Genomic DNA, 57,671 nt, shown 5'->3' on the forward strand with positions numbered 1-57,671 from the left:
CCTTTTTCCCTTCCAAAATTTCAATAAAATAGAAAAAATCTAATTTCCTATAAAGAAAAAAGCTTTACTGGAAATTAGATGCGAAATCTCTGTTAAAATATGAGTTTACTTGCAATACTTCCTTGTAGATGTTGTCAAGAGAAAAACCAAGAAGAGCCTTTCTGGCTGCTACCAGTACGTGCAGAGTTGATACCAGTGGAATAACCTTTACAGATACGTTAAACTCCTTTTCTATTATCTCACCAAAAGTAGTAAGCGAACCCATATCTACAAGCACCAAGTAACCTTCAGAACTGGTATTCTCAGCAACATACCTTCTAAATGCATCCAGAACATCTGAAAGACTAACTTCGATTGGCGCATTAATACCAACAACATAGTTTTCTCCCAAGAGTTTGTTTGCAACATTTGCCATTGATGACGCAGTAGCTTCTCCATGAGCTATTAGCACAACCTTTACCTTGTCCCTGCTTTTATTGTTAATTTCTTCCTCTGGAAGCAAGAAAATAGTCAAGAATCCAGCCTCATCATCAGCAATAGAATGACGAATATGCTTTTCTATTATTTCCTTGGCACCGATAGCAGCGGCAAATTCTTCGGGATATAGTTTCATAATTTTTTTTAGCTCAGGGTTAGTGATTGATTTATTGCTGAGAACTCTCTTTATAAGGGTATTAATATGCAGGGCTAACGCAGTATACAAATTGTTATTAAAGTGCCTTTTTAAAGTTGATGAAAGGTAGTAAACAACCTTGTCAATGCAATCAAATATATCTTTATCTATTATACTCATAAGATTTTTCTTATTTAAGTCTTCAGATACTCCACTTATATGATTATCGAAATATCTAACGGTGTCATTTTCAAGTATATTTTCTATGGCTATATTAGCTATTCCCTGAGATTTTAAGTTTTCAAGCTTTTGATCAATCATCGCGTATATGCTATTTCCGCTGCTGCCAATAACCTCTTCGTTTAATTCTCTTGAAGCTGTAAACTTAAAATATTCTATCTCCTCACCAACAAGCTGGTTCCAAAGCACCCTGTGCTCCTTCTCTTTATAAAGCCCTTCCTTTATATAATGAGGGAGACTGGCACTATTTATCCTTATATCTGATTTTATATTGGTAAGGAATTCAGAATACGCTTTGGCACATATAAGCTGAATATCATTTTTCAACTGTCCTATGTTATGTGGGCAATCGTAAGAAAGAAGTGCTCTCATGGTATTTAAAGAAACATATATTTCTCTGTTTAACTTCACGCTTTCCTGCTTAAAAAAACTCTTTATAAGATAAAGCCTCTCTTCCAAAGATCTTTCCTTCAGAGATGGAATTTTTATCATCATAGGTATTCTGCGCATGAAGGTTTTAAGCAGCGAGGAACCAGGGTCCTCAGTAGTAGCACAGATTATAAGAACGTCAGATTTTCTGTCCTCAAAATCTCCTATCCTTCTGAAAGAACCGGTATCCATAAAGGTAAAAAGCATCTCTTGACCTTCAGGTGGGAGCCTGTGGACTTCATCCAGTAAAAGTACGCCCCCATTGGCCCTTTCTATTAATCCAACTCTATCTGACTCAGCACCGGTGTATGCACCTTTCTTAACTCCAAAAAGTTGAGAGGTAAGGAGTTGAGGGTTATTACTGTAATCTGCACAATTAAACACTATAAAAGGCGAGTTTGCAGCTCGTACTCCCATTTCTACTGAATATTCATACATTAATGAAGCAAACATTGATTTTCCCACTCCAGTATCCCCTAGCAGCAAGGATGGAATTCCTTTCGGTGGATATAGAATAGCAGCTTTCATCTGTTCAATAGCTTGAGTTAAGCTCATATTTTTTTTCTTCATCTGATCAAGTTTGCTTTCTTTATTTGAATTATTTCCTCTGTCCGGGATAAAAAAAAGTACAGGGCGACCGGATGACTTACACACTTTTCCTTCTTTTACAAGTGCATTCAACTCGTAGCTGACGTTTGACCTGGTCATTCCAACCATAGAAGCTAGGGTTTGAGCATCGATACCTTTATTATCGTTAAGTTCTAAAAGTTTTTTGTATATTAATTCCCTGTTAGTCATAGCCCCCTCCAATTAAATCTATTTAATCTATTAATATATAGAAAGCAATAATGCTCTCTACTGTCATCCTGAAGGAGGTGCTACTGAAGTATCTTACACCCTTTTAGAAGGTCCTTTGCTACACTCAGGATGGCAAGAGTACAAAATCACTAATGCTTTATATATAGTTATTATAAATTATAGAATATAGGTTTTCAATATTGTGTCTAAATAAGTTAGACACAAATGTGAAAGTGTAGTTTTTATTAATAAAATATCAGACACTATTACACTGAAATTCAGACACTATTGCACTAAAATTCAGACACTATTGCACTAAAATTCAGACACTAGATGCTTACGTGAATATTTTAAAGAATACAAATTTAAACAATTTATGATATTTTCTAATAAATCTGCTGTATTCGACAGCATTCCTTAATTAAGGGTTAAAGTTTGGCATGATATTTGCTTTATATTTATGTGTAAGCTAAATAACATATTGTTTTTATATAAATAAGTCACTTAGGAGTGAATACTGTTTCTTCAAAGGCTATGACGAGAAGGGCATAAAAAGTGACTTACCATTATAAATACTTAATGAGGTGTGAGTACGAAGATTTTATTAATATGTGCAGCTGGAATGAGTACAAGCCTTCTTGTTCAAAAAATGCAAAAGGAGGTTAAGCCTGAAGACGGAGAGGTTATAATTGAAGCAACTCCAATGGAAGAATTTAAGGGGAAGATTAGTAAATATGATGAGTTTTATTAGCTCCTCAAATCTCATTCAAGAATAAACAATTTACTAAAATAGCTGAAGGCACAATGTTCCATTAGGATGTATATCCGCAATTCAATATGAAAGACTTGAGGCAAAGGAAATATTACAAAATGCCTATAATTTAGCAAAGAAATAGTTTCAATAAAAATAACGGTTGCTGCAAGACCAACATTAATAATTTATTGAAACTACAATCTAAAACAAAAACAAATATATAATAAGCCATTTTATATGACAAGATTTAGGAATTATTAAGACTTATAAATAATTTAAAAATAATATGAGAAAGAAGGAGGAAAAATAATGAAATTTACACAAAAATTTATGGATTTTCTGGAAAACAAGATGGTTCCCGCTGCTGGAGCTTTAGCAAATCAAAGGCATCTTAAAGCAATGCGAGATGGTCTTGTACAGCTTATCCCATTAACAATACTTGGGGGATTAATATTAATGGTTGCAAATCCACCGGTAGCAGCAAGCGTTAAACCAACAAACTGGTTTTTATCAATAATGGTTGCCTGGAGAGATTGGGCTACTTATTGGAAGGCTGTTTTACTTGTGCCATATCAAATGTCCTTTGCATTGATGGGACTATTTGCTTGTGCTAATATTGCGTATCAATTGGCAGACTCGTATAAAATGAATACACTTTCAGCAGTTATGACAGCAATTGTATCTTTCCTTGTAACATGTGTTACTATCAATAAGGACGGCTCTTTTGTTGTAACCTACCTTGACGCCAAGGGAATGTTTACAGGTATACTGATTGCAATAATTACTGTAGAAATTACCAGATTCTTGATTAATAAGAATATTACAATAAAGATGCCTGATGGAGTTCCACCGGCAGTTACAAAATCATTTGAATCACTTATACCAATTGCAGTAAATGTTATTTTAATTTATGAACTTAGTTTAACTGTTAAGAATATATCCGGTCTTGTAGTACCTGCAGCAATAATGAAACTTCTTGCACCAGCATTCACAGCAGTTGACAGCGCTCCAGGAGTTTTCTTAAGTGGATTGCTTGCACAGCTTTTATGGTTTGCGGGAATACATGGTTCTTCAACAATAAAGACAGGAGTTCTTCAACCATTCCTCAATCAATATATCAGTGACAATGCAACTGCAGCTTTAAATGGACAGGCTCTGCCTCATATATTTACAGATCCATTCTGGAGTGCCTTTATGACAGTAGGTGGATCCGGAGCAACTTTAGCTTTAGTTATCCTAATGCTTTGGAGAGCTAAATCCGCTCAGATGAAATCCATAGGAAAGATAGCAATATTGCCGGGATTATTTAATATTAACGAACCAGTTATATTTGGTACACCGATGGTGTTAAATCCATTATTTATGGTACCGTTCCTACTAATTGAACCAATAAACGGAGTAATAGCTTTCCTGGCTGCAAAGGCAGGATTAATATCACCAGCTTACATTTTAGTACCATGGACAACACCTGGATTCATATCAGCTTTCCTTTCAAGCTTTGATTGGAAAAACATGGTGATGGTATTTTTCCTAATAGCATTAGATATAGTATTATACTATCCTTTCTTTGCAGTGTATGACAGAAAGTGTGCTAAGGAAGAGAGAGAGGCTTCAGCCCTTGCTGAATCAGGTGTTGTAGCAGGAGAGACTGTAGCAACAAAATAAAGATATTTCACTGAGAAGTATAATAAATTTCAAAGGAGCATTACTATATAGAAAGTAAAAATGATTTATAGTTTCATACAAAGTCTGGTAATGACTCTTTGAGGACATGTATTAATATAATTTATAAAGTTTTGAACAACTGATTTTATTTCCTCAACCGTAGGATAAAAGGTATTATTGAGAAAATTGCACAATTAAAAAATCTTTAATTTTCTTAATGTGGATAATTTTACGCGATTTTAAGTGCACTTTAATAAGCTATCAAAATTTCTTGTGGATAACTTAGAATTATATAAAATTGCTTTAAGCTGCTGTAGATAATGTTTTTTAGTGTTTAAGGCAAATGTTCCTGCAATTAGTGTTATGCAATTTAGCAATACCCAGGCCTTAGTATTACGAATTCCAGAGAACCTTATATTATCTGTATTAAGATAATCCTTCAATCTACTATTGCACCTTTCTATAGAGGTTCTTTTATCATAAAGACTTTGCCATTTTTCAGAGCCTCTAATAGGATAGCTAAAGAATCTATGGTTATTTTTATAGTTTACTTTAAGGCAATACCAATAGTTAGAACTGCTACATCAATTCATTCCGTTTGGACAGTTTACTTTGCCTAAGGCATAGGGACACCTGAATTTGAGATAGTCTCCGTCCTTGCCCCATTATGTTAATTCATAACCTTGAGAGCATATTGGATGAAGGTTCTCATTCATTCCTTCAGGTGGAGTGTAGCTCCCCCTCTTATTGTAAGCTATGATAGCCTGACCTTCGGTTTCATTAATGATGTAGTTATAGTTATCATCTATATCATATATGGAATCCATTATATAATAGCTTGGTGTAAATATTGAACCATACAATTCTTTAAGCTGTTTTATTAAAGGTATTGCTTCGATGCTATCATTCTTACTTGCAGGAGTAATAATTAAACTGAGCGGAAGCTCACTTTTGCAATTAGCAAGTATGTGAGCCTTCCAACCAAACCATTTAACATCATTGCCATCTGTATCTTTTTTATTTTCTCAATTAGGGGAAATACCATCGTCCTCAATTTTTGACTTAGGTTTTGGGCTTTCGAAGGAATCCAGTTTTGTAGAATCTATTGTTACCTCGGTTCCCTCGATGATACCCAGTTTCTTAGCTTTTAAAACTAAATTTTTAAATTCCTCTTACAAGTAATCAATTGAGGAAATTTTATCAAGAAATCTACTAAAGGTTGGTTCTGAAGGTGCTTTTTTCAAAACATCAAAACCACAGTAATATCTTAAAGCAGGATCTGGGTTAAGTCTTTCTACAAGACCATGTATATTTTTAATTTTCTTTAATTGCATAGCAATCAACGCATAGAAAAGTTTTGAGGCTTCATAGTCCTTCGGGCCTCTCTCATGGTCAGATTTAGAAAGATTTGTTTCTAAAACAGTAAGATCTAATTGCGATAAAACCATTTGAATTTTTGTTTTCGGCTGATATTTTATTATTTCTTCGAAGGATAAAAAGGTTTCTTGTCGAATATACATAAGTGAAATTCACTCCTTTGTCGGTTTATTTTGTTGCACTTAATATATTCGACATTTGGGGTGAATTTCCTTTTTGTATTAAGAAAAAGTCAGTTATTTCAATTCTTTAAAAATATGAAATTTGCTCAATTGCATAATGTTTAAGTCTCAAAGGAGGAGAATTTATGGCTAATTCAAATGACAAAAGATTTCCCGAAGGTTTTTTATGGGGAGGAGCCATCGCCGCAAACCAGGCTGAAGGTGCATGGAATGAGGATGGAAAGGGGCCTGACATAAGCAACGTAGTTACGCATGGTTTTACAAAACCCGCAGATGAGGATATTATAGAGGGCAAGTATTATCCGAGCCATGAAGCAATCGATTTTTATCATCGATATAAGGAGGATATTGCACTGTTTGGAGAAATGGGCTTTAACTGCTTTAGAACCTCAATAGCATGGTCCAGGATCTTCCCAAATGGGGATGACGCAGAGCCTAATGAAAAGGGGCTTCAGTTCTACGACGATTTGTTCGATGAAATGTTAAAATATGGAATGAAACCCGTTGTAACCATTTCACACTATGAAACACCTCTCCATTTGTTTAAAAAATATGGCGGATGGAGAAACAGAAAGCTTATCGAGTTTTTCACAAGGTATTGCGAAACCATTTTCAAAAGATATAAGGACAAGGTTAAGTATTGGATGACATTCAATGAAATAAACAACATGCACACAATTCCCTATGCCGCAGGTGCCATTAAATTTGAAGAGGGAGAAAATATTCTGCAGCCTATCTATCAGGCAAGCCACCATATGTTTGTGGCCAGCTCCCTTGCCGTTAAGCTGTGCCATCAAATTATCCCGGATGCAAAGATTGGATGTATGCTGTCACTTAGCGCCGTTTATCCAAATACCTGTCATCCTGATGATGTGTTTGGTGCATATGAGCTGAGAAGGCGTTCGCTTTTCTACTCGGATGTTCATTTAAGGGGATATTACCCAAGCTATATAAAACGTATTTGGGAGGAACGTGATGTACATGTACATATGGAGCAGGGAGACGAGGAAATCATAAGGCTCTATCCTGCCGACTACCTTGGCTTCAGCTACTACAGAAGCACAACCTACAAGGCTGGAATGCCGATACTTGGGCATACCGGCGGAATTGTAGGCCTTGAAAATCCCTATCTTAAGAGTACAGCATGGGGATGGCAGATAGACCCAAAGGGGCTTCGCTATGTATGCAATGAGTTGTATGACCGCTATCAAAAGCCATTGTTCATAGTTGAAAATGGACTGGGAGCCGATGATAAGGTTGAAGAGGACGGATCCATCATAGACGACTACCGTATCGACTATTTGAACAGCCATTTAAGAGAGGTTAGGGAGGCCATAAAGGACGGAGTTGATATTATAGGCTACACCTGGTGGGGTCCAATAGACATTGTAAGCGCCGGTACCGCGGAAATGAAGAAGCGCTATGGCTTCATATATGTTGACAAGGACAACGAGGGAAACGGTACCCTTAAGAGGGCAAAGAAAAAGAGTTTTTATTGGTATAAAAAGATTATAGAAACAAATGGTGAAATACTATAATTATACAGTGAGTAGGTAAACTCGGGATAGCTAATCCCGAGTTTTTCCCCCCTTAGAACCGTACGTGCGGGCCTCGCATACGGCTCCCATTATCCAGCTATTGGTAATATCCCAAATTTCCAATGTGCAAACAGATTTCTATCCCTTAACGCAATACTTCCCAACCAATACTCTGCTTTTCTTCTGTGTTTCCGCTTTTTATATTTCCTGCGGACCCATTTCACTAAGCAACCGTTGATATATCGAAGTACTCCATACATTTCTGATTTATAGAAATGCGTATAATAGTTAATCCAACCCACTATTCGCTTGTTAAACATATTTGCTATATCCCACAAATCCTTATCTACTTTAAGCTGTAATTTCCATCCTCTTACTTCCTTACGGATTGCCTTCTTTGCTTTTTCTGCTATTGCTGGCAGAAAGTTTGTAAAGTATTTACCATACTTGTTCTTGGCACCTCTAGGCTTAAATGTATACCCAAGAAAGTCAAATGTTATATTAGGATAATTTCCTTTTCTATCATCATCTTTGCAGTATACAATCATTGTTTTCTCAAGGTTTAATTGTAATCCGTATTGTTCAAATCGTTCCTGCAATCTTCTCTGTAAGTATTCCGCCTGCTTTAAAGATACGCAGTGTGCTACTCCATCATCCGCATATCTTGCCCAAGGAATTGTTTTAAATTTCTTTACCATAAAATCATCAAATACATAGTGCAAGAATAGATTTGCAAGTACCGGACTGATGACTCCACCTTGCGGAGTGCCGGAAGTTCTTGGTATTATTGTTCCATCTTCCATCTGAAATGGTGCCGCAAGCCACCTTTGAATATATAGGATAATCCACTCTTCATTTGTGTGTTTCCTTACCATTTCCATTAGAATGTCATGCCTGATATTATCAAACAGACCTTTGATGTCGAATTCAAGAACCCAGTCCTTCCTCCAGCATCTTTTCCTTGTGACTTCTAGTGCCTGTATTGCTGATTTATTTGGTCTGTATCCATAGGAGTCGTCATAAAACATAGGCTCTACTTGTGGTTCAAAGTATAGTTTTACTACCATTTGTGCAATTCTATCTTCAACGGTGGGAATACCCAATATTCTGGTTCCACCGTTTTTCTTTGGAAGTGCTACAGCTTTTACAGGTTTCGGAAAATAACTTCCTGATGACATTCTGTTCCAGATTTTGTAGAGGTTATTATTTAACTTCTTTTCAAAATCCTCTATAGACTGCTCATCAACTCCGTATGTTCCTTTGTTTGCTTTCACTTTCTCATAAGCCATAATTACAGCTCTCTTTGAGATATTAAACGGCTTTGTTTCTTGCATAAGTTCCTCCTCTTTTCCAAAGTTGACTTATTCTCGAAACTGGATAACTTAAAGTCCTTCGCTCCACTTCCATTACAGAGGCTTCATCACTACTACGACTCAATCTGCCTCCATGCTTGCATTGATACTCTTTTCTTACGGTTCTTCCGCTTGAAATACTCTCTTAACATCAAGCCGTGGGTTCCCACGTTCCATACAAACGCCTATACTAAAGTCATGCCACCTTTATGCCGTCCACCGCCTAGACAGTAAACAGGTTCCCTCTAGACTTATCCCAGGTTAACGACAACCCCCTGGTTTTGATGGAATCTATACGCTTTCGACATTTCCGTAAGTGGTTCACATGTTCATTCATCTCCTTAGTACTCACCTGACAGTTCTATACTGCCTTTTCCTTAACGCTCAATACCATAGCTTTTGACTATAGCACCTTAAGGTAGTTTGAAATCTCCACCTGTATGGCGATTTCGGTGGGCCTACCACCATCATTTGTATAGCATAGCTATCTTCATGTAGCCCTTTGGGCTTCATGAACTCGCCTTCGTGGCGCACTGTCATCGGCATATCTCACTATACGAATGTTATTGACCATCATCTTTTTGTCAAAGTAGTCTAAATAGATGTTAGCTAAAAGTGGAGAGATAACACCACCTTGAGAACACCCTTCCTCAGTATCATGAAAAGCACCATAATCCATCATGCCACTTTTAAGAAAGGATTTTATTAGCTTTAATACCTTGCCATCGCTTACCTTTCGGTTAACAGCCTTTAGTATCAGTTCGTGGTCAAGGGTGTCAAAGCACTTCGATAAGTCCATATCCACAACATATTCTAACCCATACTTGTTCATAAACCTTTCTGCTTTGGCTACCGCCCTTTGGCATGACCGTTTAGGTCTGTATCCATAGCTTGAAGGATGAAAGTCCGGCTCAAATATCGGTTGCATTATGTTTAAAAGTGCCTGCTGTACTACCCTATCCCTTACCGTAGGTATTCCTAAAGGCCTTTTACCTCCATCTGGTTTATCAATGTAAACTCTTTTGACTTCCCTAGGACAATACGTGTCAGTTTTAAGTTCATGATGAATTTTCTCTATGTTCTCCTCTAATTTGGCTTCAAAGTCTTCAATAGTCTCCCCATCTACTCCTGGAGCTCCCTTATTGGACTTCACTGCCTTGAAGGCTTCATAAAGATTATTTTTGTTATATACCTTGTCTATAAGACTGTACCATTTCTTCATCATGAACCTCCTTCGCTGTACTTCATGTGTTTTCTTCTCTGTAAATCGCAGTTCCTTCATTCAGTTCATAGGATTCTCTAGCCTAAGGCAATAATTCCTTACTATCTGAATTACTCTGCTTAACGCATACGATAAAACCAGTAGTTCGCCACCCCGGTAATATCGTTCTTCTCAGCATTTCAGCATCAGTTATCTTCGTTTATTTTACAGATAGAGAACAAATCCATACACTTTAGTTTTCCTTCATCCCTTCGCAAATATGAACTCTTTTGGATATCCATATCCCACCATAACCAGGTATGGTGTCCTCTTAGTTTTACCCTCCAGTCTGTTACCAGCTTTCATTGGCTAAGAGTTAATAACTACTACGGATTCTTCTGCCGCCTGCACTACATCATCTTTCCCTTGTGTTTCCACTTGTTCAGATTTACCTGCTAACGCAGGATAGTACAGGTTTTCCCCAGATAAGTTTGCCTGCCCGAACATGAACCCATCCGTCCAAACTTAAGGAGTTATCCAACTTTTGGGCTTTCCCACTTTGTGCAGGGTTACCCACTCCATAAGCCAACCCTCGGTTCGCTCTCGCTATGTTCCATGTTCCCCCTTCAGCTTCCTTCAGACATAACCGTCGCCGATTATGCCCTTGCTTACGGGTTGTCTTCCCGCTCATAAGGTGACAAGGCTTCTTTCAGCCTATCGGCTCAGCAAACATGCTGGGCGTACACAAAAAAGAGCCTTGTTGTTAGGCTCTTTAAATAAATCCTATGCAAAATGTGTATGCTTAGCTTTCCACTTATTTAGCGCTATCCCTAGCCAGAAACTATATATTCCTAATGTAACAACACAAAGCAACCACCACTTAATCCAGTTCCCAAATAATTGTACTGCTTTACCATCAAATTTTAATCTTCTGCCTTCTACAACTGCATGATTAATCTTCCATCCATAAAGCTTGCATACAGCCCAGGGATAGCAAATACCGAATGTGCATATTGTAACTATAGTGCCTAATAACAACCATCCTATATACTGTAATTCTCAGGAGGCCGGCACCTTACAAAACAACTGGCAGTCATATGACTGCCAGTATTATTAAATGAGCAATTATTTTATCCTAAATCTTCTCCATTGGTTGCTATTACCTTTTGGAACCAGCCAAAGCTCTTTTTCTTATATCTCTTCAAATCCCTTAAATCCTTTTCATCACGGTTTACAAAAATAACACCATAACGTTTTTTCATTTCTCCCTTGGAACTTAGTATGTCGGTTGAACCCCACATGAGGTAGCCAAATACCTCTACGCCCTCTTCCATAGCAAGCTTCATTTGTTCAATATGGTTTTTCATATAATCAATACGATAATCATCCTCTACCGTATTGTTCTCATTTAACTCTTCTATAACGCCAATTCCGTTTTCACTTATAAGAATAGGCATTCTATATCTTGCATAAACATCCTTTAGTGCTATTCTAAGGCCTATTGGATCTATAGTCCATCCCCATTCAGTTGTCTTTAAATATGGATTTGGTCCTACGCCTTTAATAAATTCTTTATCTTCTCCATGGATTTCCTTAACAGTCTTGCTTTGATAATAGCTAAAGGTTAAATAATCCGGTTTATTTTCCTTTAATAATTCTAAATCTCCGTCCTCAAATTTAGGCGTAATGCCCTTATTTTTCCAATAGCTTGTAATGTATGTTGGATATTCACCATGGACAAACACGTCGAAGAAGAGGTCTACATTAAGTTCCTTTGCTTTATAAGTTGCAAGTACATCCTCTGGTTTGCAGGTTAATGGATATAGGGTATTATAGGTTACCATTCCACCCATTTTTGCATCGGGAACCAATTCGTGCAGTGCCTTTGTAGCCTTGCAGTGCGCTACAAATATATTGTGGCATAATTGATATCTAAAGGCTTCTTCATCAACACCCTCGGGAACTGTCTCGCCCCAATATCCCGGACGCTGCAGTACTAAATTTTGTTCATTAAATGTAATCCAGTACTTAACTCTATCGCCAAAGTGTTCAAATAAAATCCTTGCGTATCTTTCGAATGCATCCACAACTTCCCTTGAGGCAAAACCATTGTATTTCTTAGCAAGGGCTAAAGGTAAGTCAAAATGATACATTGTCATTACCGGCTGCATGCCATTTGCTATTAACTCATCGATCAAGTTGTCATAAAATTTTAAGCCTTCTTCATTAATTTCACCTTCACCATCAGGAATGATTCTTGACCATGAGAAACTGGTGCGATAAGCATTGAATCCCAATTCCTTAAATAGTGCAATATCTTCCCTATATCTATGGTAGAAATCAACAGCTACCTTCCAATCTGAAGAATCCTCCCTTACTGGTCTTACGTCTACTATTGATAATCCCTTTCCACCTTCATTCCATGCACCTTCAGTTTGAAAGGAAGTTACTGCGCCTCCCCATAAAAAACCTTCAGGGATTATGTTTTTCTTTTTCTCCATAAGTATACCTCTTTCGTCTAGATTTTATTTTTAAGATGTCAGCTTTTCTTTACTTTATTCATTATTTGGATGTCCTCTTAATGGGGAGAGGCTGACTAAAAGTATTTAGCCTGCCTCTTCTTTTAATTGTTTTTAATTCATTATATCTACAGTTTATGCTCTAACTGAACTGCTATCAATTGCTGCTTCCATCTGGCTTTGTCTTTCCTGTTCAAGCAGAATTTGATCCTGTTTCTTAAAGAATGGGAAGTATATTGCTGTAGAAGTTAAAGTAAGAATTACCTGTAACAGAGCACCTTTCCATCCGGAAACCAGAAATCCTGATATTATTGGAGGAGTAGTCCATGGAACATTTACCCCTGAGAAAGGTGCCATAAATCCAAATTTAATAGCATAATAGGTTATTACTGCTGCAACAGTTGGAGCAGCTACGAATGGTATAAACATTATTGGGTTCATTACTATTGGGAATCCAAATAATACAGGCTCATTAATATTGAAAATTCCTGGTCCTAAGGCAAGCTTACCTACTGATTTCGACTGTGCTGATTTTCCAACTAAAATCATACAAAGAACTAGTCCTAAAGTTAGTCCTGATCCACCAAACTGTAAAAATAGTGCCCTAAACTGCTCAGTTACTACGCGGGCTCCATTTTCAATTGTTAAAGCCTGTCCACCATCAAGTATTGACTGGTTAGCTGCCATATTTGCGAGTAATAATGATTGGGTCACGGCGTTTACAATCTGTGAACCATGAACACCAAACCACCAGAAGAATGATATAAAGATTGATATTAACAATGCACCTGGTAAGGAATCTGTGAATCCTTGAAGTGGTGTTTGAAGTACCTTATATATAAATTCAATAAATGTTGTCTTTAAAACAACCTTGAACACATGGTATACAACTGTAGCACCAACAATGATAACAAAACCTGGTATCAAAGCTGCAAACTGATTGGAAACTCCCGTAGGAACACTGTCTGGAAGTTTAATTGTAATCTTCTTTCTTAAGAACCAGCTATATGTATATCCAACAATAAGACCAATAATTATAGCTGTAACCATTCCTCTTCCGCCAAGCCAGGTTCTAGGAATAACTCCTGTTATTACAGATTTATCGGGTGCAGTAGTAGTCTGGTTTAAGGTAATTAAAAATGAAATCAATCCTATTACACCTGCTGGTACTGCAGGATAACCTTCATTTCTAGTGTAGCTATAAGCTATACCAAATACAGCGATTAAAGCTATTATACTAAAGCTTGAATTATAAGCTTGAAGTAAAGGGTCTGTCCATGTTTTACCGAATTGTTCTGCCATCCACGCATTGAAAGCTGGTATTGGTATATTTGCAAGTAGGAGGAATACTGATCCTATTAGTGTAACAGGAAGTGTATACATCATTCCTTCTTTAACTGCAACAACGGCTTTAAGATTTACGAACTTCATTACATTGCTAATTATCTTGTCTCCGATTTGCTCGGTTTTGAGCGACATAATTTCAATCCCCCTTAAATAATTATAGTTATGATTGCTTTGAGAATTTTAGATTAATCATTGACAAAATTCTCACTCTGCTCTTGCGAGCGTTGTTCTTGAATGATTTATAATTTTTCTTACATTTTAATTGTCATAACCACCTCCTTAAAAATTTAGCTTCTGTGTAAGAAGAATCCTATAAAGCCTCCTTCAACTTTTGGATGCAAAAATCTATTGCGTTAATTTCTCCAAAGGCTCCCGCCTTTGTTATTACACGAAGTCCATGGAAGGGCCCTCCCTCAAGTTGCATAAGAGGTATTCCGGCCACTACTTCCTGGAGTATTCTTGATCCCTTTGCATTAATATGGCGGATTACTTCTATTGCGGTGTCTCCACCTGTTAGAAAGAGGCCTGAAACAGCTGCATTTGTTAATATATTCTCCACAATTTTCCCAAGGGTTTGCTGAGTAAAAGTACTTATTTCTTCCTTTGATATCCCCATTTTACTGCCCAATTGAATACAAGCCTCATAATCTTCTCTGTTATAGCTGGAAACAAGAATAGTATCACAGCCTTGCTTTAATTCATTTACAGCTTCTTCAATATAGGGTGTCAGGTTCTTGTCCCTTAGCAATTCTGCGATATTTACCCTAACTACCTTTACCCCCTTCGACTGGGCAAAATGAACCTGATTACGAGAAACCTCACTAACACTTCCAACAACACCAAGCACGGGAATCGAAGGAATATTTACCTGCATAATCGCATTAGCCAAGCCTGCAGAACCCACCCAAAGTGTCTTTTTCTTCAAAGCGCCAACAAGTTTCACGATTTTAATTAAATCTTCATCTTGAGCAGCGTCAAAGGTAACAAATTCATTATTACTAAAATCCAAATTACCGCTTCTAAGACTATCAATTGGCACATGTACAACCTTTTCCCCTATACTGCCTTGTAAAAGTTTTGTAATATCATCCTCAATTACCGGCTTGATAGGATCTCTTCCTATCTCAGTTTTTGATACAGGAGTATTACTTATATGTTGTATTCCATTAATAGTAGTCCTGTGATTAGCTGGATAAGCTGGAGCAAAAACCACTAATTCAGGCCTGTATACTTCATATAATGCTTTTACCTCTTCCGCTATATTTCCTCTTAAGGTGGAATCAACCTTTTTATAAACGCAATTAAAGGAATTTGTTAATACACTTTCACTTATCTCCTTTACTCTTTTATAGGCTTCTTCTCCACTCAATCCTCTTGATTCAGTATCGACAACCAAGGCTTGGCAGTCTATTTCATTCTCCACTTTACTAAAGATTACTTTGGTCGGTATTCCCCTCTTAGTAAACTGAACTCCAGTATCATTAGCTCCTGTAAAGTCATCTGCGATTATTAAAAATTTGTCCATTCCTTTGTTCCTCCCAACCGTCCCAAACACAAGCATGTCACTTTCACAAATATATATTATGCAATTTTTGTGCCAATATTGAAAAGCGTGTTTATTCGCTATATTTCTACAATTTTGTTGCTTTTTGCGACTTTTCTTGTTGCAAAAAGCAACAATCGATGAGCTATTCATCGGTTGCCTCAAATTTTCTGTAAAGTGAAATAATTCCTTAAATCCACGCAAAATATCAAAGGGACTCATTTTAATTTCTACTACAGGTACATCTACAGCATTTTTAATCATTTTATAGGTACCACCCCTTGAAATCAGTACCCTTGTCCCCTCATTAATGACTCTGTGTGCTGCCCTTACACCTTCGCTTAAATCCCCTATGAAACATCTACATCCAGTTCATTATCATCTATAATTTTTTTTAGCCATATATTGTTAAACGTCAAAATAAAGCCTGCTAAATTTCTAAAAATGCGTTAAAATAAATTCACCTTTAATACTTGCGTAAAATTAAATAATCTGACCTTTAGGAATGCAAATTAAGAAAACTGTCAATACTTATAAAAAATACAAAAAAAGGAAAAGGGGAAAGTGGTTTCAAAACCATTCTTTCCCCTAAAAACAAATCCTACAATGATAAGTATTGCCAAGTTTTCCGAAAATATAATCAAAGACTTGTTATTAAGAGAAAAAAATTTTGAGCATATGTATGGATGCCCTTCATGCGGCTATAAAGGCATGTTTCACCGCCATGGTCACTATGATAGGAACGTAGTTACCCTTAATCAACATTTTGTCATTAGTATCCAGCGTTTTTTATGTCCTTGCTGTGGCAAAACTTACTCACTCCTACCATCCTTTCTTATCCCATATTTTATCTATACCTTTGACGTAATCATATTTTGTCTGTATTCCATATTTGCGCTACAAAAAAAGGCTAACTATGTATGTAGTATTCTACATGGCTGCAATAAGCAGTGCTTCATGACTATTCAATCCATCATCTTTTTTAAGAAGAGATTCCTGTCTAAAATTCATGTTGTAAATACCTTTTTTGCTGCCATGGATTGTTTTCATTATGATTCGGATTTGTCCTCTTTCTCGAAGAATGAGGCTGCCGCCATATTGCTTTCTAGAATAGTTCCTTTCAAACAGCATCCTTGATGATTTTAGATTGATCCTCAATTTTGATATGGATTCTAAAAACCTGTGCATAGTTATATTCTGCGGCCAGCCTAAACTTGTATTGCAGCTTGATAGACAGCCCCATGAAGCTCTACATCAGCGTATAGCAATTAATTATACTTTTTCCGGTTTATCCAGAACAGAGACACAGAAATATATACTATCACGCTTTAAAGCAAGTGGAAGAAGAGAACCCCCTATAGAAGAAAGTGCCTATGAACTCATTTATACGACTACTGGTGGTATCCCAAGAAAGATCAATAAGCTTATGACTATGGCACTTCTCTTGGGTTTTAAAGAAAAACAATCTATACTTACTCCAGACATATTTTTAAAGTCAAACGATGAAGATACCCTTAAAATACCCTAGGAGATGAGATTATGACTACTAATGTTAATATTCCAGTTAAGTGCACGATTGGGGACAAAGATCATTGTCCCAATGAATCATGGGAAGCACGCATATCATACATAAAAAATTATGGGAGCCATTACGAAATGAGGATACAATCCTACTACGGGTCAGTTTTGGTGTTGTTTGGTAAAACTGCCTTTGGCTATTTTGCATGTATTCCTGATTATGAAGCAGGATGCCATCTTTCCCATCTTGGAGACATCTTCTGGAATATTGAGCAGTTAGTCAGGATTATTGACGAAGTCACAGGAATTACAATTGCAGAGGCGCTTCGTGCTGTTGCAGATTATATTGATCCTAAAATTTAAAAGAACGTATCTAAATGATTTTTAAGGTTCTTGTCTACCGGGAGGATAGGGCAATGTAGGGATACAACCTGAGCGCCTGGTGGAATTCTATACAAGACAAATGAGAAAGGGTGGTATTTATACTACCTTTTTTCATTTGTCTTGGAAGAGCCAAAGCGATAAATCCCGGGGGTTGGGGCAGAGCCCCATATGTACTAAGTTTCTATAATTTGCATTTTAGGCTGATTTTACTAGAAGCAGTTTATTTAATCTGCTGTTTTTAGAATCATTTTTTATTATTTTGAGGTTATTATATTGCGACTTTATCAGCATATTTTATTGTGCTGTGTAACAGGTAGGCTAAATCAGCAATTCTCTTATGCGAAGACGTAGACGACCCGAAGTTTCAATTCCTTATAGGTAGGCTAAATACTTTCTTTCAAGGTTTGACGAATATGGAGAATACAATGAAGTTTCAATTCCTTATAGGTAGGCTAAATACTAAAAGGAGTGGTAAAAATGCCAACTTGTTTAAATTGTTTCAATTCCTAATAGGTAGGCTAAATACTTCGACTGCACCGGCATAGACTGGAGCAGTCTTATAGTTTCAATTCCTTATAGGTAGGCTAAATACGTGTATATTTGATTGATATACACTCACATATCAAATAGTTTCAATTCCTAATAGGTAGGCTAAATACTTTGCTGCTTAATACTTCACCATGTCACTTCTACTCTTGTTTCAATTCCTAATAGGTAGGCTAAATACCTGCACCCCCTGCTTTTATTGTTTCTTTTTTCTTAGTTTCAATTCCTAATAGGTAGGCTAAATACCATCAACTTACCAAGCATATTGAGTACACATATCTTAGGTTTCAATTCCTAATAGGTAGGCTAAATACTCAACAAGATTGCTAAGGATTTGCTGGATATTGGAGTTTCAATTCCTAATAGGTAGGCTAAATACGAAAAATTGGACAGATTGAAAACTGCTCAAGAGCAAGGTTTCAATTCCTAATAGGTAGGCTAAATACTATAGCAGACGAGATAGGCGCTTTTAGAGATTATCAGTTTCAATTCCTAATAGGTAGGCTAAATACGAAGTGGCAGATTTGGTATTGCGGGAAGTGAAAAAGTTTCAATTCCTAATAGGTAGGCTAAATACCCTTACAGCAGTATCAATCATGTACAAAGAAAATGGGTTTCAATTCCTAATAGGTAGGCTAAATACCATATAAAGGTTTTTGCGTTTTTTCGTGGTATGAAGTTTCAATTCCTAATAGGTAGGCTAAATACTACCAGGCTGGCAAGGGAATTTGCAGAACTTCCAGCGTTTCAATTCCTAATAGGTAGGCTAAATACTTAAAGTCAGTTGAAATGAAACAAGAGCTTGAGGCATGTTTCAATTCCTAATAGGTAGGCTAAATACCGGGGAGCTTAAAAAAGATGCTATAGATAGGATTGTGTTTCAATTCCTAATAGGTAGGCTAAATACTAATCGGCGATTTAAAAGAAGCTATTGTAATGTTTGAGTTTCAATTCCTAATAGGTAGGCTAAATACACTTTTTTCCCTCCCCCTACCCTCTCAGCTAAATCACTGTTTCAATTCCTAATAGGTAGGCTAAATACATATAGCAGACTTTTTGAAAGATATTGATGGGAAAAAGTTTCAATTCCTAATAGGTAGGCTAAATACAGTCCAGATTCTCCTTCCACACATGGTGGATGAGCAAAGTTTCAATTCCTAATAGGTAGGCTAAATACCCTATGGCGGAGATGTATTTGCAGCCGCAGGAATATAGTTTCAATTCCTAATAGGTAGGCTAAATACCTTCCCTTTCGAAGTCTTCTATCCTGTATTCATCCTGTTTCAATTCCTAATAGGTAGGCTAAATACCTTGTCCATTAACCTTACAAGTATTACCCAGTCTCCGTTTCAATTCCTAATAGGTAGGCTAAATACCCAAAGAAGACTCTACCAGAAGGCACTTTGAAGAGTAGTTTCAATTCCTAATAGGTAGGCTAAATACCTACGAATGTGTTAGTTACTAATATTACAAAGGCATAGTTTCAATTCCTAATAGGTAGGCTAAATACTTGAATATTCAATTGAACAGCTTGTAGAGCTATTTAAGTTTCAATTCCTAATAGGTAGGCTAAATACCCTCTATTTTCTCTAATAAAGAGGTGAAAACATGAAAGGTTTCAATTCCTAATAGGTAGGCTAAATACGCCTGCATAAGGCTTGGAATAGATGGAAAGCAATTTAGTTTCAATTCCTAATAGGTAGGCTAAATACCATATTACTCATTTTGATTATCCCCCTCTTTCACTAAGTTTCAATTCCTAATAGGTAGGCTAAATACCTATTTCCTCGAACTTCATGTTTAGTATCTCTCCAGTTTCAATTCCTAATAGGTAGGCTAAATACATAGAATGGTGCTATATGCCTTAGCGCATATAGCTTTTGTTTCAATTCCTAATAGGTAGGCTAAATACAGGTGGAGCCGACAAGATTTCTCCACCGAAACATCTGTTTCAATTCCTAATAGGTAGGCTAAATACACCTCTCCCTCCTTTTCAAATGGTAGATGAGTAAAGTTTCAATTCCTAATAGGTAGGCTAAATACTTCTTTGAGTCTACGCAAAAAATGGGAATTTTATACATAGTTTCAATTCCTAATAGGTAGGCTAAATACAAGAAAATTAGAAAAGAGAAAAGCAAGGAGATGGATAGTTTCAATTCCTAATAGGTAGGCTAAATACCAACTGCCACTAAGATTGGTACTAAAGCGATATCAGTTTCAATTCCTAATAGGTAGGCTAAATACACGATTTCCCAAATTGAAAGTGGAAAGCGCCAAACGTGTTTCAATTCCTAATAGGTAGGCTAAATACCTAAGGATAAGAAGGCGTAAGCCTTTGAACATTGCAGTTTCAATTCCTAATAGGTAGGCTAAATACTCGCTTTCATTAGATGGTTCCAGTTCTTCAAGTTTTTTGTTTCAATTCCTAATAGGTAGGCTAAATACACACAAGAGAGAAAAATTTGCTATGACCGAACAGGTTAGTTTCAATTCCTAATAGGTAGGCTAAATACTCATAGAGGTCATAGAATATATGCCTTGCATTAACTTGTTTCAATTCCTAATAGGTAGGCTAAATACGAGCGAACATTTGCTTCTCAAAGATATGTTGAGAAATTGTTTCAATTCCTAATAGGTAGGCTAAATACTGAGTCCATCTTCTGTGATAAATAACTTTGCCATTGTCGTTTCAATTCCTAATAGGTAGGCTAAATACTATTTATTTCTTTTTCTTGCCATTCAAGGCTTTTTTCGTTTCAATTCCTAATAGGTAGGCTAAATACATGACTGCGCAGGCATAGCCTGGAGCAGTTTAATAAAGTTTCAATTCCTAATAGGTAGGCTAAATACTGAATATTCAATTGAACAGCTTGTAGAGCTATTTAAGTTTCAATTCCTAATAGGTAGGCTAAATACTTCGCCTCCTTCCTCCTTATCTTTGGTTGTTTTGATGTTTCAATTCCTAATAGGTAGGCTAAATACTACAGTTCAGCCAGGGGACACTCTCTGGAGTATAGGTTTCAATTCCTAATAGGTAGGCTAAATACAATAAAACATGCTGTTGAAGAATTAGAAGATAAATGTTTCAATTCCTAATAGGTAGGCTAAATACCTTCATCAGCATGGAAGAAATGTAGAGATGGATATATGTTTCAATTCCTAATAGGTAGGCTAAATACAGCGGAGCAGAAATGCTCTTCCGCTCAACCTGAAAAAGTTTCAATTCCTAATAGGTAGGCTAAATACAAGAATCATTGATGGTGTTTATACATATGAGTATGTGAGTTTCAATTCCTAATAGGTAGGCTAAATACAAGTGTGAAACCACAATTTTTATAAGGTGAGGTTTGTTTCAATTCCTAATAGGTAGGCTAAATACATATGAATTCCTCTGCACATCAAGTTTTTTCAAGTTGTTTCAATTCCTAATAGGTAGGCTAAATACTTAAAAATATTATTTTTGATGTCTTTAACATCTTTTTGTTTCAATTCCTAATAGGTAGGCTAAATACATGCCATGTTTTATGGCTGCCTGCTGGGCAGCCCTCATGTTTCAATTCCTAATAGGTAGGCTAAATACATTGCAGAATCGAATCTTTAAATTTTGCAGAAACATGTTTCAATTCCTAATAGGTAGGCTAAATACTACTTGCCAATAAAATTTTTTCCCCGGTGTTCCTGGTTTCAATTCCTAATAGGTAGGCTAAATACCGATGTGTCGCATTGTAAGAGTAAAAAAGTTATATGGTTTCAATTCCTAATAGGTAGGCTAAATACTTTATAGCTTATTTCACACCTCTTACATAAATTCAAACGTTTCAATTCCTAATAGGTAGGCTAAATACTAAAAGCTGAATATAGACAATTTTTAAAGGAACATAAGTTTCAATTCCTAATAGGTAGGCTAAATACAACATGAGATTAAAATTATTATCAAAATGTGAAATTGGTTTCAATTCCTAATAGGTAGGCTAAATACATTAGCAAAGAAATATTAAATTTTGAAAGGAGATATGGTTTCAATTCCTAATAGGTAGGCTAAATACTTAGTTCAGCCCTTAAAGCTTCTTCAAAGGTCATAGTTTCAATTCCTAATAGGTAGGCTAAATACAGAAATTCATTGAACATAAGTAGCCAGCATGTAGTGTTTCAATTCCTAATAGGTAGGCTAAATACTAACAGACCGCTAACGCTCAACCTGTGAATAAATTAGTTTCAATTCCTAATAGGTAGGCTAAATACTTGATAGCAAAGAAGATGCTTTAAAAAAGATTGAAGAGTTTCAATTCCTAATAGGTAGGCTAAATACTTATTAGATAAAAATTGGAAGTCGTTTTTTAAATCCAGTTTCAATTCCTAATAGGTAGGCTAAATACCTGCTGCGTCGTTTGATAGTAACATTAACTTATTTATGTTTCAATTCCTAATAGGTAGGCTAAATACGACGAGTGGGGCTTTGGTGCAGAATTAATAGAAAAAAGTTTCAATTCCTAATAGGTAGGCTAAATACACAGAAGAAAGAACTATAACAGCAGAAAAAGTAGAGTTTCAATTCCTAATAGGTAGGCTAAATACTTGAAACGGACAACTGGTATAACCCAGAACCAAGAAGGTTTCAATTCCTAATAGGTAGGCTAAATACGAGAAAAGGCACTGATTACAACATGCCAACTCAAAAATGTTTCAATTCCTAATAGGTAGGCTAAATACTATAACCGGTCAGCTTTTTCTCAGCCATTTTCTGTCGTTTCAATTCCTAATAGGTAGGCTAAATACTAGAAGAATTCAAAAATTATATTTATGGACTTATAGGGTTTCAATTCCTAATAGGTAGGCTAAATACTCGCCTTTAAGCTGTTCTATAGCCTCTTTAGAACTCTCGTTTCAATTCCTAATAGGTAGGCTAAATACCTTGCTCTACTTTATAAAATGTACTTTTACTAACTCCGTTTCAATTCCTAATAGGTAGGCTAAATACGGCTTGAAGGGTATTAAGTGCGGGAGATGTAACGCACGTTTCAATTCCTTATAGGTAGGCTAAATACTCTTCTTCCCAGTTTTCATCTTTTGCAACAACTAAAGTGTTTCAATTCCTAATAGGTAGGCTAAATACAGGATGAAACAATAAAAGAATCCTTGCAGCAATATAGTTTCAATTCCTAATAGGTAGGCTAAATACTAACTTTATTCCTAGCAGATTCAGGTCGTTGTGTTCTAGTTTCAATTCCTAATAGGTAGGCTAAATACATAGCTAACCATGCTGGAATAAGCTTTATATAACCAGGTTTCAATTCCTAATAGGTAGGCTAAATACTAAATGGGACGAACTGACAGGGGAATACAACCCTGTGTTTCAATTCCTAATAGGTAGGCTAAATACCAATTTCACCGTATACAACAGCTGAACCATCAAACTGTTTCAATTCCTAATAGGTAGGCTAAATACCCTTTCGAAGTCTTTTCTTGCTGTATTCTTGTATGAGTGTTTCAATTCCTAATAGGTAGGCTAAATACCCTAACAAGCCTTATTATATCTATATTATTTCATCCTGTCAATTTGTTTCTTTTTTTTAATAAAAAAGTAACTTTCTAGCTTTTTCAATACTTTAAGCCTGCTGTCGACCCCCTGGGTTTTTTGCAAGATTCAGGATCGACAGCAAAAACTAACTCAACAAAACGTGACAGGCACGTTTTGTTGAGTTAGTTAGAAAATCATATAGCTTTCATTTTGATCTCTAATTAAACCTGTATTTTTATTGTAGTTATCATCTATTCCTTCAAATGGAAGAACTAATATGCCATGTCTATTATCAAACCTTTTAAACATATTTTTAGGAACAGAAATAAAATACTTATTTAGCTCATTTTTTATCTCAAGATACCTTTCCCTTCTTTTTTCAAAGTCCTTTATACTTAAAATTTTAAAATATCTTTCTAAAATACCCCTTGCCTCTTCATCTATTTCAATAAATATGTCAATATATCCCGCGTTATTCTCTATTAATGAAAATTTTGCTACTGGATATTTATCTTTTGAAAAGTTAAGCCTCTTTATAGATTTAATAATGCCCTCTGATAAATCCATCGCCTTGTTTTTAGTAACCTCTTTAAAATATGCATTTATTAGTTCATAGTAATCCTTTTCATTTATATATTCAAACCCCTCTAAAATTTTTCTTGTTATATTAACCGAAGCTGTCCCATATACATGCTTTGAGAAAGGCTCTCCTTCTTCATTTACCATCCTATAAACATAAACATCACCTTTATCTTTGACACCATTTCTATTGCAGCGCCCTGCACACTGTATGATTGAATCAAGAGGTGCAAGATCCCTTATTACAACATCAAAATCAAAGTCGACTCCTGCTTCAACAACCTGTGTTGATACCAATATTATCTTATCTCCATTTTTCAATCTTTCTACAATTTCCTCAATCCTCTGCTTTCTATGCTTTGGTACAAGATTTGTTGAAAGATAATATATGTCCCTATCTAAATTAGAAAGTCCATTAAACACCTCTATTGACTGATTTATAGTATTGCATACGATCATATAGGATTTATACTCTAAATTTTGTTTAAATTCATCTACAAATTCTTGAACGGTTATGCTGCTTAGCTTTGGTATTATTCTTGTTCTATCAAAAAGATTGAAGTATTTCTCACATCCATCTAAAAGCTCTACTGCATCCTTTAATATTGCTGGTTTTGTTGCTGTCATCATTATTATCTTTACATCTAAATATTTTGCTGCCATTTCAAATATAAAATCAACTAAAGGATAGTATTTTATATCAATCGCCTGAACTTCATCTAAAAGTATAATAGAACCCTTTATATTTACAAACTTTTTGACCATTCTATTTCTAACACCAACTAAACTCTCTAAAAGTTGCACAAATGTTGTAACAACAACAGAGCTCTCCCAATTTTCTATAAGAAGCTCTGACTGTGCTTTACTGTAGTCCATATTCTCATCATTATATTCAACATCTGCCATACTATGATGCTTAATTAAAAACCTACTCTCTGACAGTCTATAATCCTCAATTTCATTGAAAATTTCCTTAATAACCTCATAGTTTTGGTCAATTATAGATGTAAAGGGAAGTGCGTATATTATCCTTCTTCTGTCCCCTAAAATCTCCCTTAATTTTAATGCAGCAAAAAATCCAGCATATGTTTTACCTGTTCCTGTTGGTGCAGTTATAGTGAACATGCTCTTATTAAAGTTTCTGGAGATCCCATCCATAACTTTTCTAAAAATATCGCTTCTAATTCCACCTAAATCATTTTTGCCCTTTATCTTCTGTTGTCTTACATCTTCCAATTTATCAAATGTTATATATCCTTCTTCAGGAATCTGTGTATTAGAGGCACTTATTTTATCAGCTGATATTAGAGCAGAGTATAGGCACATAAGGTTTATATAGTGAACTTCTTCTTCCCTTCTTTCAAGGGAAAAATGTATTTTTCTAAGATTTAAAAGCACATCCTCTACACTCGTTTCTAAAAATTCATTAAAAATTTCGCCAAATCCCAGCTTTTCATAATCATTATATATAACATCTTTATTTTGCCTTATATCCTCAGTTTGCTTTTTTACTACATTTAGCTTATCCTTAACCCATAAATCAGTTTCATCTATCCCCTTAAAATTTTTAGGAAGACTTTCACTTGGACTTTCTAAATTTCCATGATGATGCAAAATAGCAAGATAAGCATACAAAGGATGTGCACCCGAAAGCAGCTTTAAAGCTGCAAATGCACCAAATACTGCTGATATAAAACCATGCTTTGTAAGTTCAGATGATTCACCCTTAAATAAATGTCTTTGAAAATATGTTGTGTATTTTCCAAAATCATGGCATAGGGCTATTATCCTATAGGCTTCTTTTTGCTCACCATAAAGCAAATCATTATTTATCCCATATACCTCTTTTAAATGGTCTATTAAAAGCTTATCTGGATGCGAATAAAACTCCACAAAAAATCCCTCCTATTTAAAGAGGGGACAAAAAGTCCCCTCACATAAACACAATATTTTCACCATTTTCTAGTCTTACAAAATCACAATTTAGGCTTACCTTTAAATCCTTTCCCCTCTCTTCAAATATATATGTCGCAGCTTCTTTGATCATCCTATCCTCAAAAAAGTCCCTTGGCACTCTCTCCCTTACAAGCACCATATCATCATAGTTAAATTTTATATCCTTTATATAGTCTTTATTTATTGGGGTTACAATGTCACCTTCCCCTTGTATATACTCCCCTTGATATTCACCAACATATTCAATATTAGCACTAAATGGAGCAGCACCAAGATATATGGGATATTCACATTTTCCACAGCATACCCTGTGTTTAATCTCTTCATATATATCTTTGCATCTATGCCTTAAATACACCCTGTACACCACATTGTTATCCTGGGCTGCAATGATTTCAAATGGAACTTGAGTATGGTCCTTTACTGCAAATACGCCGTTTGGGTTCTCTACCTTCATATAGTTCAAAGTCTGCATAATCCTTCTTGGCTTAAACATTACCCTTGCAGTTATATATAAATTTTCACTGGACAATAAATCATAATAGCTGTCCCTCTCAATCCCTAATATTGATGCTACTACTCCCATTAGTGTAGTCCGTGGTGGAAATAGATAGGACATAGATGATGAGTTAGTATAAAACTTTCTAAAGTGGGCAAACTTACCCTTTAAATCAAATACCAAAACATTCATATAATCACCCTACTTAACTTCAACTAAATTAAAATCAGCCAGTACGTTCTTTAAGGCTACTACTCTACCTTCATACACAAGCTCCAATGCTTCATCCGCAAAATAGAATACCTTATTTATTTTATCCTTATTATTTATTAACCTTTCAACAAGCTTTGTAATATCTAAACTTACCTCTTCAATGTCCCTTACGTTTTCAACCTTTTCAGAAAGTACAATATAATCTCTAAAATCCCCTAGTATTGTTTGGCTATCATTATATTCAACCCTTAAATATAGCCTTGGATATTGTCCTACCTTACTTCTTGTTGCTTGATTTACTATAGCATATTTCATGGCTTTATCAAGAAGTTCTAAATCCTCTGGCTTTAATCTCGTTTTTTCTGCCCTTTTACCAGACACAACGCCAAAGAAAGAGATAAGTGAATATTTAACCCTATAATCCTTTCCTATTGCACCCTGTGAATTTCCTGTCTCGCTTGAAAAATGAGATGTAATTGAAGACTCCAAAAGTTCAACCTTATTTAATGAGTATCCCCAATTAAATTGAACAGGTCCTATAAATGTCTTGTTGTCACTTTTAACCGGCATAGTTGCTCCAAACATTCTAACGTCAATTAAATTTTCAAGTATCCAATCTTCAGTAAATTCCTTAAAACCCTTTGTTCTTCCTTCTGCATTTACAACCTTGCCATCCACCATTCTTACAAAAATATCATGTCCTAAGTCATATAAATAATCTCTTATGTATCTTTTAAGTCTTAAATCTGAAACAAGATTTACTTCCCTTTCGTAATCCATTCTAGGTCTATTTTCCTCATCAGGATCTCCATTTGGATTACAAAGCTTTGCATCATAAAGATATAAAATTTCGTTATTGTTCATCTTTTTCATCCTCCTTCAAAAATGGTTTTACACTGGCGTAGGAATATCCTGAAAGTATATAATATAAGTTTTCATTCTTATTTAGACTCCAATTTGCTAAGTTTTTATCAAGAAGCCGTTTAAATTCAAAATATACTGCTTCATTATACACCCTAAGTGGCTTGTCATTTACCTTTTCTTGATTTAACTTATTAAATACATCTGATGACAGCCTTAGTATTTTTTGCTTATCTATTCCATTAAAGTTTAATTTATTAAGTATAGGCTTTTTGTCATTTAATCTTTTTCTTTGGGCATTTCCAACTTCACCTATTAAGTAGCCTAGCAGGAAAAGTGCTGCCCTCTCTTCATCATATCCCATTGCTTCAATATATTCCTTCAAATCATCCCTCACAGATAATTTAGATACATCCATCGCTTCTCCCTCCTTTAAACAGCCGAGCTTTTCAAGCATTTTTAAGAAAATTAATGTCCTATTTATATAACCTTCTATTGTTTTGTACCTTGAAATATTGTACTCACCGTAATTATCGTTTTCCTGCTTTCTGTTTATAATTGCAGCAGCCCTACAAAAACCATTTATTAGATTTCTTCTATCTAGTGATCTTAGAGTTAAAATTGCATCATATATGTTTAAAATATTTCTGTATTCTGTTGCCTCTCCCTTACTTTCTCTAATTGGAGTCATATTATAAATTGTATATAAATTAAAATCGTGTTTACCTAAAAAAGGCCCAGTTTCTTTTTTAGCTAAATCTATAGATTTACACAGTGTCCTGAATATTCCTGGGTTTACATCATTTATAAGTCTTTGTATTTTTGTTGATTTTTGAACATTTTTATAGAACATGAAATTTAATAGAAAATATGCATTTGTATCGTTAAAGCTCAGCGACATATCAAGTTCATTTCTAAACTCATCTATGTCAGATAAATTCTTTAATGTGTCAAAGGAGTAATTTATTTTATCCTTTATAAAATCTAAATCCCTAATATCTATGTTCTCGCCATATATAAAATGGGGAATTATATATACCTTAAATGTTGCAAGCTTTGTTGAAAAGTTATTTATAACATATGTTTCACCTGCAAGTAGGCTGTTTAGGCAGTTCTCACAAAGCTGCATGTTTTTCTTGTAGTTGCTCTTATTAAACCCACTTGCAAAAATAGCCAGATTTGTTGTATAGTATTTTAACTTTGTTTTGGTTAAATCATCTGAGACATTTTCACTGTTTCCACATATATGGCAAATACTTTTTTCACTTTTCCTTGCAGCCTTCTTCTTAGGTTTTTTTGACTCTAATACAGCCCTTCTGTATTCCTCATAATCTGTAAGTGGTACACCATCTATGCATATTACAAACAAACCAAAGTCATTTAGTTTAACACCATATTGGGATTTTAAAAAGGCCTCAAGCTCTTTTGCCAATACATCAGAGAATTTACTTCCCTTTTTACCCGATGCTATGTATTCATTATACCTTTCCTTTACATTAAAGTTTTGAATACCTATTTTACTTAAATCCAGTGCATACCTATATCTTTTTAATGTTTCATCTTCCAAATCAACAAAATAGTTTTCTAAAATATATTTTATTTTTGAGTTCAATGGGTCTCCTAAATCAATATCAGTTAAACTGTTTATGGTCTGATTTAAAAAATATGTTATGTTGCTGCTTGAAGCATACCACTGTGGTGAATTTGCCCCATCTGCAGGTCCAACATAGCAATATTTTGACGAAGTACCAGTGTTCATTTCTTCATCCAAGTTAAATTCCAGCTTAGTCTCTGAAGTTGAAAAGTTAATCTTTAGAACATGTCTCCTTTTTCCTTTAACCTCTGGTTCCAGCTCCTTTATTATGTTTTCAAGTAGGCCCCTCTCTTTTAGAGCCGATTGCCCTATTTGAATTAATCCTTCAATCAATTTTTCACCTCCTACAAAACTTCAATGCATCCAAAACCCTGGGAATTTTTAGAGCCAATGCCTGCTCCATAAGCAACCTTTAAAAGTTCCTTTGAACCTTCAATAACAAACTCCCCATTCCACCCCTTTATTACAGTATTTTTATATAACACAATGCTCTCCTTTAAAGTATTCTTTACAGGCTTTATGCTAAATTTTATATCATCTGGATCTTTGCCATAAAAGGACTTATATTTATATATTAAGTTTCTTCTTACAAGCTCCTCAAAATCCTCCTCCATAGGATTATAATAGTAAGTTTTCTTTTTTCCATCCCTTTCAAATGTGCTATAAACTGTAATTGGTGATTTTGATATAAATTTTACATTATCTAATTCTGGAAAAATATAACATATCCTTTCAATCTCTATTTCTTTCCCAAATATATTTATACTTCCCTTCTCTATATAGTTTTCAACTACATATTTTAAAAACTCATCATCTAATGATGAAATTAAAAGCTTTGCTCCTTCAAAATATTTTATTCTCTTATTTTGTATATCTAACTTATACTTTCCCTCAAGCCTTGAAAATGTAAATAGCTTGTATCTTCTTTTGTTGTATTCGTAACCTTTGTCGTGTAAAAACCTTGAATAATTTTCATCATTAATCCACTTATATATTACTGCCTGTAGTATGTGGTTATAGTGAATGGGAAGATCAAGTTCATCAAATTTCAAGTTTAACTCTACCCTCATTATTGCATCTCCTTTGTTAAACTTTATTAATTAAATTTCTACATTTTTTTAAAATTTCCTTCCTCTATTAATAAAATTTACATCTTCCCATCCTATTTTTATTGCATTAAATTATTATGTTTTGTGGATTTTTATCTAATCCCATAACTTCACGATTTGAATATTTTAGGCTGTTGAACTGATATATTATTACAGAATCCGCATCTTTTTTAATTATCCTGCTAAGCTCCATCTTTAGTTTTTTTAAATTTGCCTCTGTTATCTCTCCTTCAAATACTGAGTTTTGCACCCATGTTAGATATTCTCTACACTTTTTTAAAATCTTTGCTACCCTTTTCTCCTCAACATCATAAACTAGAATAACAAACATAGTATCACCACCTGGCAACAAATGGAGTGTATTCTTCATCTTGGGTTATGTGTTTTTGTATTTTATATAATTCCATCCTTATAATTTTTCTGTAGCTTACTATTTGATTAAGTTTTGGATGGTTTATTGTAACATCCAGTTTGTTATTAAACTCCTGCACAAATATTTTTCTTCCCTTTTCATCTAGTATTATGCCGTTTAATTGTTCATCAAAATCTTCTTCTGTTATGTACGTTCTGTTTATAAGGGAAAAAATGAGCCTGTCAACTATAGCAGGTTTAAATATTTCTGCAACATCTAGATTTAGTGTAAATTTTCTATTGTTGGTAGAGTGGAGATATCCAATACTTGGGTTTAATTGGGTATGGTATATCTCTGATAAAACTACAGAATAAAGAAGTGAATTGCCAAAACTGATTAGTGCATTTAATCTATTAAGCGGTGGGCGTTTGCTTCTTTTTTCAAATACAAACCCGGGCTTGTTTATTATATTGTCAAAACATGAGTAATAGATTTCTCTAATATTGCCCTCAACTGCCATAACCTCTTCTACAGTATTTGACGAAGCTAAATCTTCTCTTTTTTCTACAATTGCGTTGATCCTATCTTCAATTTCAATTCCCCTGGATTTATAGTACCTAAGAACTATAAGCATATTTGAAAATGCTCCATCTATTATCTTTTTTGCAATGTTAAGTCTTTTTTCATAATCCGTATAATACTCAGCCTGTTTTAAAAGAACATACCCTGAATTTAAGTGCTCCCTTGGATAGAAGCTTCCTACATAATATCCATAATGATTAAAAAAGTGGAGGACTATCTCCTTTTGTGCTGCAAACTCTAAAAACCTTTTATTAACATCAACATCACCAAAAATCCATATATTGTTTATTTCTTCAACGGGTAGATATTTTTTTCCTTCACTGGTTTCAAAATATAGTGTATTGTCCTTTCTTCTTAACTCTCCATTGGAGAAAATATATATATCTTTATTCATTTAACCTCCTCCTAAGCATAGCAATATTCTCTATATGCACAGTTTTTACAATATATACACTCCTCTATCTTTGGAGGTACTTTTGAATTTGTTATATCTATTATTTCCGCTTCAATTTTCTTAAGCTCCTTAATATTTTCATCTGTAAGTTTTATTTCAACCCTTCTTCTCTCCTCTGGATATTGCAATACTCCACTTGCTTCAATTCCTGCTTCCTTTAATACTTTTAAATAGTACATGAGTTGCCATTTAGATGCCTCCAAGAATTTAGAGGATTTTTTTGTTTCTCCTATTACAAGCTTATTTCCATCTTGATAAACAACATCAAATACTACATTACCAAATCTTATTTCCTTATCATTTCTACGATAGTAGTTTTCATGTATAAATCTTCCTATTTCAATATTGTCATCTTCTTGGTCAGGTACAATTCCGTGGGACATAAGGTAGACTTCTCTTTTGCATATTTTGTAGTACCAGACAAGTGTGCCATTTACATCCAAAGTATCACCACCTTTGAATAGTTATTCCTTATGGTATGCTAAAAACAAGAAGTTGAAAATGTATAAGAAACTTGAAGAAACGTTTAAATTCCTTATAGGTAGGCTAAATATCTGTATAGTGAAAAACAAAAGTGCAGCAAAATGAAGTGAAAAGTGCAACAGTTTAGCTGGAAAAATCCATTTTGATAATTCTGTCCCCATAAGACCATAAATCATATTTTTATAAAAGCAAAAGGCCCCTTAAGGCCTTGAAAATGGCGGAGAGAGAGGGATTCGAACCCTCGGTACGGGTATCCCCGTACAACGGTTTTCGAGACCGTCACCTTAAACCACTCGGACATCTCTCCATATATCGACTTACTATAAAATTATACTAAATTTATAGGTACAAATCAATAAACATTATTTTCTACGCCCATTAATATTTGGATATTTATAATTTTAATCCAACATATAAATTATAAAAAGATACAAGCTGTACAATGAAAGGATTTAATGAAACAATATAGGCAGTATAGCCAGAAAATTGAAATAAAACTATTAACAAAAACCAAAATGTATGTTATATAAAGTTGTAGATGACAAATAATAATTTTAATAAAATCATTAAGGAGGTTTTTTTATGGCAAAAACGATAAGCATTGAGTACTGCACTTCCTGAGGATATGATTTAAGAGCAGTTGCTCTTGTTGAAAATTTGCTCGGTGAGCATAAAAACAATATAGCGTCATTAACCCTCATACCTTCCTCAGGCGGCGTCTTTGAAATAAAGGTTGGGGATGAGCTCGTCTTCTCGAAAAAGGAGCTTGGGAGATTCCCCGAAGAGGGAGAAGCCGAAAAATTAATTAGAGAAAAACTTTAACGATAAAGGCTGTGCTTTAGATTGGCACAGCCTTTTTTATTAAAACTATACCGCCTTCCTGTTTTCATAGAACGGTTCAATATGAACTATTATCTGGATGTTATCATTAATTTCCTCCTGTATCTTTTTTTCTATACTATGAATTAAATTGTGGGATTCCTCAACACTCATGTCAGGCTCTGTCAAAATATGCATATCAATATAAATGTCATCCTCACTTCCTCTGTTTCTAATCTTATGAACTCCCTTCACCTTTTTAAATGTCATTACGATTTCCCTTATCCTTTCGTTGTCAATAACAGCTCTGTCAACTAGTATATCGCTGGTAGATTTGAATATTTCATAGGAGGCATGAAATATGAAGATAGAAACTACAAGTGAGGCTATGGGGTCAATAACAGGCGGCAGTCCCAGCCTGACACAAACTAAAGTAACAATTACTCCGATGGACACATATATATCGCTTCTCGTGTGCATTGAGTCCGACATAAGGATATAGCTGTTTAGCTTCTTCCCCTGGCTATATTCATATATGCAGACAATAACATTTATGGCAAGGGTTGCAAGTAAACTGATAATACCTTCAATGGTAACATGTGGAGTAACGGGGTTTATAAACCTTATTATTGCGTCAGCGATTATTTTTCCCCCTATGAAAAACAGCATAGTTGAAATAAAAAGCCCTGCAATGGTTTCAAACTTTCCATGACCGTATTGGTGTTCCTTGTCTACGGGTTTAGAGGCAAAATATATTCCTATTAAGCCAACTACATTAGATGATCCATCTGCCAATGAATGGAATCCATCAGCTGTCATGCTTGTACTTTTAATTATGCTTCCTATAACAATTTTAAACAGCGCCACTCCCAAATTAGCAAACAGTATTATCCATAATACCTTCATAACTTTTTTGAAGTTTCTGTTGCCCATGATTTTTTATACATCTCCCTATAAATAATTAAAAGACTATCTTCTAAATAAATCCCTTTTTTATAATACAGTATATGCAGTATATCTTTAATTTGTCAATTGAAAATATATTATTCATTGGATATGCTTAAAATCATTAAATTACAAACACTTTTTTCAATTGATAATAAGAATCTGCATTTTATGATATTAAAAACCGATTCTCAAGGCAATTAGTTCTCACTATTATTTATGACTAAATAAAATAACTGTCACCAGATTAGTAGCAGCTACTTTATCTTCTCTTTTCTTTGAAAAAAGCCTGGAGAAGACCTTTACATTCGTCTTCAAGTACTCCGGATACTATTTCAACCCTATGATTAAGTTTAGTATCATTTGCTATGTTATACAGGCTGCCACAGGCCCCTGCCCTGGGATCATAGGCCCCAAATATAACTCTGTTAATTCTGGAGTTTACCATTGCTCCGGCACACATAGGGCATGGTTCAAGGGTAACATAAATATCACAGCCTATAAGCCTCCACCCGTTTAAAACTCTGCAGGCCTCCCTAATAGCCAATATTTCGGCGTGGGCAAGGGCATCCTTAAGCGTCTCCCTCAGATTATGGGCCTTTGCTATAATATTGCCGTTTCTAACTATGACCGCCCCAACAGGAACTTCATCCAGAATATATGCCTTTTTTGCCTCTTCTATTGCCATAGACATATAATACTCGTGTATATTATCCATGTCTTATCATTGCCCCCTGCGTATATATTTCACCTTTGTGGCTGCCAAAATTCATAATCACCGTTTCTTAAAAAAATTAAAACCCCTTGAGAGCTTATACCTCAAGGGGTTTGATGGTGCACCCGAGACGACTCGAACGTCCGACACACGGTTTAGGAAACCGTTGCTCTATCCTGCTGAGCTACGGGTGCATATCTGAAACAATTATTATTATATGACCTCAGGCCAATATTGTCAATTGTAAATTTAAAGAATTTAAGGAATAGGTTATATACATATTAATCTGCATGGCCTTTTCTATATATTTTATATCATCTTATTGGATTTAAGTCAATAGTCTTCAGGTTTTTCCATATATACATCGGGCTATACCTGCAGCCTGAATGGTTTTCTGCAGGATTTTATTCAATTTATGTTTTTATTTCATACTTTTTGAATGACTGTGATTTCTTCAAACTTTAATTTTTCTGGAATTTTGTTATCCATGATTTTTGGAAAATAAAAATTATTGCTGAAAATTTGATGGGAAATATCCGTTTTTAACCCCAATTCAATTGACAACAAAAATTTAATATAATAAAATGTATTAAAGTAGAAGATATAAAAGCTATGATAAGGAAAAGTACTTAAATCTGCAGCTTACAGAGAGTGGGTGGATGGTGCGAACCCATGGCAGGGGTTTAAGGAAAATCACCTTGGAGCTGATGGCTGAAATTTAGTAAGCTTATCCGTAATCCTGCGTTAAAGGATAGAGTATGTTTGTACTTGAAAGATACCATAGGTGGTATAGCGAAGTTACTTCGTCCTATTTGGGCGAAGTTTTTTATTTGTAACAGCTTCGGAGTCTTCTGCCGAAGACAATGCTGAATAAAACAATTTTTGTGGAAGGGAGATTGTCATGTATAAGAAAATTGATCCCGGCAAGAGCTTTGTCGAAAGAGAAATGGATATATTAAAGCTGTGGGAAGAAAAAAACATTATTAAAAAGAGCCTTGAAGCAAACGAAGGCGCAGAGTACTTCACCTTTTACGACGGCCCTCCGACAGCAAACGGTAAACCCCATATAGGCCACGTTGTAACAAGGGTTATGAAGGATCTTATACCCAGATACAGGGTTATGAAGGGCTACAGGGTGCTCAGAAAGGCCGGATGGGATACCCACGGCCTCCCGGTTGAGCTTGAAGTTGAAAAATCCCTTGGAATATCAGGAAAACCTGAAATAGAAAAATACGGAGTTGAAGACTTCATAAAGAAATGTAAGGACAGCGTTTTCACCTACTCAAAGGAATGGAAGGAAATGTCCGAAAGGGTTGGTTACTGGATAGATATGGAAAACCCATATGTAACCTACCACAACAACTATATAGAATCGGTATGGTGGGCACTTAAGCAGATGTGGAACAAAGGCCTTATATACAAAGGTCACAAGATAGTTCCCTACTGCCCAAGATGCGGAACTGCACTTTCATCCCACGAGGTTGCACAGGGCTATAAGGAGGTTAAGGACAGTTCAATATATGTTAAATTTAAAGTTAAAGGTGAAGATAAATACTTCCTTGTATGGACAACTACTCCATGGACTCTTCCAAGCAACGTAGCCCTTACGGTTAACAGAAAATATGATTATGTTGAAGTTGTTCATAAAGGTGAACATTTAATTCTTGCTGAAGCTCTGCTTTCTAAGCTCGATGGAGAATATGAAATAGTTGCACGCTTTAAAGGTGAAGACCTCCTTGGAATGGAATACGAGCAGATGTTCAAGTTTGTAACTCCTGATAAGAAGGCATTCTATGTAACCCATGGCGATTATGTAACTTTAACTGATGGTACAGGTATAGTTCATACTGCGCCTGCCTTCGGTGAAGAGGACAGCATAACAGGAAGAAACTATGACCTTCCACTTATAAACCTCGTTAACCCAGAGGGTAAGTTTAAGGAGGAGGTAACTCCATGGGCAGGAATGTTTGTTAAGAAGGCGGATCCAAAGATAATAGAATATCTAAAGGAAAACAATATACTTTATAAATCTGAGCAGTTTACACACTCATACCCATTCTGCTGGAGATGCGACACCCACCTTCTCTACTACCCGAGGGAGTCATGGTTTGTAAGGATGTCAGAACTTAGGGATAAGCTTGTTGAAAACAACAACAGGATAAAATGGTATCCTGAAACGATTGGAACGGGAAGGTTTGGAAACTTCCTTGAAAACGTTATAGACTGGGGTATAAGCAGAGAAAGGTACTGGGGAACACCACTTCCTATATGGGAGTGCGAATGCGGCCACAGGGAAATGATAGGAAGCATCGCAGAGCTTAAGGAAAAGGGAATTAACGTTCCAGATGATATAGAGCTTCACAAGCCATATATAGATGAAGTTAAGCTCAAATGTGAGCACTGCGGTGGGGAGATGAAGAGGGTTTCAGAGGTTATAGACTGCTGGTTCGACTCAGGCTCAATGCCCTTTGCGCAGCACCACTACCCATTTGAAAACAAGGAACTTTTTGAAAAGAACTTCCCTGCTCAGTTTATATCCGAGGCAGTTGACCAGACAAGGGGATGGTTCTACACATTGCTTGCAATATCAACTGCAATATTTGATAGAAACCCATTTGAAAACTGCGTAGTGCTCGGCCACGTACTCGATAAGAACGGCCTTAAGATGTCAAAGCATAAAGGAAATGTTTTAAGCCCATTTGTTGTCCTTGATAACGAAGGTGCAGACGCACTTAGATGGTACTTCTACACTGCAAGCGCTCCATGGCTTCCATCAAGGTTCTATGAGGATGCAGTAATTGAAGCACAGAGAAAGTTCTTAAGCACGCTGTGGAACGTTTATTCCTTCTACGTACTTTACGCAGAGCTTGACCAGTTTGATCCTACAAAGTATGAAGACTTTGTAAGCGGAAACGTTATGGATAAGTGGATTATGTCAAGGCTTAATACACTTATTAAGAGGGTTGATGATGATCTTGCAAACTACAGAATCACTCAGGGCGCCCTTGCAATAGAGGAATTCGTTGACGAGCTTTCCAACTGGTATGTAAGAAGAAACAGGGCAAGATTCTGGGCAGAAGAGCTTACGGATGATAAAGTTGGGGCCTATGTAACACTTTACAGGGTTCTTAAGACTTTATCCCTTGTTGCGGCACCATTTATACCGTTTATGACGGAGGAAATATACCAAAACCTTGTTGTAAACCTTGATAAGAATGCTCCAGAGAGCGTTCATCTTTGCAGATGGCCGGAGGTTAATGAAGAGCTTATAGACATGGATCTTGAAGGGGAGATGGAGGAGGCATACAGAATAGTTAAACTTGGAAGAAGTGCAAGAAACGCCGTAAATATAAAGAACAGGCAGCCACTTTCAAAGATGCTTGTTAGCGCAAAGCACCTTCCAGAATACTATGGAGATATCATAAAGGATGAACTTAACATTAAGGAGATAGAGTTTGGCGCAGACCTTTCAAAATATGTAAACTTTGAAGTAAAGCCTAACCTTCCTGTGCTTGGAAAGCTGTATGGTAGGCTGATCCCTGGAATAAGGAAGGCTATTGGCTCAATGAACCAGATGGAGCTTGCACAGAGGGTGCAAAACGGTGGTTCAGTTGTTATAAACGTTGATGGAGCCGAAATAGAATTAAACAGCGAAAACCTTCTCGTTACAATGCAGGGCCTCGAAGGATATGCCTTTGCAGGTGAGGGAACAATAGGTGTTGTTCTTGATACCCATATAACTGAAGCTCTCCGTGAAGAGGGTCACGTAAGGGAAATAATAAGCAAGATTCAAAACATGAGAAAGGAAAGCGGCTTTGAAGTTTCAGACAAAATAAAACTCTATGTAGCCGGAAACGAAATGCTTGAAGAAATAATCAAGAAGTTTGCTGACTACATCATGGGTGAAACTTTAACTGAAGAAATAATATACAATGCTGACAGGGAATATTCTGAAACCAATATAAACGGTGAAAAGCTAAACCTTGCAGTTGAAGTTGTAAAATGATAATAGATTAGCCGGTATATCATTACCGGTTAATCTATTTTTTATTCTGATTCGCCCTTCTCCAAAATTATTACTGCAATAAAAACCAATATAAGTCCAAGTACCCCCATAAAATCACTCCTGCTTCCATACCATATATACTATTTTATCGTATTTTTTAGTATGATTATAATATTTATTTAAATATTTTGTTAAATATTTTTCCCTGAATACAAAACAAAGATGTATGATCTAGAATATTGACATCTGAAAGGGGAATTTTAAGAGGATTTATGTTCCCTTCCATGAATATAAAAAAGATATATGGTTAGAATATATCTAAATTCAAAGGTATTTTTCCCACAGGCTTATGCCTTTAACGATCTCCATTGCTCTTCTATATATATTATTAAGGGAGGGAGCGGGATGTTTAGAAAATTTATTGATAAAGTTAAATTAACTGGTTTAAAAAATAAGGCAGAACATAAGGATGTTAATGATAAATTTTTAACAAACACTAAAACCCTTTCAAAAAGTATTTCAGTAAACATAGGCATGTTTAGAGATATTTTTGAAGGTGCAAGCGATCTAGTTATAAGGAATTTTAAAATAGGAGATAAAAACAAGATAAAAGTTGCTTTAATTATGATAGATGGGCTTATAGATATATCGGAAGTTAACAATAATCTAATGAAATCCTTGATGTCTTTAAATCGCGATATAAGTAAAGGCAATGCGGCAACGATTGTGAAAGAAAGCGCTTTATCAGTTGCAAATATCAAGGAAGCAAAGACCGTTGAGGATTCAATTGATGCCATTTTATCAGGATATGCACTTTTACTTATAGACGGTTCAGACATAGCACTGAAAGTGTCTGCACCTGGCTGGAAGTCCAGGAGCGTTAGTGAACCTGCAACCGAAACAGTAGTAAGGGGGCCCAAGGAAGGCTTTGTAGAAACTCTTAGAACTAATATTGCACTTATTCGAAGAAAAATAAAAAATCCTAATTTAAAATTAGAAATCATTGAAATCGGCAAACAAACACATACTGAAGTATGCATTGCATATATTAAGGACCTTGTCGAAGATAAGATCGTTGAGGAAGTTAGAAGAAGGCTTTCAAAAATAGAAACTGACTCCATCCTTGAATCGGGCTATATTGAATCCTTAATAGAGGACGCTCCGCTTTCTATATTCCCTACAATAGGAAATAGCGAAAAGCCTGATATAGTGAGTGCAAAAATACTGGAGGGAAGGGTCGCTATTCTTGTTGACGGGACACCCTTTGTGCTTACAGTTCCCTATTTGTTTGTAGAGGCTTTTCAAAATAGCGAGGACTACTATTCGCGTCCCTTTTATGCAACATTTATACGATTGTTAAGATGGCTGTCTTTCTTTATATCCATCTACTTACCTGCCATGTATGTTGCCGTTACCACATTCCATCAGGAACTTCTGCCTCCAGCCCTTCTCACAACTATAGCCTCTGCACAGGAAGGAACTCCTTTTCCTACATTTGTAGAAGCTCTAATGATGCAGATTATATATGAAATACTGAGAGAAGCTGGAGTTCGTTTACCCAAGTCAGTTGGGCAAGCAGTTAGCATCGTTGGTGCTCTGGTTATTGGAGAAGCAGCAGTTTCTGCAGGACTGATAGGTGCTCCCATGGTAGTTATAGTAGCCCTTACTGCAATTTCATCCTTTGTAATTCCCCCTATGGATAATATAATCTCCCTTACGAGGCTTATGCTCCTTATTCTGGCAGGGATTTCCGGATGGTTTGGAATTATGTTGGGTACTGCAGGAATCATAACCCACATCTGCTCTCTCCGTTCCTTTGGAATTCCCTACACATCTTCAATTGCACCCCTTAATATTTCCGACATGAAGGATGTGTTTATTAGGGCTCCCTGGTGGTTAATGTTAACAAGGCCGCGTGTTCTAGGTATGAACAATCCCGTTAGACAAAGCATAGGCTCAATACCATTCAGCCTAAAAAAGGATAAATCAAAACGCTGATTAGTTTTCGTGTTTGTTCATGGGAGGAGAAAAGGAGCATGTTTGAGCATGGAAAAATCAATTATAGGCAGCTTGTGCAACTTATATTTATTTCCAGAATAATTATTGCTATTACCTACCTTCCTGTTTTATCATCCCCACCCGGAAATCAGGATATATGGATATCAATACTTTTAAGCTTTCCCATTCAGCTGTTGTTATCCATTCCCATCTACCTTTTATGGAGAAGATTTCCTAACCAAACCATTATACAGTACAGCCAGAGTATAATTGGTAGATCGGGAAAAATAATAGGCATACTTTATATATGGTTTTTCATTCATTTTGCTGTAATAACATTGAGCTATTTTAATCTCTTCCTTACAACTGCCATAATGCCTGAAACACCGCTATTGTTTTTTTCTATTCTATTAGTGGGCTTCTGCGCTTATGCCGTAGGAGCAGGCCTTGAAGTTCTCGGCCGCATGGCTGAAATCGTTGCGCCAATTATTATTCTGGCTATAATAACCATTATTGTGCTTACTGCCAAGGATATGGATTTGAAAAACCTAACCCCTGTCTTTGAAAGCGGCCTTTGGCCTGTACTTGGCGGAGGATTAACTGCTTCAGCCAGAACCTTTGAGATTACAGCCCTTGCCATGGTTCTTCCAATCTTAAACGATAATAAAAAGGCAAAAAGGGTTTTTATAATGGGTTTTTTAATTATAACCATATTCTTTGAAACGATAGGCCTTTCAGCGCTAACTATTCTTGGGTCGGAGCTTGCAAAAAACCATGCCTTTCCATTCTATGCCGTTGTAAGAACGATAAAAATTGCAGATTTTATAGAACGTATAGAGGCAATACATATGGGCATCTGGGTATTGGGTGCATTCACTAAAATATCCTTCTGGTTTTATCTTGCAGTATTAGGAATGGGACAGCTGTTTAATTTAAAAGATTATACACCCCTTATTCTTCCAACAGGTACAATCATCGTTCCACTGAGTATATTAATGGCTTCAAGCCTTGTTGAGTTAATTGAGTTCACCGACTATAGAGTATTTACATGGTATGCGCTGATTTTCATTTTGTTTATTCCATCAATTCTTCTTTTTATAGCTATCGTAAAGAAAAAAGGTGGGAATAAAAATGAATCGTAAACTCCTTATTTTAATAATTTATCCTCTGCTTATAGTCATGCTTCCTGGATGCTGGAATAGAAGAGAACTTAGTTCTTTATCCATCGTTCAAGCTATAGGTATTGATAAAACAGAAGACGGACAAATTAATCTAAGCATTCAAATAATAAAACCCGGTGAAATCAAATCCCCTTCATCAAAGGAGGGTGGAGGAGGTTCAGGGCAGGAAGCAGTATGGATATCTGCAAGCACAGGAAAAACCTTTTTTGATGCCCTAAGAAATGCAACATTTGAGTCAAGCAGAAAGTTGTATTTATCCCACTGCACAATTGTAATCATTGGAGAAGAAGTTGCAAAATCGGGAATTGGACCTATTTTGGACTTCTGGGGCAGGGATCATGAACCACAACTTACCTCCTTTATCCTTGTCGCTAAGGGTATGGCAAAGGATATAATCGAAGGAAGACATCTTCAGGAAAAAATTCCTTCAAAAGCAATTGAAAACCTGGTAAAAGGAACTTACGCTACATCTAAAGCTCCACGGGTAAATTTTCTTGACGTTCTTAAAAGCTTCTACAGCAAAAGCAGCGACCCTTTTATTACAGGAATAGAGATAACAAGTAAAAAAAGCAGCGTTGATTTGGAAAAACTTATAAAACTGGATCATACGGCTATTTTTAAAAAGGATAAGCTAATAGGATGGTTTAATGGTAAAGAAACACGGGGTCTTCTTTGGATTTTAAACGAAGTAAAAAGTGGTATTCTGGTAGTCAAGTCACCTGATGATGAAGATAAAGACGTAAGTTTGGAGATTATCAAAGCATCAAGCAAAGTCAAACCTGAAATTATAGACGGCAATATTGTAATCACAGTTGATGTCAAAGAGGAAGGAAATATGGGAGAACAAATGGCTGATGTGAACTTAAGCAAGCCTGATGTTTTAAAAGAGCTTGAAGCAAGGCAGGCCGCTGTAATAAAGGATGAAATCCAGGCTGCACTTAACAAGGCTCAAAGGGAATGGGGAGCAGATATATTTAAATTCGGCGAAGAAATCCATCGTAAATTTCCAAAAGAATGGAAGAAGATCGAAAAAAGATGGGATAAGGAGATCCGCAACATAGAGGTTAGAGTGGTAGTAGAAACAAAACTGCGCAGAACAGGCTTAAGCATCGGTCCTATAAATGTAAAAAAATAAAGGAGAAGGATATTATGAAGGTTTTTGCCCTAATTCTTGTTTTTATTACAATAACCTTAATAGAAATTCCAAGGCTGCTTAAAAGTAAACAGGTTAAAGAAGCCGTAGTTTCTTTGACCCTAATATCCCTTGGATTCATATTAAGCCTTCTCCAGGTTGTTGGAATAAAAGTTCTTAATCCTAATAAAGCCATTATTATTTTAATTAAATTCATATTTCCAGACATATAGGTAGAAAGCCGTAATATTTACTAAAAAATGACGTAAGAGTGGAGCCCACAAGGGCCCCCTACATGTGAATATATTTTTGTTACTGACACACCTTTCCCGGGTTTAAAATGTTCTTAGGGTCAAAGGCCATCTTTATTCCCCTCATGAGGTTTATATATTCTTCATTTAGGGATTCCTTTAAGTAAGGCTTCTTGGCAAAGCCTATTCCATGTTCCCCTGAAACCTGTCCACTTAGTTCCCTTGCCCTGTCATACATGCATTTCATAACGTCATTTAGCTTTTTATGCCATGTTTCTTCATCCAAATCGTCCCTTAATACATATATGTGAAGGTTTCCATCCCCGGCATGACCGAAACTTCTTATTCTTATGTTAAACTTATCTTCAAGTTCATGTGTAAATTTAACAAATTCTGCAACTTTGTTTCTTGGAACAACAACGTCGCACTCATCCATTTCGGTTGTAGTGGCCTTAATTGCCTCAAGGAAGGCACCCCTTGCAGACCATATGGCCTCCTGCCTTTCCTGGGTATCTGATATATAAACATCGAGGGCTCCTTCTTCAAGGCATATATGGGCAACCCTTTCATAGGCTGCTTCAATTTCCTCCCTGCTATTTCCATCGAAGGTTAATAGAAGATATGCATCCGATGAGTTGTCAGGGAACTTCTTTCCTAAATATTCCTCTGCGGCAACAATCGCCGCCCTCTGCATAAACTCAATTGCAGTTGGAATTGATTTTGACTTAATTATCTTTGGAACCGTCTCTATTGCACTTTCAAGGTCCTTAAATGGTATCAGAAGGCTTACTGCCTTTTTAGGAAGTGGAAGAAGTCTTAAAATGGCCTTTGTAACGATTCCAAGGGTTCCCTCTGAACCTACAATAAGATCCTTTATGCTGTAGCCTGAGCTGTTTTTAACAACTTTACCTCCTACTTGAATTACCTCTCCATTTGGAAGTACAACTTCAAGCCCCCTTACATAGTCCCTTGTAACTCCATATTTTACAGCCCTCATACCACCTGCATTTGTGTTTATATTTCCCCCTATCGTCGCTGTCTTTTCACCGGGGTCTGGAGGATAAAACAGATCATGTTCCTCAACAAACTTTGCAATCTCCATAAGAAGAACCCCAGGCTCTACAGTTAAAGTAAGGTTCTCTTCATCAAGCTCAAGTATTCTATTCATATTGCTGAGATCTATCATTATCCCACCATATATTGGAACTGAAGCCCCAACAAGCCCTGTTCCAGACCCCCTCGGGGTTACAGGGATATTATTTTCATAGGCATATTTCATAATCTTTGAAACCTCTTCAGTTGAAAGTACCTGAACAACAGCCTCAGGCATCCTCTTCACGCCACCGAGCTCGTCATGGCTGTAATCTTCATTTATATTTTCACCATAGAAAACCCTGTCGCTTCCACATACGGATATTAAATACTCTATATCATTAAAATCCACCTTCTTGTAATTCATATTTAAGCCTCCTTAACCCTTTTAATGTTTTCTATAAGTCCCGGTATTATCTCATATATATCTCCTACTATTCCATAATGGGCAACCTTAAAAATAGGGGCCTTTTCATCCTTGTTTATGGCGATTATATATTCAGAGTTGTTCATTCCTGCAGTAAACTGAACGGCACCTGAAATTCCACATGTTATTATTAGTTTTGGCCTGACGGTCCTTCCTGACAGTCCTATCTGCCTCTTAGAATCAAGCCATCCAGCTTCGATTAAAGGCCTTGTACATGCAACCTCTGCACCGAGTACATCTGCAAGCTCATAAATCATGGCCATGTCCTTCTCTGACTTTATACCCCTTCCAGCAGCAACGATTATCTCTGCCTCTGAAATGCCGTGTTCCTTCTGTTTTTTGGTAACGCTTAAAACGTTAATGTTTGACTTTAGCCTGTTTTCTTCTATGCTGCAGTGGATAATCCTGCCTGAAGCTTCAGCCTTCCTTTCCGGTGCGGTCATAACCTTATATCTTACAGTTGCCATCTGGGGCCTATTGTTTGGAGTTACAATTTGAGCCATTATATTTCCTCCAAAGGCAGGCCTTATCTGTACGAGGTCTGTGTTTTCCTTTATATCAAGTACTGTACAGTCGGCTGTAAGCCCTGTCTTAAATCTTGCGGCAACCCTGGGTGCAAGGGATCTACCTATAGTTGTTGCCCCAACCAATATAACTGAAGGCTTAACCCTGTTTACAAAATCCTCAAAGACAGCTGTATAAGGTTCAATTCTAAAGTCTTTCAGCATTTCGTTGTCATATACAAAAACTTCATCCACTCCATAATGAAGAAGCTCCTCCGCCCTATGTCCAATATCATGTCCCATAAACAGGCAGTATACAGGATGATTAACCTTGTCAGCAAGCTCCCTTGCCTTTCCAATAAGCTCGAAGGTTACAGGGTGTATATCACCCTCAACATGGTCTACATATACAGCTATTCCCTTCCACTTGGATTTATCAACTTTAACTACTTCATCCTCAACATAAACTACGGCGCCTTCAGGGCCCCTTCTTACACAGAGTTTGCACATTCTACAGCTTGCATTTATTTCAAGTATTCCGTTTTTATTTTCCATTGCCCCAAAGGGACATATTTTTATAAGTGCATCTATATCAGTTATCTTCTCTTGATTTACAATAAGCTTTGCCATACTTTTATCCCCCTTATATGAACCTTAATTCCTTAAGCTTGACCGTTATTTTGTTCCTAAGCTCTTCAGGGTTTCCTTTAAGCATCCTTCTATCATTGTTTACTTCTGGAGGGAATATCCTTTCAACCTTTGTTGGGGAGCCATTAAGCCCATAGCTTTTTTCATCCCTATCCTCAAAGTCCTGAAGGGTAAACATCTTCACTTCCCTGTCCCTGGTTTCAAGCTTTTTCTTAAAGGATGGAAGCCTTGGCTGGAATATATCCTTCTCGACTGTTATAAGGCATGGGTATTTTATTTCTGCAATCTCAACAGTTTCAGGCATATCCATCTCAACTACAATGGATGAGTCCTTTATTTCAAGTATCTTTCTTACGTTTGCAACATGGGGAATGCCGAGGTATTCTGCAATCTCCGGTCCGACCTGGGCTGTGTCTCCATCCGTTGTCTGCTTTCCGCATATTATAAGGTCAGGATTTGAAACCTTTTTAATTCCCTGTGAAAGGGTATAGGATGTTGCAAGAACGTCTGAACCTGCAAATCTTCTATCGGATAGAAGAATGCCGTCATCAACCCCCATCATATAAGCTTCCTTTATAACCACCGATGCCTGTGGAGGCCCCATTGTAATAACCGATACCCTTCCTCCCCTTTGCTCTCTTATTCTGAGGGCTGTTTCAATTGCATAAAGATCATATGGGTTCATTTTAGAGTCAACCCCGTCCCTCTTTAAAACTCCAGTTACAGGATCGACTTCAACCTTTGTTGTTCCTGGAACCTGCTTGATACATACTAATATTTCCATAACTTACCTCCCACCCAAATTTTATTGGATAATTTTATCTTACTATTACCGATATTCCATCAGGAATTACCGTAATCTTTGCATCTCTGCCCTTAAGGGCATAGGCTCTCTCCAGGGCTTCATCAATGGTATATGCATGTTCCATATGCATATTTTTTATAAGAATAGGGTCACACATATCCGTCACCATTATTACCTTGTGCTTGGTTAAAATCCTTGCCAGTATTTGAAACTCCCACTGATCAGGTGCTGTATTCTCCCTTGGCACCTTTAAAACCCCTTCCAAAACTTCATGGGGTGATTTTGCATTTGCCATATTTTCATAGAAGGATTTTCCTCCATGGCCATCATTACAGGCCGATACCATAATTATTATCCCATCCTCCCTGCAGGTAGCCTCTGCTGCAGTCATTCCCTTAACTGATTGATAAATGTTTTGGTCAAGGGGATATCCTCCGTTTGAAGTTATAACTATATCGGCCTTTTTGCTCTCTACCTTTGAAAGCTCTATAACGAATTCGCATCCCTTTTCATGTGCAAGCTGGCTGTGGCCTGCAAAGGCATTTATTATCCTCTTGTCCTTATCTATTACAACGTTCAATATAAATGCAAGTTTGGCCTTCTCTGCTGCATAAAGCATGTCCTTGTGTATTGGATTGTTTTCAAGTATTCCTGTCCTTGCATAGGGGCTTGCTATAAATTCGGAGCAGTGGTTTGCCATAATGGTTCCTGCACCTGCAATTCCGGGAAGTATGCTTTTTCTTCCCCCTGAGAAGCCTGCAAAGAAATGGGGTTCTATAAACCCTTCAGCTATTAAAAGCTCAGTCTCAATTGCAATTCTATTGAGCCACAGCTCTCCCCCCGAAGGAAGTATTCCAACTTTAACCATGTTTTTGTCATCCGTTGAAACGTGGTTTATTATTACCTCGTTATCCACAATTTGTTGTCCAAACTTGTTTATAAGTTCTTCCTTTGTGGATGGTCTATGAAAACCTGTAGCTATGAGTATTTTTATGTCTATATCAGGGTTTGCACTTCTTATTCTTTTAAGAAGTATTGGCATTGTTATTTTGCTTGGAACAGGCCTTGTATGGTCGCTTGTTATTATAACCATATTTTTTTTATTCTTAACCAGCTCTTCAAGTCTTTGGCTTCCTATTGGGTTATCGAGTGCCCTTTCAACTATCTCCTCCTGAGAAATTTCTGATCCTATGCTGTGGGTTCTCGGTTCTAAAACCCCCGCCAGATTTTCATCGGGAATTTCTACCTCCATAAAGGTTTTTGAATAGGGTATTTTAAACTTTGCCATACTTAAACCTCCCTATATTAACGTGTTTTACCACAAAATTACTAACCACCGGAGTTAAAAGATAAATTAAACCATTGAACTTCCAAAGTAAATAAGTATTCCCAATACAATCACATACGCCATACAGAACCTAACTGTTTTATTGAATATCCTTCCCTCCTGGCCTATAAGTCCCGTGGCTGAAGTTGCAATAGCTATGCTCTGAGGCGATATCATCTTTCCTGCGGTAGCCCCTGCAGTATTAGCCGCTGCGAGCCAGTATGGGCTTACGTTTATCGAATTTGCAACGCTGGTTTGAAGGGGACCAAAGAGTACGTTTGCAGAAGTATCGCTTCCTGTTATAAAGGTACCAAGTGCACCTATTACAGGCGATATAAGTGGAAAAGCCCTTCCTGTAATCTTAACTAATATTACTGCAATGGACGATATCATTCCGCTGTAGCCCATAACCTTTGCAAGTGCCACTATGCTTAGGACTGTTACGATTGACTTTGAAAGCTGTTTTACTGTTAATATAAACACCTTCACTATTTCACTAAACTTTGCACCCTGGATAAGCCCTCCTATAGTCGCTGCAATTATGATTAAAGTTCCTGGTGTTGAAATCCACTTAAACTCAGTTGGCTTTGCCCCTTGGCCGTTATATACCATAATACTGGTTTTTACATGTCCCACCTGCTCGCTTATTGCCGGAAAAAGAGGGCTTGTTATTATGATTAGAACAAAAATTAGTATATATGGAAGCCATGCAAGAGTTCCTTCCTTTAAAGTTATTTTATTATCTAAAACCATTGCGGCAGCCATCTCATTTCTATGGAATTTCTTTACCATAAATATTGTTACCCCAAGGCTTAAAATGCTTCCTATAAGGGCTGGAAGTTCAGGGCCAAGAAATTTTGCGGCAAAAAGCTGAGGAACTGCAAAGCTTATTCCTGACATTAGTGTAATTGCTGTAACTCCCTTAAGCCCCTTTATACTTCTTGTTGTCATTATTACAAGTACAAGTGGAATTAATATTATAAATATGGTTAGCTGCAAACCTGTGTAAAAGCTTAAGGTATTCACATCAAGATTTGCAACCTTGGCAAGTGTAGTCACCGGAATGCCTACTGCTCCAAATGCCGTTGGAACTGTATTTGCAATAAGACATATAACTGCTGCAAAAACCGGTTCAAAACCAAGTGCTGCCAAAATGCTTGCCGGAATTGCAACCGCTGTACCGTAGCCTGCAACAGCCTCTAAAAATCCCCCAAAACCCCAGGCAAGTATTAAAACCTGTATTCTTCTATCTGTTGTTATGTTTGAGAGCATGTTTTTTATTGTGTCCATGCTTTTGGTATGAAGTGCAAGATTATAGGTGAAAAGTGCTGCGATTATTACTATCATGATAGGCCATAAACCGAGTAAAATTCCTTCAACCGCCGCAAGAAGTGCAGGTATAACCCCCATTTTCCACACTCCTACGGCTAAAATAACCGTAATTCCCAGGGTTATTGTACAGGCCTTGTGAGCAGGCACCTTGAAAACCCCCAGGGAAACAATAAGATAAACAACTGGAACAAGAGCAATTATTGCTAACAAAGTATCATTCAAATCCCCCACCCCCTATTGGTAATATGGTCTGACCAATTTCTAAGCAGATATTATCATATAATTTAGAATATTTCTATAAAAGTTATATATCTGACAATATAGCTGCCGCTTTAAATGATAATGTTTGATAATTGTATAACTATTGGATATATAATATGATCTGTTGTATTGGTTCTAATACAAACTTCAATCACAAGCTTATGTAGACAATTTATCTATTACTAATCTAATCATGGGCCAGAAAATCTCTTATTAAACTTAACTTGTTGTGCTACTACTCTGAAAAGTCCATTGTAATAAAGGTAGATAATATCTACAGATAGGCACTGCGATAAAAATATATTTCATTTACCAGTACGCTCAGCAAAGAAGTTCTAAGGCTCGGGACAGCTGACAAGCCAAGTAGGCTTTTAAAACTCGCTTGCCTCAAACACCACGAACTTCACTAAGGCTTTTCAGCTGTCCTCTCGCTAAGAACCTCTAGTTACTCGCTATAATAGTTCGCTTCATATATTTTTTATCTCCGCTTAGTTACTGAACTGGAACGGCGGATTAATTTAGCAATTGTTTTCATAATCTTTTGGTGAATTTTGTTTCATGCAGAGCTAGTTCAGGGGGTGAGGGTCGTTCTGTAAATTTATCTAGCACAACAAGTTAACTTAATGTTTAACATTAACTAAGGGAAGATAAATATATGAAATGACATATGATACGAGCCATTAAATATTTGTCGAAATTACACGATAAGTTATTTTATTAACATAGACATTTAAAGGTTTTTCAGCCGTTTAATACTAAATGGGTTATTTTTTTAACATTAATTCATATAATTTCCCTCAAAATAAAAAAACCCCTATATATAGGAGTTTTTTTAATAATAATATTTATCGACAAAATCAAAATGCTTCTTCATAGCGTCTATGGCCCCTTTCTGATTGTGGTTTTTAAGGGCTATATATATTTCTTCATGCTGCTCCGCCAATCTATGTCTGTTTTCCTCATTGGATACTATCATCTCTCTAGCGCCCTTTATAAACTCATCTATTAAAATGGACACTGCGTTTAATATGTTTAACACTAGAACATTTCCTGATGCATGGGCAATTCTGTAATGAAATTCCTTATCCAGTGCAGCGTTTATTATCTCATCGTCTGTTTTCTTCATTTCCTCTATTATTTCCCTTATAGCTTCCAAATCCTTATCATTGATTTTTCGAGCAGCAAGCGCAGCGGTCTCTATTTCCATAATCCTTCTAAGCTCCAATATTTCCTGGGGCTTACTTTTCTCAAGCATGAAAACCATTGAAAGTGGTTCAAAAAGACTATTTTCAAAGCTTTCCCTTATAAAGTTGCCTCCGCCCTGCCTGCTTTCCACAAGTCCAATAACCTCAAGGACCCTGATTGCCTCCCTTATAGATGCCCTGCTCACCTGAAGCTGCTCCGCCAGATCCCTCTCAGCAGGAAGCTTATCTCCTTTTTTCAGGGTTCCATCCATAATCATTCCTTTTATCTGCTCTACAACCTGTTCATATACCTTTGTACTCTTTATAGGCTTAAACATAACGCCACCCCTAGCTAAAATCCTGTAACCATTATACACCAAAAAATTATATATAAAAATATTTTTTAAGGACATCAGCACTATAGTTAAATAAGTTTTGAAGCCCTTCAATCCTTTTTAGAAGCTTCTCCCTATTAAATGCCTCCACCTTATCCAAAGTTTCGTTAGGTTCATCCCTATATTTAATCATAAATATTCCTCCAAAGATTTTGCAGTTTTTTACATGACTTCATTGCTTTTATATGTGCCATTTTTCGTACATATTTTATATATTAATACAAAAAAAGCCCTACTAAAGTAGAGCCAACTATTGCTAACAACTAAAAATTCTTTGCAATTTCAACCACCTGTTTTGCCGCTTCATTAAAAATATCCTCTCCCTTGGCAGGATCGATTGCCACCCCTTCACAAAAAACGGTTCTAAAATTTTTTATTCCAATAAAATTCATTACATCTTTTAAATAGCTCTCAGCATGCTCCATGGATTTCATTGGTCCCTCAGAATAAATTCCCCCCCTGGCCTGTATATGAAGGACAGGTTTATCCTTCAAAAGCCCTATCGGACCAGTTTCAGTATATTTGAAGGTTTTTCCTGCAACCAAAATGGTATCAATATATGTTTTAAGCATTGGCGGATAGCTAAAATTCCACATTGGAGCTGCAATTACAACCTTATCCGCTCTTATAAACTGGTCAGTAAGTTCATAAAGCCTTGAAAGCTTACTTTTCTCATCAGCTGTAAGCTCACCACTAGATGGAATCATTCCCCATGCCTTCATTATTCCTTCATCGACAAAGGGTATTTCTTCCTTATAAAGATCCAGAGAAACTATTTTATCATCGGGATGATGTTTCTTATATTCATCGAAAAAAGCCTTGGCAAGCCTTAAGGTAAATGAAGCCTCAAGCGGTTTTGGATTAGCATAAACGTAAAGCACCTCTGCCATGATATTCACCTCCTTAAAAATTTTTTGTAAAACTAATATTATTATTAGCCCTGTGTAATTCAATATACATCCATTTTGCTAATCAAAAAGCAGTACCTGATGGTATTTTTATCCATTTTATCAGCAACTCCTTAGAATTGCCATATCGCCAAGGCCATTTTTGACTAGTTGAAAAGGAGTTAAAAATACTCCAAGGTGTTGTAAACAAAATAAAAAGAGCTGCTAAACTAAGCAGCTCTTTTTTTATTCTCCAAAGGATATTCCTATGCTCTTTGCAACCTGTACGAGATGGCCGTTTGGATCAACTGTTTTAATATGTCCAATAACCTTTTCCAGGTTCTCATAGGATATTGTATCTCCCTTTAAGCATACCATGTTTCCAAACTTGCCTTCATTTATAAGCTCTACAGCGGCAACTCCAAATCTTGTAGAAAGTATTCTATCGTATGTAGATGTATTTCCGCCCCTCTGTGTATGTCCAAGCACTGTGCTTCTTATTTCATGGGTGTCTATAAGCTGCTCAAGCTCACGGGCAAGCTTGTTTCCTATACCTCCAAGCCTTACGGGATCCGGGCTGTCCTCAACGATTTTGCTTACGACAACTTCCCCATCCTTTGGCCTTGCACCCTCGGCTATCACTATATTTGTAAAGAACTTGCCCATTCTCGCCCTTTCCTTAATCTTTTGAACAATCCTATTGATGTCATATGGTATCTCAGGTATCAATATAACGTCTGCAGAACCCGCTATTCCTGCATGGAGTGCAATCCATCCTGCATTTCTTCCCATAACTTCAAGTATCATAACCCTCTGATGGGATTCTGCTGTGGTGTGCAGCCTGTCAAGGGCCTCTGTAGCAACGTCAACTGCTGAATAAAAACCAAAGGTTAAATCCGTTGCTGCAAGATCGTTGTCTATCGTTTTAGGAACGCCTATAACGTTTACGCCCTTTCTTGCAAAGTCCCTTGCACTTGTGAGAGTCCCATCCCCTCCTATAACAACAAGAACATCTACCCCTTCTTTCTTAAGATTTTCAATGGCTACGTCCGACACGTCCTTTTTAACTATTTTACCGTCTTCCTCTACAGCATAGTCAAAGAGGTTGTCCTTATTTGAACTGTATAGTATTGTGCCTCCCCTATGAAGGATACCTGATACGGTTTCAAGAGTTAGGGGAATGGTTTCGTTATTATAAAGTCCCCTGTATCCAAACTTATAACCTATAACCTCATAGCCATACTTCATAATTGCAGTTCTGGTAACAGCCCTTATAACCGCATTCAATCCCGGACAGTCTCCTCCGCCTGTAAGCAGTGCGATTTTTTTAACTTTTTTGTCCATACATATCCCCCTTAAACCCTATTTATTTTTAATTATAAGATAAAAAACATCATTATTAAACACATTTTTCTATGAAGGTATATGTTATAGCCGAATATGTATAAAAAATTATGTATACTATTTTCCTTATAAAAAATCAATTAATGTATCATATTTAAATTTATTTCTTCTATAGGTTGCTTATTGTATTTTTAAAAAAATTATATGCTATACTTTTATATAAAATTTTTAGTATTAAAAATTATTAGAATATTATAAAATATAATTATTAAATATTTTTAATATATTTATATCTATGATTTTTGCATCCTATTTGGTCTTAACTTTGTGTAAACTTTTTGTTGAAAGTCCATTGCATATATTTTTTATCGCGGCTAGTTTTGTAACCTTCCTGTTGAAATAATCTTTACATTTACATTAACGTTTATAATAGAATTCTTAAAGCTATCCTTTATAAATTCCTCTTTATCTCTTCCAAGCTTTGCAATTGCATATTTTTCAATATCAAAAACATCAACTCCATACTTTTGTTTTACTCTTGCAATCGTCTCCTTAAGCCTGTCTTCCGTCTGTTTTTCTATTTTTTTAGCAATCATTTCTATATTATTCTCTGATGGTTCCCCCTCACTACCCGCCGTATTCATTTTATTTTCAGCCTTTATGTCTATATTTATATCATATATTAATTTATCATTTTCCATAGAAACCTTTACCTTTCTTTTACTAGTACAGAACAAATCCGTTGATTTAGTCCTGTCATTTTCATTTACTAAGCTTAAATAACCTTTGCTGTTGCTATTTCTAATAAGGTTTATATATTTTGCCTCTTCTATCGGAATCATAAATATCATTTTATCCTTTTCAAATACTGCAATTCCACTAATCTTAACTGTATCTACATACTTCCCTCTATCTGCTTCAATATATGGAATCATTATCCTTCGACCCTCTTGATAATACATATTAAAAACGTCTTTAATTTCCATTTCCCGTGTTAGAAAATAGGAGTTAATAGAAGATTGCAACTCGCTTTTAATATCCTCTGATATGGTACTGTTTTCTACAGGATTTAACATGAAAATATCCTCTGCCTTTCCTTTACAAACAACCATTACAGTATTTAGATTTCTTTCCTGGTCCCTAATAAAAGTATCCAGTAAATCACCAATGCCATACTTTGCCCTTTCTTCACCTATTACATAGGCTCTTATTGTACCAACAAGGGGATTTTTCTTCATCTTAATCTGTCTTTTTTCATATGCTGTGTAGGCAGTTTCTGAATTAACAGTTATAACTGTTCTTTCTATCTTATCTTCCTCCTTGAATACAAAAAACTCAATGGTATTTTTGAACTTGTTATTGGCTTCCTTTTCCAGGTCATTACCTGTGCCTGCCAATACTGCTAATCCCTCTATTGGAACCCTTCCATAGCAGCCAGCAAATCCCATCATTATTAGAATCAATAGAGCTATTTTAATTCCCCTCATTTTTAATTCCTCTTTTCTTAATAGAACTAATTAACAGGGTAAGTATCATCCATATAATTGTATATATTATAAAATAAGGCATTATAATATCAACAATACTGCTTCTTTTATGTTCTGATATAAAAAATGAAGCCAGAACTAAATAAGGTAAGCATAAAAAGTAGCAACTGCTTTTATATGAGACTTTAAATAAATTTGATACACAATAGGATAGAACACAATGTATAATTGATAGTGTTTGAAAGATTTTATTCCCCCATATGAATATAATTATGGTCTCAAAATTTGCTATTACTGATAGTTCGATAGACCCAACAAGGTAAAGAATAGGATATTGAAGTTTTGATGCAAATCTCCAGCCAATATAGCTGACAACAATTAATACTGTCATTGTATAAAGAGCAATTGTAATTAGACTGCCAATAACTCCTGAGCTCTTTATCTTTTTAGTATCCGTAATAAATGGTATTATGAAGAAACATACCTCTATTCCTGAATAAGAAAACAAAGCACCCTTTAGAGATTTTAGTATATTATCAATTCCATCTATCAAAGGCAACAAATTAGTTACATTTCCTTTATTTATAAAATATAATGGTATAAGAAAAATAAAAAAGGTTACGTAAAACATTAATTCAGTTATTCTTCCTATATTTGTAAGTCCCTTTCTTGATGTTAAAAAGGCTACAATAATAGAAACAATCATTATTACATATGGAGATAGGAACTGTGTAATTGAAAATATCATAAGGTTTGCAAAACCTGACAAAATAAAAGCCTCAGTGAATAAAAAATAAACTGTAAAAAGTAAAGTAAAAATATAGGTGAGTATATTCCCATATAATTTTTTACTCATTTGAAAATAATCCAGATAGCTAACATTTTTATAAATTGAAGCACCAATTAGCACACAAGTTAATGGATAAATCCCACCTATTAAAACACTTATCCACCCTGATTGATGGGCTTCCTTTGAAACTTCAGAAGCCAGGGAAAGTACTCCTACTCCTATCATGGAGCTTTGTATTATGAAAAGATATTGATTTTTAGTTATATGATTATTTATAGCCTTCATTTTTTCCTCCTTAAGGATAGTTTAAAAGTAACTGCCTCTTTGAGGCTTTCCTTTAATGGCGCTCTTACCATAGTATCCCTTAAATCATCCTTTATTCTTTGCGGTGCCATTGGCGAAAAATATGGTATTCCAAAACTTTCCAAATCTATGATAATTACAATAAGCATGAAAAGTCCTGCTAATAAACCCAAAAAGCCAAATGCTTGAGCAAGTATAATGAGTGGGAACCTTAAAAATCTTATAGATAATGTCATTTCATAACTTGGAATTAAAAATGTCGATACAACCGTAATTGCAACAATAAAAAGAGTCATATTGCTTACTAAATGTGCTGATACAGCGGCATCTCCAATTACAATTCCTCCAACTATAGCAAGGGTTGTACCTACCGGGCTTGGAAGCCTGAGCCCTCCTTCTCTTAATATTTCAATTGCAATATCCATTGCAAGTATTTCAAGTATCGGAGGGAGAGGTATTCCCTGTCTGGAGCTAATTATTACAAGTATAAGCTTATATGGGAGTAGCCCAGGATTATAGCTTAGCAATACTAAGTATATGGGCTCTAAAATCAACACTGTCACTAAAGCTATAAACCTCATTAACCTGGAAAAATTGGAAAGTATAGTTCTTTCAGAATAGTCCTCTATGCTCTGAAAAAATTCAATAAAAACAGCTGGTACAACCAGGGCTGCCGGTGTTTCTGCAACAAACAATGCAGCTTTTCCTTCTAAAAGATCAAAAACAACTTTATCTGGCCTTTCAGTATTTTTACACTGTGGGAATATACTAAAGGTTTTTTTCTCAATAAACTGCTCTAAAATACCTGATGTGAGCATTACAGGAGTTTTAATTTCATTAATCCTCTTCTTGATTTCACTCAAAACCTGTGGGTCAATTACGCCCTCAATATAGGTTAAGACAACATCTGTCTTTGTTTTATTTCCAATTTTATATTTTTCAATCTTTAGATTCGGGTTTTGAATCTTTCTTTGAATCATAGCAATATTTAAATCTAAGTTTTCAACAAAACTCTCCCTAGTTCCCAGAACTGATTTTTCAGATCTAGACTCATCAATAGATCTATATGCATCGCTTTTAGCCGAACAAACTATTGCCTCAGTAGCTCCATCAACCAATATTACGCATTTGCCGCTTGAAATAAAATAGATTAAATTTTCTATACTGCTTTCAAATTCAATATCACTGGAAAGTATGTATTTCCTGGCAATTTCACGGGCAGAAATTTTATTTTTTTCTATAGGAGATTCAATATGGAGAAGCAACGGCTTAAGGATTATTTCTTCGATATATTTGTTATCACTTATTCCTTTCATGTATAAAATACAACAATTGATGTTACCTTTAATAGAAATTTCACGTTTTACAAAGTTTGCGTTGTAAGCAATTTTTGATGATATAATTTCAATGCTTTTAGCGATATCTTTTTTCAATATTTCCTGTTTCATTTTTTTCACCTTATATTTTCGCTATTTATATTATTATGTGTATCCTGCTTTATTTTTATCATTCAAAGATTCTGTTCCATTGCTTTCTAAACTCTTTTGGGTTCTTCGCCAAACTTGAGTTCTCCCTTATTTGTTACATTTGCGTATTTCATGATAAGGTAAATGTCGGATTTTTAAATCCTTTT

At 35.9% G+C, this 57,671-nt stretch carries 42 protein-coding genes, 2 tRNA genes, 2 pseudogenes, 1 CRISPR repeat array and 1 other annotated feature; of the genes and pseudogenes, 12 read left to right on the forward strand and 34 right to left on the reverse strand.

Going from position 1 to position 57,671, the window contains the following annotated elements; translation table 11 throughout:
• Positions 1 to 64: 64 nt before the first annotated feature.
• The gene (locus EDD71_RS09730) at positions 65 to 2,080 is read right to left on the reverse strand and encodes a sigma-54-dependent transcriptional regulator (RefSeq protein WP_133628549.1); all 2,016 of its coding nucleotides are present in this window, start codon (positions 2,078 to 2,080) and stop codon (positions 65 to 67) included.
• Positions 2,081 to 2,666: 586 nt separating this feature from the next.
• On the opposite strand from EDD71_RS09730, the gene EDD71_RS09735 reads away from it, so the two are divergent.
• Together EDD71_RS09735 and EDD71_RS09740 are read left to right on the forward strand one after the other, a co-directional pair.
• Positions 2,667 to 2,831: a PTS sugar transporter subunit IIB gene (locus tag EDD71_RS09735; protein WP_243116440.1), complete on the forward strand. Its 165-nt coding sequence runs from the start codon at positions 2,667 to 2,669 to the stop codon at positions 2,829 to 2,831.
• A gap of 312 nt (positions 2,832 to 3,143) precedes the next feature.
• Positions 3,144 to 4,499 (forward strand): PTS sugar transporter subunit IIC, encoded by a 1,356-nt coding sequence (locus EDD71_RS09740; RefSeq protein ID WP_133628550.1) that lies wholly within the window; start codon positions 3,144 to 3,146, stop codon positions 4,497 to 4,499.
• A 665-nt stretch (positions 4,500 to 5,164) separates the two neighbouring features.
• Here the strand turns inward: EDD71_RS09740 and EDD71_RS09750 are convergent.
• Positions 5,165 to 5,500, reverse strand: a pseudogene (locus tag EDD71_RS09750) (transposase); the annotation flags it as partial.
• Positions 5,501 to 5,671: 171 nt separating this feature from the next.
• The gene (locus EDD71_RS09755; RefSeq protein WP_133628552.1) at positions 5,672 to 6,019 is read right to left on the reverse strand and encodes a transposase; all 348 of its coding nucleotides are present in this window, start codon (positions 6,017 to 6,019) and stop codon (positions 5,672 to 5,674) included.
• 164 nt (positions 6,020 to 6,183) lie between these two features.
• On the opposite strand from EDD71_RS09755, the gene EDD71_RS09760 reads away from it, so the two are divergent.
• Complete coding sequence (locus EDD71_RS09760; RefSeq protein WP_133628553.1) at positions 6,184 to 7,596, forward strand: glycoside hydrolase family 1 protein; 1,413 nt, start codon at positions 6,184 to 6,186, stop codon at positions 7,594 to 7,596.
• Positions 7,597 to 7,685: 89 nt separating this feature from the next.
• Here the strand turns inward: EDD71_RS09760 and ltrA (EDD71_RS09765) are convergent, their stop codons facing one another.
• The 6 genes from ltrA (EDD71_RS09765) to EDD71_RS09790 all read right to left on the reverse strand — a co-directional run bounded on the left by ltrA (EDD71_RS09765) (position 7,686) and on the right by EDD71_RS09790 (position 15,912).
• Entirely contained in the window at positions 7,686 to 8,930 is a 1,245-nt protein-coding gene (ltrA, locus tag EDD71_RS09765) for a group II intron reverse transcriptase/maturase (RefSeq protein WP_133628554.1), read from the reverse strand.
• A 508-nt stretch (positions 8,931 to 9,438) separates the two neighbouring features.
• The gene (gene ltrA / locus EDD71_RS09770; protein WP_243116441.1) at positions 9,439 to 10,230 is read right to left on the reverse strand and encodes a group II intron reverse transcriptase/maturase; all 792 of its coding nucleotides are present in this window, start codon (positions 10,228 to 10,230) and stop codon (positions 9,439 to 9,441) included.
• Between the two features lie 702 nt (positions 10,231 to 10,932).
• Positions 10,933 to 11,187 carry a DUF898 family protein gene (locus EDD71_RS09775; protein WP_341472336.1) on the reverse strand — a complete coding sequence of 85 codons (255 nt, stop codon included), beginning with the start codon at positions 11,185 to 11,187 and terminating at the stop codon, positions 10,933 to 10,935.
• Positions 11,188 to 11,279: 92 nt separating this feature from the next.
• Positions 11,280 to 12,650 (reverse strand): glycoside hydrolase family 1 protein, encoded by a 1,371-nt coding sequence (locus EDD71_RS09780; protein WP_133628556.1) that lies wholly within the window; start codon positions 12,648 to 12,650, stop codon positions 11,280 to 11,282.
• Between the two features lie 153 nt (positions 12,651 to 12,803).
• Positions 12,804 to 14,147, reverse strand: coding sequence for a PTS sugar transporter subunit IIC (locus EDD71_RS09785; RefSeq protein ID WP_133628557.1), 1,344 nt, complete (start codon positions 14,145 to 14,147; stop codon positions 12,804 to 12,806).
• A 178-nt stretch (positions 14,148 to 14,325) separates the two neighbouring features.
• Positions 14,326 to 15,912 carry a four-carbon acid sugar kinase family protein gene (locus tag EDD71_RS09790; protein ID WP_279233020.1) on the reverse strand — a complete coding sequence of 529 codons (1,587 nt, stop codon included), beginning with the start codon at positions 15,910 to 15,912 and terminating at the stop codon, positions 14,326 to 14,328.
• Between the two features lie 324 nt (positions 15,913 to 16,236).
• Here EDD71_RS09790 and EDD71_RS16130 point away from each other — a divergent pair.
• Positions 16,237 to 16,419: pseudogene (locus tag EDD71_RS16130) on the forward strand (DUF6431 domain-containing protein); the annotation flags it as partial.
• A 69-nt stretch (positions 16,420 to 16,488) separates the two neighbouring features.
• Here the strand turns inward: EDD71_RS16130 and EDD71_RS09795 are convergent.
• Complete coding sequence (locus tag EDD71_RS09795; RefSeq protein WP_207669326.1) at positions 16,489 to 16,689, reverse strand: hypothetical protein; 201 nt, start codon at positions 16,687 to 16,689, stop codon at positions 16,489 to 16,491.
• Positions 16,690 to 16,723: 34 nt separating this feature from the next.
• On the opposite strand from EDD71_RS09795, the gene EDD71_RS09800 reads away from it, so the two are divergent.
• Both EDD71_RS09800 and EDD71_RS09805 read left to right on the forward strand, forming a co-directional pair.
• A complete protein-coding gene (locus tag EDD71_RS09800) occupies positions 16,724 to 17,086 on the forward strand; it encodes a hypothetical protein (RefSeq protein WP_133628560.1) in 363 nt (120 codons plus the stop codon).
• Positions 17,087 to 17,097: 11 nt separating this feature from the next.
• Positions 17,098 to 17,439: a DUF6618 family protein gene (locus EDD71_RS09805; RefSeq protein WP_133628561.1), complete on the forward strand. Its 342-nt coding sequence runs from the start codon at positions 17,098 to 17,100 to the stop codon at positions 17,437 to 17,439.
• A 382-nt stretch (positions 17,440 to 17,821) separates the two neighbouring features.
• Positions 17,822 to 23,520: a CRISPR direct-repeat array (repeat unit 30 nt; unit sequence GTTTCAATTCCTAATAGGTAGGCTAAATAC).
• Positions 23,521 to 23,710: 190 nt separating this feature from the next.
• On the opposite strand, the gene cas3 is transcribed toward EDD71_RS09805, so the two are convergent.
• From cas3 to EDD71_RS09850, 9 genes are all read right to left on the reverse strand, one after another.
• Positions 23,711 to 25,996 (reverse strand): CRISPR-associated helicase Cas3', encoded by a 2,286-nt coding sequence (cas3, locus tag EDD71_RS09810; protein WP_133628562.1) that lies wholly within the window; start codon positions 25,994 to 25,996, stop codon positions 23,711 to 23,713.
• Between the two features lie 40 nt (positions 25,997 to 26,036).
• Positions 26,037 to 26,750, reverse strand: a complete 714-nt coding sequence (gene cas5b, locus EDD71_RS09815; RefSeq protein WP_133628563.1) for a type I-B CRISPR-associated protein Cas5b — start codon at positions 26,748 to 26,750, stop codon at positions 26,037 to 26,039.
• Positions 26,751 to 26,759: 9 nt separating this feature from the next.
• Positions 26,760 to 27,635, reverse strand: coding sequence for a type I-B CRISPR-associated protein Cas7/Csh2 (gene cas7b, locus EDD71_RS09820; RefSeq protein WP_133628564.1), 876 nt, complete (start codon positions 27,633 to 27,635; stop codon positions 26,760 to 26,762).
• Complete coding sequence (locus EDD71_RS09825; protein ID WP_133628565.1) at positions 27,625 to 29,559, reverse strand: TIGR02556 family CRISPR-associated protein; 1,935 nt, start codon at positions 29,557 to 29,559, stop codon at positions 27,625 to 27,627. The genes cas7b and EDD71_RS09825 overlap by 11 nt, the downstream gene beginning before the upstream one ends.
• 11 nt (positions 29,560 to 29,570) lie before the next feature.
• On the reverse strand, positions 29,571 to 30,296 hold the full coding sequence (gene cas6 / locus EDD71_RS09830; protein ID WP_133628566.1) for a CRISPR-associated endoribonuclease Cas6: 726 nt from the start codon (positions 30,294 to 30,296) through the stop codon (positions 29,571 to 29,573).
• A gap of 106 nt (positions 30,297 to 30,402) precedes the next feature.
• Complete coding sequence (gene cas2, locus EDD71_RS09835) at positions 30,403 to 30,666, reverse strand: CRISPR-associated endonuclease Cas2 (RefSeq protein ID WP_133628567.1); 264 nt, start codon at positions 30,664 to 30,666, stop codon at positions 30,403 to 30,405.
• Positions 30,667 to 30,670: 4 nt separating this feature from the next.
• Positions 30,671 to 31,663 (reverse strand): type I-B CRISPR-associated endonuclease Cas1b, encoded by a 993-nt coding sequence (cas1b, locus tag EDD71_RS09840; RefSeq protein WP_133628568.1) that lies wholly within the window; start codon positions 31,661 to 31,663, stop codon positions 30,671 to 30,673.
• A gap of 11 nt (positions 31,664 to 31,674) precedes the next feature.
• The gene (gene cas4, locus EDD71_RS09845; protein WP_133628569.1) at positions 31,675 to 32,166 is read right to left on the reverse strand and encodes a CRISPR-associated protein Cas4; all 492 of its coding nucleotides are present in this window, start codon (positions 32,164 to 32,166) and stop codon (positions 31,675 to 31,677) included.
• A gap of 255 nt (positions 32,167 to 32,421) precedes the next feature.
• Positions 32,422 to 32,513 (reverse strand) — tRNA-Ser (locus EDD71_RS09850).
• A 275-nt stretch (positions 32,514 to 32,788) separates the two neighbouring features.
• Here EDD71_RS09850 and EDD71_RS09855 point away from each other — a divergent pair.
• Entirely contained in the window at positions 32,789 to 33,028 is a 240-nt protein-coding gene (locus tag EDD71_RS09855; RefSeq protein WP_133628570.1) for an Rdx family protein, read from the forward strand.
• A 45-nt stretch (positions 33,029 to 33,073) separates the two neighbouring features.
• On the opposite strand, the gene EDD71_RS09860 is transcribed toward EDD71_RS09855, so the two are convergent.
• From EDD71_RS09860 to EDD71_RS09870, 3 genes are all read right to left on the reverse strand, one after another.
• Positions 33,074 to 33,958 carry a cation diffusion facilitator family transporter gene (locus EDD71_RS09860; protein WP_133628571.1) on the reverse strand — a complete coding sequence of 295 codons (885 nt, stop codon included), beginning with the start codon at positions 33,956 to 33,958 and terminating at the stop codon, positions 33,074 to 33,076.
• A 274-nt stretch (positions 33,959 to 34,232) separates the two neighbouring features.
• Positions 34,233 to 34,688: a tRNA adenosine(34) deaminase TadA gene (gene tadA / locus EDD71_RS09865; protein WP_207669327.1), complete on the reverse strand. Its 456-nt coding sequence runs from the start codon at positions 34,686 to 34,688 to the stop codon at positions 34,233 to 34,235.
• Between the two features lie 114 nt (positions 34,689 to 34,802).
• Positions 34,803 to 34,879 (reverse strand) — tRNA-Arg (locus EDD71_RS09870).
• A 409-nt stretch (positions 34,880 to 35,288) separates the two neighbouring features.
• Positions 35,289 to 35,499, forward strand: a binding site (T-box leader).
• A gap of 87 nt (positions 35,500 to 35,586) precedes the next feature.
• On the opposite strand from EDD71_RS09870, the gene ileS reads away from it, so the two are divergent.
• The 5 genes from ileS to EDD71_RS09895 all read left to right on the forward strand — a co-directional run bounded on the left by ileS (position 35,587) and on the right by EDD71_RS09895 (position 43,235).
• Positions 35,587 to 38,691 carry an isoleucine--tRNA ligase gene (ileS, locus tag EDD71_RS09875; RefSeq protein ID WP_133628572.1) on the forward strand — a complete coding sequence of 1,035 codons (3,105 nt, stop codon included), beginning with the start codon at positions 35,587 to 35,589 and terminating at the stop codon, positions 38,689 to 38,691.
• Between the two features lie 405 nt (positions 38,692 to 39,096).
• Positions 39,097 to 40,689, forward strand: a complete 1,593-nt coding sequence (locus tag EDD71_RS09880; protein WP_133628573.1) for a spore germination protein — start codon at positions 39,097 to 39,099, stop codon at positions 40,687 to 40,689.
• A 38-nt stretch (positions 40,690 to 40,727) separates the two neighbouring features.
• Positions 40,728 to 41,831, forward strand: a complete 1,104-nt coding sequence (locus tag EDD71_RS09885; RefSeq protein ID WP_133628574.1) for a GerAB/ArcD/ProY family transporter — start codon at positions 40,728 to 40,730, stop codon at positions 41,829 to 41,831.
• The gene (locus EDD71_RS09890; protein WP_133628575.1) at positions 41,821 to 43,005 is read left to right on the forward strand and encodes a Ger(x)C family spore germination protein; all 1,185 of its coding nucleotides are present in this window, start codon (positions 41,821 to 41,823) and stop codon (positions 43,003 to 43,005) included. Before EDD71_RS09885 ends, EDD71_RS09890 begins: the two co-directional genes overlap by 11 nt.
• A gap of 14 nt (positions 43,006 to 43,019) precedes the next feature.
• The gene (locus EDD71_RS09895; RefSeq protein ID WP_133628576.1) at positions 43,020 to 43,235 is read left to right on the forward strand and encodes a hypothetical protein; all 216 of its coding nucleotides are present in this window, start codon (positions 43,020 to 43,022) and stop codon (positions 43,233 to 43,235) included.
• Between the two features lie 79 nt (positions 43,236 to 43,314).
• Here the strand turns inward: EDD71_RS09895 and EDD71_RS09900 are convergent, their stop codons facing one another.
• The 12 genes from EDD71_RS09900 to EDD71_RS09950 all read right to left on the reverse strand — a co-directional run bounded on the left by EDD71_RS09900 (position 43,315) and on the right by EDD71_RS09950 (position 57,486).
• Complete coding sequence (locus tag EDD71_RS09900; protein ID WP_133628577.1) at positions 43,315 to 44,712, reverse strand: FAD-binding oxidoreductase; 1,398 nt, start codon at positions 44,710 to 44,712, stop codon at positions 43,315 to 43,317.
• A 2-nt stretch (positions 44,713 to 44,714) separates the two neighbouring features.
• Positions 44,715 to 45,905 (reverse strand): electron transfer flavoprotein subunit alpha, encoded by a 1,191-nt coding sequence (locus tag EDD71_RS09905; protein ID WP_133628578.1) that lies wholly within the window; start codon positions 45,903 to 45,905, stop codon positions 44,715 to 44,717.
• Between the two features lie 13 nt (positions 45,906 to 45,918).
• Positions 45,919 to 46,707, reverse strand: a complete 789-nt coding sequence (locus EDD71_RS09910; RefSeq protein ID WP_133628579.1) for an electron transfer flavoprotein subunit beta/FixA family protein — start codon at positions 46,705 to 46,707, stop codon at positions 45,919 to 45,921.
• A 34-nt stretch (positions 46,708 to 46,741) separates the two neighbouring features.
• Entirely contained in the window at positions 46,742 to 48,016 is a 1,275-nt protein-coding gene (gene larA / locus EDD71_RS09915) for a nickel-dependent lactate racemase (protein ID WP_133628580.1), read from the reverse strand.
• A 66-nt stretch (positions 48,017 to 48,082) separates the two neighbouring features.
• A complete protein-coding gene (locus EDD71_RS09920) occupies positions 48,083 to 49,609 on the reverse strand; it encodes an L-lactate permease (protein ID WP_133628581.1) in 1,527 nt (508 codons plus the stop codon).
• Between the two features lie 871 nt (positions 49,610 to 50,480).
• Positions 50,481 to 51,170: a FadR/GntR family transcriptional regulator gene (locus EDD71_RS09925; protein ID WP_133628582.1), complete on the reverse strand. Its 690-nt coding sequence runs from the start codon at positions 51,168 to 51,170 to the stop codon at positions 50,481 to 50,483.
• Between the two features lie 46 nt (positions 51,171 to 51,216).
• Entirely contained in the window at positions 51,217 to 51,360 is a 144-nt protein-coding gene (locus tag EDD71_RS15365; RefSeq protein ID WP_166636432.1) for a hypothetical protein, read from the reverse strand.
• A 130-nt stretch (positions 51,361 to 51,490) separates the two neighbouring features.
• Positions 51,491 to 52,117 carry an FMN-dependent NADH-azoreductase gene (locus EDD71_RS09930; RefSeq protein ID WP_133628583.1) on the reverse strand — a complete coding sequence of 209 codons (627 nt, stop codon included), beginning with the start codon at positions 52,115 to 52,117 and terminating at the stop codon, positions 51,491 to 51,493.
• A gap of 243 nt (positions 52,118 to 52,360) precedes the next feature.
• On the reverse strand, positions 52,361 to 53,458 hold the full coding sequence (locus EDD71_RS09935) for a 6-phosphofructokinase (protein ID WP_133628584.1): 1,098 nt from the start codon (positions 53,456 to 53,458) through the stop codon (positions 52,361 to 52,363).
• Between the two features lie 374 nt (positions 53,459 to 53,832).
• The gene (locus tag EDD71_RS09940) at positions 53,833 to 54,945 is read right to left on the reverse strand and encodes a Ger(x)C family spore germination protein (protein ID WP_133628585.1); all 1,113 of its coding nucleotides are present in this window, start codon (positions 54,943 to 54,945) and stop codon (positions 53,833 to 53,835) included.
• Positions 54,932 to 56,020, reverse strand: coding sequence for a GerAB/ArcD/ProY family transporter (locus tag EDD71_RS09945; RefSeq protein WP_133628586.1), 1,089 nt, complete (start codon positions 56,018 to 56,020; stop codon positions 54,932 to 54,934). The genes EDD71_RS09940 and EDD71_RS09945 overlap by 14 nt, the downstream gene beginning before the upstream one ends.
• A complete protein-coding gene (locus EDD71_RS09950) occupies positions 56,017 to 57,486 on the reverse strand; it encodes a spore germination protein (protein WP_133628587.1) in 1,470 nt (489 codons plus the stop codon). The genes EDD71_RS09945 and EDD71_RS09950 overlap by 4 nt, the downstream gene beginning before the upstream one ends.
• Between the last annotated feature and the right edge of the window lie 185 nt (positions 57,487 to 57,671).

The organism is Fonticella tunisiensis, assembly GCF_004364155.1.
In the GTDB taxonomy this organism is placed as follows: Bacteria; Bacillota; Clostridia; order Clostridiales; family Caloramatoraceae; genus Fonticella; species Fonticella tunisiensis.

Bases quoted from the DNA above. Each gene is read 5' to 3' on its own strand.
- EDD71_RS09730 (WP_133628549.1), bottom strand. From the start codon at position 2,080: ATGACTAACAGGGAATTAATATACAAAAAACTTTTAGAACTTAACGAT.
- EDD71_RS09740 (WP_133628550.1), top strand. From the start codon at position 3,144: ATGAAATTTACACAAAAATTTATGGATTTTCTGGAAAACAAGATGGTT.
- EDD71_RS09755 (WP_133628552.1), bottom strand. From the start codon at position 6,019: ATGTATATTCGACAAGAAACCTTTTTATCCTTCGAAGAAATAATAAAA.
- EDD71_RS09760 (WP_133628553.1), top strand. From the start codon at position 6,184: ATGGCTAATTCAAATGACAAAAGATTTCCCGAAGGTTTTTTATGGGGA.
- ltrA (WP_133628554.1), bottom strand. From the start codon at position 8,930: ATGCAAGAAACAAAGCCGTTTAATATCTCAAAGAGAGCTGTAATTATG.
- ltrA (WP_243116441.1), bottom strand. From the start codon at position 10,230: ATGAAGGAACTGCGATTTACAGAGAAGAAAACACATGAAGTACAGCGA.
- EDD71_RS09780 (WP_133628556.1), bottom strand. From the start codon at position 12,650: ATGGAGAAAAAGAAAAACATAATCCCTGAAGGTTTTTTATGGGGAGGC.
- EDD71_RS09785 (WP_133628557.1), bottom strand. From the start codon at position 14,147: ATGTCGCTCAAAACCGAGCAAATCGGAGACAAGATAATTAGCAATGTA.
- EDD71_RS09795 (WP_207669326.1), bottom strand. From the start codon at position 16,689: ATGCTGTTTGAAAGGAACTATTCTAGAAAGCAATATGGCGGCAGCCTC.
- EDD71_RS09800 (WP_133628560.1), top strand. From the start codon at position 16,724: ATGGATTCTAAAAACCTGTGCATAGTTATATTCTGCGGCCAGCCTAAA.
- EDD71_RS09805 (WP_133628561.1), top strand. From the start codon at position 17,098: ATGACTACTAATGTTAATATTCCAGTTAAGTGCACGATTGGGGACAAA.
- cas5b (WP_133628563.1), bottom strand. From the start codon at position 26,750: ATGAATGTTTTGGTATTTGATTTAAAGGGTAAGTTTGCCCACTTTAGA.
- cas7b (WP_133628564.1), bottom strand. From the start codon at position 27,635: ATGAACAATAACGAAATTTTATATCTTTATGATGCAAAGCTTTGTAAT.
- cas6 (WP_133628566.1), bottom strand. From the start codon at position 30,296: ATGAGGGTAGAGTTAAACTTGAAATTTGATGAACTTGATCTTCCCATT.
- cas2 (WP_133628567.1), bottom strand. From the start codon at position 30,666: ATGTTTGTTATTCTAGTTTATGATGTTGAGGAGAAAAGGGTAGCAAAG.
- cas1b (WP_133628568.1), bottom strand. From the start codon at position 31,663: ATGAATAAAGATATATATATTTTCTCCAATGGAGAGTTAAGAAGAAAG.
- EDD71_RS09860 (WP_133628571.1), bottom strand. From the start codon at position 33,958: ATGGGCAACAGAAACTTCAAAAAAGTTATGAAGGTATTATGGATAATA.
- tadA (WP_207669327.1), bottom strand. From the start codon at position 34,688: ATGGATAATATACACGAGTATTATATGTCTATGGCAATAGAAGAGGCA.
- ileS (WP_133628572.1), top strand. From the start codon at position 35,587: ATGTATAAGAAAATTGATCCCGGCAAGAGCTTTGTCGAAAGAGAAATG.
- EDD71_RS09880 (WP_133628573.1), top strand. From the start codon at position 39,097: ATGTTTAGAAAATTTATTGATAAAGTTAAATTAACTGGTTTAAAAAAT.
- EDD71_RS09885 (WP_133628574.1), top strand. From the start codon at position 40,728: ATGTTTGAGCATGGAAAAATCAATTATAGGCAGCTTGTGCAACTTATA.
- EDD71_RS09890 (WP_133628575.1), top strand. From the start codon at position 41,821: ATGAATCGTAAACTCCTTATTTTAATAATTTATCCTCTGCTTATAGTC.
- EDD71_RS09895 (WP_133628576.1), top strand. From the start codon at position 43,020: ATGAAGGTTTTTGCCCTAATTCTTGTTTTTATTACAATAACCTTAATA.
- EDD71_RS09900 (WP_133628577.1), bottom strand. From the start codon at position 44,712: ATGAATTACAAGAAGGTGGATTTTAATGATATAGAGTATTTAATATCC.
- EDD71_RS09905 (WP_133628578.1), bottom strand. From the start codon at position 45,905: ATGGCAAAGCTTATTGTAAATCAAGAGAAGATAACTGATATAGATGCA.
- EDD71_RS09910 (WP_133628579.1), bottom strand. From the start codon at position 46,707: ATGGAAATATTAGTATGTATCAAGCAGGTTCCAGGAACAACAAAGGTT.
- larA (WP_133628580.1), bottom strand. From the start codon at position 48,016: ATGGCAAAGTTTAAAATACCCTATTCAAAAACCTTTATGGAGGTAGAA.
- EDD71_RS09925 (WP_133628582.1), bottom strand. From the start codon at position 51,170: ATGTTTAAGCCTATAAAGAGTACAAAGGTATATGAACAGGTTGTAGAG.
- EDD71_RS15365 (WP_166636432.1), bottom strand. From the start codon at position 51,360: ATGATTAAATATAGGGATGAACCTAACGAAACTTTGGATAAGGTGGAG.
- EDD71_RS09930 (WP_133628583.1), bottom strand. From the start codon at position 52,117: ATGGCAGAGGTGCTTTACGTTTATGCTAATCCAAAACCGCTTGAGGCT.
- EDD71_RS09935 (WP_133628584.1), bottom strand. From the start codon at position 53,458: ATGGACAAAAAAGTTAAAAAAATCGCACTGCTTACAGGCGGAGGAGAC.
- EDD71_RS09940 (WP_133628585.1), bottom strand. From the start codon at position 54,945: ATGAGGGGAATTAAAATAGCTCTATTGATTCTAATAATGATGGGATTT.
- EDD71_RS09945 (WP_133628586.1), bottom strand. From the start codon at position 56,020: ATGAAGGCTATAAATAATCATATAACTAAAAATCAATATCTTTTCATA.
- EDD71_RS09950 (WP_133628587.1), bottom strand. From the start codon at position 57,486: ATGAAACAGGAAATATTGAAAAAAGATATCGCTAAAAGCATTGAAATT.